General features: G+C 42.7%; 37 protein-coding genes and 3 pseudogenes. 33 read left to right on the forward strand and 7 right to left on the reverse strand.

The window, feature by feature from the left end; all coding sequences use genetic code 11:
* Positions 1-543 precede the first annotated feature (543 nt).
* Positions 544-2,412: an AAA family ATPase gene (locus tag WJQ40_RS01070; protein ID WP_337537627.1), complete on the forward strand. Its 1,869-nt coding sequence runs from the start codon at positions 544-546 to the stop codon at positions 2,410-2,412.
* Between the two features lie 31 nt (positions 2,413-2,443).
* Complete coding sequence (locus WJQ40_RS01075) at positions 2,444-2,761, forward strand: helix-turn-helix transcriptional regulator (protein ID WP_055274060.1); 318 nt, start codon at positions 2,444-2,446, stop codon at positions 2,759-2,761.
* Here the strand turns inward: WJQ40_RS01075 and WJQ40_RS01080 are convergent.
* Positions 2,747-3,628, reverse strand: a complete 882-nt coding sequence (locus tag WJQ40_RS01080) for an IS3 family transposase (protein WP_262573921.1) — start codon at positions 3,626-3,628, stop codon at positions 2,747-2,749. The genes WJQ40_RS01075 and WJQ40_RS01080 overlap by 15 nt on opposite strands.
* Between WJQ40_RS01080 and WJQ40_RS01085 the strand changes: the two genes are divergently transcribed.
* The gene (locus tag WJQ40_RS01085) at positions 3,571-4,455 is read left to right on the forward strand and encodes an AraC family transcriptional regulator (protein ID WP_337537628.1); all 885 of its coding nucleotides are present in this window, start codon (positions 3,571-3,573) and stop codon (positions 4,453-4,455) included. The genes WJQ40_RS01080 and WJQ40_RS01085 overlap by 58 nt on opposite strands.
* On the opposite strand, the gene WJQ40_RS01090 is transcribed toward WJQ40_RS01085, so the two are convergent.
* Positions 4,428-5,765 (reverse strand): MATE family efflux transporter, encoded by a 1,338-nt coding sequence (locus WJQ40_RS01090; protein WP_262573918.1) that lies wholly within the window; start codon positions 5,763-5,765, stop codon positions 4,428-4,430. The genes WJQ40_RS01085 and WJQ40_RS01090 overlap by 28 nt on opposite strands.
* A gap of 818 nt (positions 5,766-6,583) precedes the next feature.
* Between WJQ40_RS01090 and WJQ40_RS01095 the strand changes: the two are divergent.
* The 10 genes and pseudogenes from WJQ40_RS01095 to WJQ40_RS01140 all read left to right on the forward strand — a co-directional run.
* Positions 6,584-6,823 (forward strand): annotated as a pseudogene (locus WJQ40_RS01095) (replication initiator protein A); the annotation flags it as partial.
* A 62-nt stretch (positions 6,824-6,885) separates the two neighbouring features.
* A pseudogene (locus WJQ40_RS01100) lies at positions 6,886-7,014 on the forward strand (Maff2 family protein); the annotation flags it as partial.
* Positions 7,015-7,171: 157 nt separating this feature from the next.
* Positions 7,172-7,387 (forward strand): helix-turn-helix transcriptional regulator, encoded by a 216-nt coding sequence (locus WJQ40_RS01105; RefSeq protein WP_120409313.1) that lies wholly within the window; start codon positions 7,172-7,174, stop codon positions 7,385-7,387.
* Positions 7,374-7,820, forward strand: a complete 447-nt coding sequence (locus WJQ40_RS01110) for a hypothetical protein (protein WP_337537629.1) — start codon at positions 7,374-7,376, stop codon at positions 7,818-7,820. Before WJQ40_RS01105 ends, WJQ40_RS01110 begins: the two co-directional genes overlap by 14 nt.
* 293 nt (positions 7,821-8,113) lie before the next feature.
* Entirely contained in the window at positions 8,114-8,344 is a 231-nt protein-coding gene (locus WJQ40_RS01115) for a hypothetical protein (protein ID WP_337537630.1), read from the forward strand.
* A 225-nt stretch (positions 8,345-8,569) separates the two neighbouring features.
* Positions 8,570-8,866, forward strand: a complete 297-nt coding sequence (locus tag WJQ40_RS01120; RefSeq protein WP_337537631.1) for an excisionase — start codon at positions 8,570-8,572, stop codon at positions 8,864-8,866.
* A gap of 107 nt (positions 8,867-8,973) precedes the next feature.
* Positions 8,974-10,188, forward strand: coding sequence for a site-specific integrase (locus WJQ40_RS01125; protein ID WP_337537632.1), 1,215 nt, complete (start codon positions 8,974-8,976; stop codon positions 10,186-10,188).
* 228 nt (positions 10,189-10,416) lie between these two features.
* Positions 10,417-10,896 (forward strand): low molecular weight protein-tyrosine-phosphatase, encoded by a 480-nt coding sequence (locus WJQ40_RS01130; protein ID WP_337537633.1) that lies wholly within the window; start codon positions 10,417-10,419, stop codon positions 10,894-10,896.
* A 205-nt stretch (positions 10,897-11,101) separates the two neighbouring features.
* The gene (locus WJQ40_RS01135) at positions 11,102-12,355 is read left to right on the forward strand and encodes a HAMP domain-containing methyl-accepting chemotaxis protein (protein ID WP_262575863.1); all 1,254 of its coding nucleotides are present in this window, start codon (positions 11,102-11,104) and stop codon (positions 12,353-12,355) included.
* A 2-nt stretch (positions 12,356-12,357) separates the two neighbouring features.
* Positions 12,358-12,996 carry a thiamine diphosphokinase gene (locus WJQ40_RS01140; protein WP_337403126.1) on the forward strand — a complete coding sequence of 213 codons (639 nt, stop codon included), beginning with the start codon at positions 12,358-12,360 and terminating at the stop codon, positions 12,994-12,996.
* On the opposite strand, the gene WJQ40_RS01145 is transcribed toward WJQ40_RS01140, so the two are convergent.
* Positions 12,969-14,321, reverse strand: coding sequence for a polysaccharide biosynthesis protein (locus WJQ40_RS01145; protein WP_337537634.1), 1,353 nt, complete (start codon positions 14,319-14,321; stop codon positions 12,969-12,971). The two genes, WJQ40_RS01140 and WJQ40_RS01145, sit on opposite strands and share 28 nt — an antisense overlap.
* Before the next feature lie 140 nt (positions 14,322-14,461).
* Here WJQ40_RS01145 and nifS point away from each other — a divergent pair, with 140 nt between their 5' ends.
* The 3 genes from nifS to mnmA are packed head-to-tail and all read left to right on the forward strand — an operon-like array spanning position 14,462 to position 17,178.
* On the forward strand, positions 14,462-15,658 hold the full coding sequence (gene nifS, locus WJQ40_RS01150) for a cysteine desulfurase NifS (protein WP_118799325.1): 1,197 nt from the start codon (positions 14,462-14,464) through the stop codon (positions 15,656-15,658).
* On the forward strand, positions 15,648-16,091 hold the full coding sequence (nifU, locus tag WJQ40_RS01155; protein WP_118799310.1) for a Fe-S cluster assembly scaffold protein NifU: 444 nt from the start codon (positions 15,648-15,650) through the stop codon (positions 16,089-16,091). The genes nifS and nifU overlap by 11 nt, the downstream gene beginning before the upstream one ends.
* A gap of 7 nt (positions 16,092-16,098) precedes the next feature.
* Positions 16,099-17,178 (forward strand): tRNA 2-thiouridine(34) synthase MnmA, encoded by a 1,080-nt coding sequence (mnmA, locus tag WJQ40_RS01160; protein WP_337537635.1) that lies wholly within the window; start codon positions 16,099-16,101, stop codon positions 17,176-17,178.
* 11 nt (positions 17,179-17,189) lie between these two features.
* On the opposite strand, the gene WJQ40_RS01165 is transcribed toward mnmA, so the two are convergent.
* Entirely contained in the window at positions 17,190-18,008 is an 819-nt protein-coding gene (locus WJQ40_RS01165) for a histidinol-phosphatase HisJ family protein (protein ID WP_118799308.1), read from the reverse strand.
* 269 nt (positions 18,009-18,277) lie between these two features.
* On the opposite strand from WJQ40_RS01165, the gene gap reads away from it, so the two are divergent.
* The 7 genes from gap to WJQ40_RS01200 all read left to right on the forward strand — a co-directional run bounded on the left by gap (position 18,278) and on the right by WJQ40_RS01200 (position 25,984).
* Positions 18,278-19,306, forward strand: coding sequence for a type I glyceraldehyde-3-phosphate dehydrogenase (gene gap, locus WJQ40_RS01170; RefSeq protein WP_118799307.1), 1,029 nt, complete (start codon positions 18,278-18,280; stop codon positions 19,304-19,306).
* A gap of 105 nt (positions 19,307-19,411) precedes the next feature.
* Complete coding sequence (locus WJQ40_RS01175; RefSeq protein ID WP_118799306.1) at positions 19,412-20,635, forward strand: phosphoglycerate kinase; 1,224 nt, start codon at positions 19,412-19,414, stop codon at positions 20,633-20,635.
* A gap of 51 nt (positions 20,636-20,686) precedes the next feature.
* Positions 20,687-21,433, forward strand: coding sequence for a triose-phosphate isomerase (gene tpiA, locus WJQ40_RS01180; protein ID WP_118799305.1), 747 nt, complete (start codon positions 20,687-20,689; stop codon positions 21,431-21,433).
* Between the two features lie 143 nt (positions 21,434-21,576).
* A complete protein-coding gene (locus WJQ40_RS01185; protein ID WP_337537636.1) occupies positions 21,577-21,771 on the forward strand; it encodes a hypothetical protein in 195 nt (64 codons plus the stop codon).
* Positions 21,761-22,747 (forward strand): glycosyltransferase family 2 protein, encoded by a 987-nt coding sequence (locus WJQ40_RS01190; protein WP_337537637.1) that lies wholly within the window; start codon positions 21,761-21,763, stop codon positions 22,745-22,747. Before WJQ40_RS01185 ends, WJQ40_RS01190 begins: the two co-directional genes overlap by 11 nt.
* Positions 22,748-22,945: 198 nt before the next feature.
* Positions 22,946-24,571 (forward strand): DEAD/DEAH box helicase, encoded by a 1,626-nt coding sequence (locus WJQ40_RS01195; protein ID WP_337537638.1) that lies wholly within the window; start codon positions 22,946-22,948, stop codon positions 24,569-24,571.
* A gap of 75 nt (positions 24,572-24,646) precedes the next feature.
* Positions 24,647-25,984 carry a hypothetical protein gene (locus WJQ40_RS01200; RefSeq protein WP_337537639.1) on the forward strand — a complete coding sequence of 446 codons (1,338 nt, stop codon included), beginning with the start codon at positions 24,647-24,649 and terminating at the stop codon, positions 25,982-25,984.
* Between the two features lie 49 nt (positions 25,985-26,033).
* Here the strand turns inward: WJQ40_RS01200 and WJQ40_RS01205 are convergent, their stop codons facing one another.
* Together WJQ40_RS01205 and WJQ40_RS01210 are read right to left on the reverse strand one after the other, a co-directional pair.
* On the reverse strand, positions 26,034-27,812 hold the full coding sequence (locus WJQ40_RS01205) for an ABC transporter ATP-binding protein (protein WP_337537640.1): 1,779 nt from the start codon (positions 27,810-27,812) through the stop codon (positions 26,034-26,036).
* Positions 27,802-29,556, reverse strand: coding sequence for an ABC transporter ATP-binding protein (locus WJQ40_RS01210; RefSeq protein ID WP_337537641.1), 1,755 nt, complete (start codon positions 29,554-29,556; stop codon positions 27,802-27,804). Before WJQ40_RS01210 ends, WJQ40_RS01205 begins: the two co-directional genes overlap by 11 nt.
* Positions 29,557-29,945: 389 nt before the next feature.
* On the opposite strand from WJQ40_RS01210, the gene WJQ40_RS01215 reads away from it, so the two are divergent.
* The 5 genes from WJQ40_RS01215 (at position 29,946) to WJQ40_RS01235 (ending at position 36,788) form a co-directional block, all read left to right on the forward strand.
* Entirely contained in the window at positions 29,946-31,118 is a 1,173-nt protein-coding gene (locus WJQ40_RS01215) for a cation diffusion facilitator family transporter (protein WP_337537642.1), read from the forward strand.
* Entirely contained in the window at positions 31,111-32,601 is a 1,491-nt protein-coding gene (locus WJQ40_RS01220) for a hypothetical protein (protein ID WP_337537643.1), read from the forward strand. The genes WJQ40_RS01215 and WJQ40_RS01220 overlap by 8 nt, the downstream gene beginning before the upstream one ends.
* 35 nt (positions 32,602-32,636) lie before the next feature.
* Positions 32,637-33,800, forward strand: a complete 1,164-nt coding sequence (locus tag WJQ40_RS01225) for a glycosyltransferase family 39 protein (RefSeq protein ID WP_262575877.1) — start codon at positions 32,637-32,639, stop codon at positions 33,798-33,800.
* Between the two features lie 127 nt (positions 33,801-33,927).
* Positions 33,928-35,472 (forward strand): 2,3-bisphosphoglycerate-independent phosphoglycerate mutase, encoded by a 1,545-nt coding sequence (gpmI, locus tag WJQ40_RS01230; protein WP_337537649.1) that lies wholly within the window; start codon positions 33,928-33,930, stop codon positions 35,470-35,472.
* A 98-nt stretch (positions 35,473-35,570) separates the two neighbouring features.
* Positions 35,571-36,788: a hypothetical protein gene (locus tag WJQ40_RS01235; protein ID WP_337537644.1), complete on the forward strand. Its 1,218-nt coding sequence runs from the start codon at positions 35,571-35,573 to the stop codon at positions 36,786-36,788.
* On the opposite strand, the gene WJQ40_RS01240 is transcribed toward WJQ40_RS01235, so the two are convergent.
* Positions 36,770-38,905 (reverse strand): hypothetical protein, encoded by a 2,136-nt coding sequence (locus WJQ40_RS01240; protein ID WP_337537645.1) that lies wholly within the window; start codon positions 38,903-38,905, stop codon positions 36,770-36,772. The two genes, WJQ40_RS01235 and WJQ40_RS01240, sit on opposite strands and share 19 nt — an antisense overlap.
* 266 nt (positions 38,906-39,171) lie before the next feature.
* Here WJQ40_RS01240 and WJQ40_RS01245 point away from each other — a divergent pair, with 266 nt between their 5' ends.
* From WJQ40_RS01245 to WJQ40_RS01265, 5 genes and pseudogenes are all read left to right on the forward strand, one after another.
* Complete coding sequence (locus tag WJQ40_RS01245) at positions 39,172-39,537, forward strand: GntR family transcriptional regulator (protein WP_337537646.1); 366 nt, start codon at positions 39,172-39,174, stop codon at positions 39,535-39,537.
* Between the two features lies 1 nt (position 39,538).
* Positions 39,539-40,444, forward strand: coding sequence for an ABC transporter ATP-binding protein (locus tag WJQ40_RS01250; RefSeq protein WP_262575880.1), 906 nt, complete (start codon positions 39,539-39,541; stop codon positions 40,442-40,444).
* Entirely contained in the window at positions 40,416-42,683 is a 2,268-nt protein-coding gene (locus WJQ40_RS01255; RefSeq protein ID WP_337537647.1) for a hypothetical protein, read from the forward strand. Before WJQ40_RS01250 ends, WJQ40_RS01255 begins: the two co-directional genes overlap by 29 nt.
* Positions 42,684-42,709: 26 nt before the next feature.
* The gene (locus WJQ40_RS01260) at positions 42,710-44,782 is read left to right on the forward strand and encodes a glycoside hydrolase family 31 protein (RefSeq protein ID WP_337537648.1); all 2,073 of its coding nucleotides are present in this window, start codon (positions 42,710-42,712) and stop codon (positions 44,780-44,782) included.
* Between the two features lie 624 nt (positions 44,783-45,406).
* A pseudogene (locus WJQ40_RS01265) lies at positions 45,407-47,702 on the forward strand (hypothetical protein); the annotation flags it as partial.

Raw genomic sequence — 47,702 nt, forward strand, 5'->3', positions numbered from 1 at the left:
AGGAAAAGGCAGAGGAACAAAATATATCATTAAGTGATTGAGAACATAGAGGGTTTAAATTACACAATCTTTCAATAACACAAGGAGAAAATCATAGGATAAGAATTTTATTTATCTGCCACGGCAGATTATGTCGTTTCTTCTAGAAAGCCAGTAATAGCAAGGGCTTGCGGGTATGCGAGGTTAAAAAATAACACAAAAATAACACTCTTGCGGGGATGGGAGAGGCTTATTAGAAGCTAAAACTGTAGGGGTGGACATGGAACTTGAAGACAAGGAAAATGGGGATGTGATAGAGGGAGAGGATCAGCTGGGCTGGTCCTTTTTCAGTGGAGTTAAACTTGTCTGAGTAATATGCTACAAACAAGTTTGTGGGCTGAAAAAACCAAAATAAAAGTGCCGAAAAATACAAGACGCAAAACATTAAGTAAACGCAATAATTAAACGCAAAATATCGAATTGATTTGACTTTTTGTGTTTTACTGAGGTATAATTTGCGTAAGATGAGGAATAATATTGCGAATGACAGGAGCTGATATATATATGAAAACTTGTAAAGAAAAGGCTTTAGAGTGGAATGTTTCTCCACGTTCCGTAAATGATATGTGCAAAAAAGGAAGAATACAGGGTGCAATAAAAGAAAAAGGATCTTGGTTAATTCCAGACGACTCTCCAAAGCCAATGGATGGAAGAGTGTCTAATGGAAAATACATCAAGAAAAATATGGTTGCGAAAGCAGAAGTTAAATCATTACCAATCGGCATCTCTGACTATGTTCGTGCGCAGGAAGAATATTACTATGTCGACAAGACGTTATTAATCAAAGAATTCTTGGATCAAAAGCCATTGGTATCTTTGTTTACGAGACCAAGGAGATTCGGAAAGACCTTGAATATGGATATGCTCAGAGTGTTCTTTGAAATATCAGATAAGAATACTAGTAAGTATTTTGCCGATAAAAATATTTGGCAATGTGGAGAAGAGTATCGTTCACATCAAGGAAAATATCCAGTCATATTCTTAACTTTTAAGGATGTTAAATTTGATACTTGGGACGCAACAATAGATAAAATAAGGGGACTACTTCAAGAAGAGTATGGAAGACATCAAGAGCTACTAAATAGTGATAAGCTCTCACAATATGAGAAGGAGTATTTTACAAAGATTATTAGCGCTACAGCTAATGAAGTGGAGCTTACTTCTTCGCTAGAAAGACTATCTAAAATGCTTGCTTCACATTATGATAAGGCTCCAGTAATCATTATTGATGAATATGATACTCCGATTCAAGAGGGATACTCTAAGGATTTCTACGATGAAATTATTGGATTCATGAGAAATTTCTTTTCAGGAGCATTTAAGGATAATAAGAATTTATCCTATGGTTTCCTAACAGGAATTTTGCGTATTGCTCAGGAAAGTATCTTTAGTGGTCTAAATAATTTAACAGTGAACTCCGTAATGGATGAAGAATACGATAGCTTTTTTGGATTTACAGAATCTGAAGTGAAAGCAATGCTCAGTTACTATGGAGTATCAGATAAAGAGGAGGAACTTAAAGACTGGTACGATGGATATTTGTTTGGTAGCGAAGAAATATATAATCCATGGTCTGTAATCAACTATATTTCCAAGGGATGCCTTCCTCAAGCATATTGGGTAAATACAGGAAAAAATGAAATCCTTGATGATGTACTAAGAGTGGCTACAGATGATATTACAGAAAGATTATATGACCTTTTGCAAGGAGAAAGAGTAGTTGCAAGAATTGATCAAAATGTGGTGTATAGATCGCTTGTGGAGGATCCAGCAAATATTTATAGCTTATTGTTGGTTGCTGGCTATTTGAAAACTCCTAAAAAGGAACTGCAAGCAGATGGTTCATATTTATGTGAAGTATCAATTCCAAATAGAGAGATTGCAGCTGTATATAAGAGTGAAATCTTGTCACATTTCTTGCAAACTGGAGCAATTACAAGGACTACAGCAAATAAGATTGCAGAAAGTCTTTATGCCAATGATTACAAGAAGTTGCAGAGCGCTATTGGGGAATATATGGATAAATCAATTAGCTTCTTCGATGGTGGAGCTGAAGGATTTTATCATGGTTTGATGCTAGGATTAATAGCATTAATGGATAATCAGTATAAGATTAAATCGAACCGAGAATCTGGAGATGGCAGATTTGATGTTTCTTTAATTCCAAGAGAAAAAAGGTATCCTGGTATTATTTTGGAATTAAAGTGGAAAGAAAAATTAAGCGATGTTGAGCTTGAAAAATGGTCTAATGAAGCATTAAAGCAAATTGGTGAGTTGCGATACGATTCTGAAATGAAAGAGGATGGAATTACGGAAATCTTGAAGTTTGGAATTGCTTTTTCGGGGAAGAAAGTATGTGTAAGAACTGAGTAGAACAAGAATTTAGTGCAAAGGAGGCGATAGTATGTTTCCAACAATTAATAAAAAAGAAACAGGTGTTAATCTTCGAAGAATTATGGATATGAGAGGAGTAAAACCAAAAGATATTCAAGAATATTTAGGGTTTGGATGTGTGCAGAGTGTTTATCGATGGTTGGATGGCGTTAGTATGCCAACAGTCGATAATCTGTATGCAATTAGCAAAATGCTTCAAGTTCCTATGGATTCAATTGTTTGTGGAAATGCTGGAAGAACAAAAAGTCAAATGGATGCATGTCTTACGGATCAGGAGAGAAGAGTTTATACCTACTATAAGAAAATGAGAGAATTAAATGCAGCATAATTTTTGAACTACAAGTTCAATGACATTATTATAAAAGGTTTCAATATACTCAAATACAAGCCTATAGGCATGTTTGTAGTTAATGATATGAAATCTGTTAAGCCATTCTCTTTTGATTAAGGAATGGAAAGATTCGATGCAAGCATTATCGTAAGGATAACCACTATGAGAATAGCTTCGTTGCATCTTTTCTGTGGATTTACGCCACGCATTTGAAACATACTGGCTACCACGATCTGAATGGATAATAAGTGGTAAATCAGTATTACGACAGGCTTTTGCCTTGTTGATTGTTTCGATAACTGTAGATACTTCCATAGTGTCTGCAAGAGTCCAGGCAATGATTTTTCTGGCATACAAGTCCATAACGCAGTTAAGGTATGCAAAACCATCCTGCGTCCAGATATAAGTGATATCTGTGCACCAGACAGCGTTAGGACGTTCTGGATTGAACTGTTCATTGAGAATGTTGTGGAGTTCCATGCTAAAATCAGAATCTCTGGTGGTAGTAGTCCACGGTTTGGTCCACTGGGCACGAATGCCCATTTCACGCATGTATTTACCTACGGTGCGCTGACTGATGGTTTCACCAGATTTACGTAGTTCCTGAGCAATTTTAGGGGCACCGTAATTCTGTTTTGAATAATCATATATTTTCTGGATTTCCTTTTTAACAGCATCTTTTCGCTGACGGGAAGGAGATACCTTTCGATGAAGAAAGGATCTGTATTCAGAGCGGGACACGCCTAAAAATTTCAGCATTCCGGAGATAGAGATGCGGCGTCCGGTTACTTTGGCAGCCTCTACCTTTGCAGAATCTTTATGCGATAAAAGAAAAGTGCCAGCACGGATCCATTCAGGTTCCATACAGTTACTATGACTGCGGTATACCGGATTATTTTACGAGTGTACCGCTGCACTGGCACAGTGAAATGGAATTAAATTACATAAAATCTGGAAATGGTTTTTTCAAATACGAGGATCAGACCATCTCTGCCAAACCGGGAGACATCTTTCTGATCCAGCCCAACGTCCTTCATGCTATCATGTCGGATGAGCACAGCTCTTTTTTTTATGATACCATTGTTTTTCATCAGAATATGCTGGTGGGAAGTTACGATGACCGTTGTTATACAGATATTCTGCTGCCGATCTTTTCTTCCAGACGAAGAGTTCTGGTCCCTGTATCTCAGGAACCCCCGGGGTATCATGAACTCCATGATTCGGTCCGGACTATTATGCAGTGTGCGCACAAAAATCTTGCAACGTCTGATCTGTTACTGAAAAGCGAACTGCTTCGCTTATTTTATCTGCTGGCATCGACACCGGGACTCTGCACCGAACACACGGTTTCGACAGAATCCCGGATGACCGAAACACTTCAGCCTGTTCTCACTTATATACAGAAACATCATTCTGAATCTGTCACCATAGAGCAGCTGGCAAAGATCGCTCATATGAGCAGCAGTTACTTTATGAGCTGTTTCAAACAGAATTTCGGTCTCGGAGCCATTGAATATCTGAATCAGGTACGTATCCGATCAGCATGCGACCTTCTGCGCAATACGGATCGCAGTATCTCCGACATTGCTTTCGATACCGGATTTCATAACCTTTCAAATTTCAATCGACAGTTTCGCACCAAGGTAGGATGTTCTCATCAGACTTACCGAAAAGAATCCGTTCTTTCCTGATAGATCCAGTAAGTGATCATCAACATGATCCAGGCGCCGATCCAGGCAGATACTTCTGCCAGAGCAACACCACGAAAAGCCAGATATGGAGTCAGCAGCTTTACCATGACCACTCGAAGAGACACTTCCAGGACTCCTGAAAGCATCGGAACAAACGTATGTCCCATGCCCTGACACCCGTTGCGGAACACAAACAGCCATCCCAGAGGAAACAGACAGATGCCTGTAACCGCCAGAAAATCTCTTGTGTAAGAAATAATCGACGCATCATTCAACATGAAAGAAGTCAGAAACTCAGGAATACACAGCAACATCAAAGCCAGTGGAATATTTATCAGGATCGTCAGGATAACTCCTTCCCGGATACCGGTACGTATCCGCTCCTTTTTTCCGGCACCATAATTCTGTCCCACAAAAGTAAGAAGTGCCAGGCCCACTGTATTTGCCGGCTGTTCAAAAAGACTGAGGATCTTGGTGCATGCCGCATAGGCAGCCACATAGCTTGTTCCCATATTGTTGACAAATGTCTGCAATACTATTCCACCCACTGCAGTGACAGAATTCATAACGGCAACAGGTAGACCTTTCAATGTCAGTCTTTTGATGATCACACTCTGTGGTTTCCAGTCCGTTTTTTTCGGGATCAGATTTTTTTCCCTTCCTATGTAGTAACAGCAGTAAAGCGCAGACAGAACCTGTGCCAGAACAGTGGCTAACGCTGCGCCCAAAACACCCATATGCAGCGGAAAAACGAATAACAGATCCATCAGAACATTAGCAATGGCGGAAATTATCATTGCAACCAGAGGCACCCGGCTGTTTCCGACGGAACGCAGAAGTGTCATGGCAAAATTATTAAAAATTGTAATGGTGGTTCCCGCAAGAATTGTTCCGAAATATTGCAGTGTTTCCGTCATCAGATCTTCCGGTGTATGGAGAAATGTAAATAATTGCCGCATGAAGGCCAGACTTACCACTGTGATCACAATCCCAATAGCCAGACAGATCCAGACAGACATTGCCAGCTCCTTACGAAGTTTTTCATAATTGCCACTTCCAAAAGACTGAGAAATACAGATTCCCAATCCTCCTGTCAGCCCAATTGCGAAACCAATGATCAGAAAATGTACGGAACTGGTATTTCCGACTGCTGCAAGTGCCGTATCGCCAATTCCTTTTCCCACCACCATAGAGTCTGCAAAGCTGTATAACTGCTGAAACAGATTTCCTGCCAGGATCGGCAGAAAAAACTGTACCAGTAAACGCATGCAGTTTCCCTGCGTCATATCATTTGTCGTGTTCTTACCCATTATGTTACCTCCTGATGTCTAAACGGTACTCTCCAAATACTGTCTGCTTTTAGCCAGTATTTTACTACTGAAATGATACTTTTTCTATGACATTACTATGCTGAAATATTAGCAGAAAGTTTCTTGTTTAAATTTTTTATGATGTTTTCAGAGTTATCTTTTGAATAATATCTCATTTTTGCTGCCGATAAATAGTCCATAATAATACCTCCTCTTCAAAATTAATTCTATCATGAAATGACATATAAATCTAATAAAGATATGCTTAAAAGACAAGAGTTCATAATGATTAGTGAACATCATAATATTTTTAGAGTAGCATCCAAATATCACAAACCGATTTGATGAGGAGAAAATACCAGAGCAAGATCCACCCGTGTATTACAGTATTGTCATTTTGACAATTTTGTATTACTTACGAGTAGCAGACCTTGATTGGGATTACGTCCCCATACCCACGTGAAAATATAATTGCTGGCAATTATATTTTAGCAGATATGCAGGCATATCTGGATAAGCGTCACAGACAACAAAATAAGGAAATTTTGATAAGGCATTCACCTGTAATAGGTGAGTGTTTTTTTGCTTTTAAGTATTCAATTAACCGAAAAAATAAAAAAATTTCCTCAGGGGGCTGTAAAAATGCCTCTCAGCGTTTCGTATTAATGAAAGGGTATTTTTTGCAGGAAAAATAAAAAATTTTCATCAAGAGCCTGTATTTATGCCCTTCATCTTTTGAATATGTGTAAGGACATTTTTTGAGCCGGCATAAAAATGATTTTTACAACAGTTAGAAACAGAAACGAGGCGAGAAAAGAATGAAATATGAATACATGAAGGAGTCTGAGCAGATGATTCAGTACTTCCAGTTTCCGAAGTTTTTGCTAAAACTGCGAATTTCTCAAACTGCAAAATATCTTTATATGATTTTGTATGACCGAGCACGGATATCGAGAATGAATAGCTGGATAGACAAGTATGGAAATGTTTATCTGATTTTTCCGATAGAGGAATTGTCTGCTCAAATCGGTAAATGTAAATCTTCTGTAAAAACAGCATTTGACACGAAAAACTCTTTCCAACACAAATCAAATTTAAGGAAAGAAAGAGGTAAATTAAAATGTCATTTTTTACAACAGCAGTAACAGGATTAAAGACCGTAGTAACAGCAATCGGAGCAGGTGTAGGTGTAGGGGGTGTTATCAACCTTCTGGAAGGTTATGGTAATGACAATCCCGGAGCAAATGCTCATGTGCGATAAAGTAACACAAAGATTTTGATAGGCAGCCACCCACTATTCCGTGCAACTTATAAGAAAAACTTTTGTAAAGGAACCTTGATAAAACCTCCTTATCCTACTATAATGAAAATGTAAAGGAACCTTGTCAAAACGGAGGTGACATTATTTGGAAAACAGGGTTGAAGAATTAAGGAAAAGATTAGGCATGAATCAAGAAGATTTTGCAAAAGCACTTAAAGTTTCAAGGCAAACCGTCAGTTCAATAGAAACGGGGAAATATAATCCCTCTTTAGAATTAGCTTTTGTAATATCAGATTTTTTCGGTAAACAAATTGAAGAAATTTTTATTCATGAAAGGAGTTGCAAAGATGAAAAAAGGTAATTTATTAGAGGGTATTTTGTTTGTTTTGGGAGGCATTATTCTTTTGGGTGTAGCACTGCTAACTGATAGTGTGCTGGACAGTTTGCTTATTGGTTTTGCTGCCGGAGCCATTTGTTCTGGTACTGTTATGACTTGTAAATACTTTTATTGGAATACATCTAAAAATAAAGAACGGTATCAAGAAAAAATAGAAAATGAAAAAATCGAACTTCACGATGAATTAAAATCAAAATTAAAAGATAAATCCGGGCGCTATGCGTATGCTATCGGGCTTATGACAGTTAGTATTTCAATAATCATCTTCTCCATATTGGGACAACTTGAAGTCATTGATAATTCACGCTTAATAGTGCTATATCTGGGCGGCTATTTAATTTTTCAAATTGTAATAGGTATCGTAATATTTAAACAGTTATTAAAAAAGTATGAATAGCAAAACCAGCCGAGCCAGTCAACGGTCAAGATGAACGGGCTTCGCCCGCCGTTGACAGCCCCGTCTGTTTTCGCAGTTGAGTAGACAAGGGGCAACAGCAAAAAATGCTGCCGCCCTTTATCATCATAAAAAGGCAACTATTAACCTACCATTGCCTCATGTGGGAGAAAGGGGGAATCATTTATGCCTTGCACAGAAGCATACAAAGAACACATTATGTACACGTTCAACGGCTTTTGCAAAGCTCATCTAATGGAGACATCCTTCATGCAAAGGGCTCTGTGGAAAATGAAGTGGAAGCAATTGTAAATGAAGGTGGAACAGGAAAGGAGGAAAATACTCTTAAGGAAATCAACTGTACGATCGGCACAGAAGATAATGCCATAAGAATTCAGGCGCAGATGCCGGATATGCCAGAAAATATTTACAATATGGTGCTTGGGGAAAATGATACACTTACAAAAGATCTTTTGAAGGATTTTCTGGGAAGTAATTCAGGTACAATAGATACCTGCTCTTTTTGAGTGAACGTGAGGGAATGTTGAAACACTACATTGAAGCAAAGGTATGGAGCGAGAAGAATTTGGCAAAATGTGTAGCAGTTGCACAGGGCGATGAAGCATATCTGTGATAATGATACTTCCGGAGAGATCCGGTCAATTTGAATGACGGTGCAAGACCGATGTGGGCAGAGTAATGACCTGCCACCTGTATGGATTTTTTGTTGTCTGCTGATGAGAGATAGGAGCATGGGTTCCTGTTTGTCATGGGCAGATAAAGTGTTGCCTATTATGAGAAAGATGGAGGTGTTGAAAATAGATAATACAGAGGCAAAAGTGAAAGGAAAGATGGTTCCAATATGGAAGAAATATATGCTAACAGTCGATGAGGCTGTTCAATATTTTGGAATTGGTGAAAAGAAGATAAGGATGCTGATTTCTGAAAATACTGATACTGATTATTGTTTTACGGTGCAGGTTGGGAATAAATCGTTGATTAATCGGCATAAATTTGAAGAATTTCTTAATCAAACCACTTCCTTGTAGAAATGAAAAATACAAAACTTTATCACTTTAAAGTGGTAAATGACGCCCTGGTATGATATAATATGGTTGTCGTGCTAGGGCTTCTTCGTAGAAAGGAGCAAAGACGTTTGAGTGAAAGAAATCGCAATCAGAAAAGACGTGATAAAAAAGGACGTATTTTACGAAACGGAGAAAGCCAGCGAGCGGATGGAAGATATGCATTTGTTTATACAGACTGCTTTGGAAAACAGAAATTTCTTTACAGTTGGAAGTTGGAATCGACAGATCCTCTTCCGGTAGGAAGAAGACCTTGCCAGTCACTAAGAGAAAAGGAAAAAGTCATATTAAGGGATATAAATGATGGTATTACTCCTTATGGTGATAATTTGACAGTTCTTGAGTTGGTAAAAAAGTATATTGCTCAGAAGACTGGGGTTCGCCATAATACAGCTGCGAATTATAATTTTGTTATCAACATTATTAAGAAAGAGGAATTTGGAGCATTAAGGATTGATAAGGTAAAACTGTCAGATGCAAAAGCATGGTTGATTAAGCTTCAGGCAGATGGTAGGGGATATAGCACCATTCATTCAGTTCGTGGAGTGGTAAGACCTGCTTTTCAAATGGCTGTAGATGATGATTTGATTCGTAAAAATCCGTTCGAGTTTCAACTATGTACGGTAGTTGTAAACGATAGTGTAACAAGAGAAGCCATAACCAGAAAACAAGCAAGAAAGTTCTTGGAATTTATTAAGAATGATGAGCATTATAAACGATACTATGATGGTATGTTTATCCTCTTTAAAACCGGACTTCGTATTTCAGAGTTCTGCGGATTGACACTTTCCGATATTGATTTTGAAGAAAAGCAAATCAGTGTAAATCATCAGCTTCAAAGAACCAGAGATATGAAGTATGTTATTGAAGATACCAAAACGTCAAGTGGAACTAGAATCATTCCTATGACTGAGGAAGTGTATGAATGTTTTAAGCGTATTGTTGAAAATCGTAAAAAGCCCAAGAAAGAACCTGTGATTGATGGATATAAGGGATTTCTGTTTTTAGATAAGAAGGATATGCCGGAAGTTGCTTTACATTGGGAAAAGCATTTTGAGTGGGCATTAGCTAAGCATAATCGAATCTATAAAGAGCAGTTACCAAAAATCACGCCACATGTTTGCAGGCATACCTACTGCAGCAATATGGCAAAAAGCGGGATGAATCCTAAAACGCTTCAGTATCTTATGGGACATTCAGACATTGGGGTAACATTGAATACATATACGCATCTGGGAGCAGAGGATGCCAAGGAAGAACTTGGCAAATATGCTAAGATGGCTTAAAAGATTAAGAAAATTGATACAACTAAAAGATAACCTAAGTGGAAAAAGTCTTTAGTAAAATGAGAAAATTAAGCTGTTTTACTAAGATTTTTACTAAATTTGGATGACAAGATATACGAATTTATGCCATGATATGCGACGAAAACGAAGAAAACAATCTATCACAGCAAATCGTAGAAAGTGGTGTAAAATCAAGGAAAATCAGTATTTTCAAGGAGTTTTTAAGGCATGATAAAAATATTATTTGTTTGCCACGGCAACATCTGCCGTTCTCCAATGGCAGAATTCATTTTAAAGGACATGGTTAATAATCTCGGGCTATCAGATCAGTTTGAGATTGCCTCAGCGGCCACCAGCGCAGAAGAAATCTGGAATGGCATCGGCAATCCGGTTTATCCACCGGCAAGGACGGAATTGGCGAAGCACGGAATCAACTGCGAGGGCAAGCGGGCGGTTCAGATGAAAGCATCTGATTATGATAAATATGATTATCTGATCGGAATGGATTCCATGAATATCCGGAATATGGAACGGATTACGGGGCATAGGAAAGGAGATAAGATATACAAGCTTCTGGAATTTGCCGGATTGGAGGCGGACTGCAGAGACCCCTGGTACACATCGAGATTTGATGAAACATATAGAGATGTGGTGACAGGGTGTACAGCTTTTTTGGAGTGCCTGCAAAAGGAAGGAAAGATCTGCTGACAGGCTGGAGCATTCAGAGGAATAACTGAAGAAAATGCACGTTAGTAATTGGAGAGTGCTCAAAAACCGTTGGTCATTTCAATGTGATTATGCTATAATAAGAACGATTTCGGGATCAAAATCTGTAAATCAGTGAAATGCATATCTGATTTTAAAAGGTTGATCTGTGAACAAACGTTAATATGTCAGGGTGGAGGTTATAGCATTGAAAGGAAAGGATAGTTTTGCACAGAAGTTAAAGAAGATTTTTATGTTGCTGATCGGGGTATGCTGTGTATCAGAATTATATGCGATTCTCGGTATGGCAGGGGTTGGTAATAAGGTGATCAATATTATTGTTCATGGCCTTTTGTTGATCATAAATATTGTGATTGCAGTGAAGGGATATGGTGTTCTGACCAGGAAATTATTTGCGCCCATTGCTGAGATGGGAGAGGCTGTGAACAGTCTGGCTGAAGGAAAGCTGGACGCAGAGATTACATATAATGAAGACAATGAACTTGGAAAGCTCGCTGAAAGCTTCCGGAGAGCATTTGATAATCTGCGGACAGTGATCGGTGATCTGACAGAGATCCTTGGAGAATTTGCTAAGGGTAATTTTAATGTCAGGAGCAAGCACAAGGAGGCTTATGTTGGAAGCTATGCCATCGTGCTTGAAGAACTTGTGAACCTTGTGAAAGAATTCAGTGATACTATGGGAGATATTGATGCAGCAGCCGAGCAGGTGTCTGCTGGATCCCATGACTTGGCATCCAGCTCTCAGGAACTGGCACAGGGAGCGACAGATCAGGCAGCTGTAGTAGAAGAATTGCTTGCAACTGTTACTGAAGTAACTAGTCAGGTAGTAAGGAATACAGAAACTACGGACAAGGTACATGAGAATGCTAAGATCATCGGTGAACAGGCACAGATAAGTAAGCAGAAGATGGCAGAGCTGACAGCAGCCATGGAGAAGATCAAGGAGACTTCCGGCAAGATTGAAGAGATCATTGCAGATATTGAGGAAATTGCATCCCAGACGAATCTCCTTTCCCTGAATGCAGCGATCGAAGCGGCGAGAGCGGGAGAGGCTGGCAAGGGCTTCGCAGTTGTGGCAGACCAGATCCGCAAGCTGTCAGAAGACAGCTCTGCAAGTGCAGTTACCACGAAGAAACTGATTGATGAAGCAATCAGCGAAGTAAAGAGTGGCAATGATATTACCGCAGATACCGCAGAGGCACTGAATAAGGTGAGCGACGAGATGGATAAGCTGGTAGATGCAGTTGCCACGATCAGAACAGCTTCTGATAAGCAGGCTGCTTCTGTGAAGGAGATTGAGCAGAGCGTCAACCAGATCAGCGGTGTGATCCAGAACAATTCTGCAGCAGCGGAGGAAACCTCTGCAACCAGCCAGGAGCTGTCAGCGCAGTCGGTTACATTGAAGGGACTGGTAGAAAAGTTTCAGTTAAGAGAGGATTAATTTTGCAGCAGAAAATATGTTATATCATAGGAGCCGGCGAATGCAGCCGGCTCTTGTTACCTTTGAAAAAGGAAGATTTTGTCATAGCTGTAGACGGAGGCTATGAGTATGTGAAGGATGGCAGGGTAGACCTGGCAATCGGTGATTTTGATTCCCTGCATTATATTCCGGAATGTAAAGAAAAAGTCGTACTGCAGCCGGAAAAGGATGATACGGATACGCTTTCCGGCATCAAAGAAGGGTTGAAAAGAGGTTACCGGTATTTTTATCTATATGGCGGTCTTGGTGGAAGAGTGGATCACAGCTATGCTAATGTGCAGTGCCTTTCTTATCTGCAGAAGCATGGTGCCAGAGGCTGGCTGATAGGAAAGAAACAGGTGATCACAATGATCAGCGGAGGAGAAAAGATTTGTTTTCCCGAAGGAGCAGACGGTTATGTATCTGTTTTTTCTTACGGGGAAAAGGCAGAAGGTGTGACTCTGCAGAACCTGAAATATGAAATAGCAGATGCGGTTCTTTCTGATAACTTCCCGATAGGAGTCAGTAATGAATTTACCGGACAGGCAGCATCGGTATCAGTAAAAAGAGGACGTATTCTTGTAATATATGATAATCAGTGGAAGCCGGGAGCACTTCCATAATCACGTACCGCATACAGGCAGAGCAGGGTCTGGACAAGCTGGCTTGCCAGAAGTCCAAGGAGGTAACCATTAATTCCCATTACAGGAATCAGGAAAAAGACGAAGAACAGACGGACCAGCAGGCTGATCATGCTGTACAGAAAGGTCAGACCTGTTTTGCCAAGACCATTCAGGATGCTGCTCAGGGTAGATGCAATATACATTAAAGGACAGAGAAATCCGAGAACGCTGATGAAGCGGCCGGCAGCTTCGTTCTGATAGAGAAGATTTCCAAGAAAAGAGCCGCCAAGGAAAAAGATCAGAGTAAAGACGCTGCCCAGAAGAAAACCATATTTGACAGATTTTTGAATCGCCTTTTCTACTATATGTTGATTGCCGGTGGCATCCGCTTCCGAAACGACAGGAAGAAGCAGGACACAGACAGAGCCTGTAATGGCACTTGGAAACAGAATCAGCGGCAGGGACATACCGGTCAGAACACCGTAGATACTGAGAGCCGCCTGATGAGCATATCCGTATCTCAGGAGCTGCGCCGGGATGAAAACAGCTTCTACACTCATCAGAAAATTGATGATCACACGGTTGGCAGATAGTGGAATGGACAGATGAAGCATATCAGAAAGAGCGCGGTGCAGATGGACAGGCACATTTGAAGAGGCAGATGATGTATTCAATTTTCCAGAGAAGTGAGCCCAGGCAGCGATCAGGGACACCAGCATAGAAGCACATTCACCAATGACCAGACCAATGACAGCAAAGCTGATTGTTGGAGAGTATCCTCTTTTCTGACATAGGACATAGATCACATAAACACTGCCAACCCGCATGAGCTGTTCGGAGAGCTGACAGATCGAAGGGATGCCGGTTTTTTTAATCCCGTAGAAATAACCGTTGATGCAGGAATGAACGGCAGCCATGGGAATGGAAAGAGCGATAATGCGAAGAAGAGGAGCAGTCCTGTCTTCCATAAGAAAGCGTACGGCGATCTGTTCTGAAAAGCAGTAAACAAAGCCAGCACACAGAATGGAGAGCGCAAGGGAAAGAGTAAGACCGGAGAATAAATAAACAAAAGAATACCGATAATCTCTGGTAGAGGTTTCTCTTGCCACAAACTTGGAGATGGCGGTCTGGATCCCGGCAGCAGAAAGAGCAAAGGTGAGTGCGAGCACAGGGGCAGTAAGCTGATAGATCCCCATACCTTCTGCTCCAAAGACCCTTGACAGAAAGATACGGTAAAAAAAGCCGATAAACCGGCTGACAAAGCCGGTGATGGTTAAAACGACCGTCCCGAAAACCAGAGGATTTTTCAGTGAGAAATGGCGCATGAAAGGATATCATCTCCTGCAGGTGTTAATGCTAATATATGCAGAGTTGGAAATTGACAGAACAGGGAAGAAATGGTATATTGTTGCGAGACAACCTACTTGATTACTAGGGCAAACAGAGAAAGGATTTAATGATCAAAATGAATAAGCTGATCTATCTTGATAATGCAGCAACGACCAAAACCGCACAAGAAGCGGTGGATGCCATGCTGCCCTATTTTACAGAGTATTATGGAAATGCCAGCAGCATTTATTCTCTTGGAGCAGAGAGTAAAAAAGCCATGACAGAGGCCAGAGAGGAGATTGCAGGGAGCATTGGTGCATCGGCACAGGAGATCTACTTTACAGCAGGTGGCTCCGAATCTGACAACTGGGCATTAGTTGCGACTGCAGAGGCTTATGAGAGCAAAGGAAAGCACATTATTACCTCGAAGATCGAGCATCATGCGATTCTGCATACCTGCGAATATCTGGAAAAAAGAGGATTTTCCATTACCTATATTGATGTAGATGAAAATGGGGTACTTAAACTGGATGAGCTGAAAAAGGCAATCCGTCCGGATACGATCCTGATCTCTGTGATGTTTGCAAATAATGAGATCGGAACGATTCAACCTATTAAGGAGATCGGAGAAATTGCCCGAGAGCACGGCATTCTGTTCCATACGGATGCAGTACAGGCCTATGGACATGTGCAGACAAGAGTGGATGAACTTCCCATCGACATGATGTCTGCCAGCGGACATAAGATCAATGGTCCCAAGGGTATTGGTTTCTTATATATCAGAAAAGGTGTTAAGATCCGTTCCTTTGTACATGGCGGAGCACAGGAGAGAAGCCGCCGTGCCGGTACAGAGAATATTCCAGGTATTGTCGGACTTGCTGCTGCAGTAAAGAAGAACTTTGCCAATATGGAAGAGCGTACCAGGAAAGAGACAGAGCTTCGTGATTATCTGATCGAAAGAATAGAGAAGGAAATTCCCTACTGTAGACTGAATGGACACAGAACAGACAGACTGCCGAACAATGTAAACTTCAGCTTTCAGTTCATTGAGGGAGAATCCCTGCTGATCATGCTGGATATGAAAGGAATCTGTGCTTCGAGCGGTTCAGCCTGTACATCAGGTTCGCTGGATCCCTCCCATGTCCTTCTGGCGATAGGACTGCCTCACGAGATCGCACATGGATCCCTGCGCATGACGTTAAGTGAGGAGAATACAAAGGAAGAAATTGATTTTGTGGCAGATGAACTGAAGGGAATTGTGGAAAGACTCCGCAGTATGTCACCGCTTTACGAAGACTTTATTAAGAAAGAGGAAAAGAAGCATGTACAGTGAAAAGGTAATGGACCATTTTAATAACCCGAGAAATGTGGGCGAGATTGAGAATGCCAGCGGTGTAGGTACTGTTGGAAATGCAAAATGCGGCGATATTATGCGTATCTATCTGGATATTGATGACAATCAGATCATCAGGGATTGCAAATTCAAGACATTCGGCTGCGGTGCAGCTGTAGCGACCAGCAGCATGGCAACTGAGCTTGTTAAGGGTAAGAGTATTAAAGAAGCCATGGAAGTGACTAATAAGGCGGTTATGGAAGCACTTGACGGACTTCCGCCGGTTAAGGTGCACTGTTCCCTGCTGGCAGAAGAGGCGATTCATGCAGCACTCTGGGACTATGCAGAAAAGAACCACATAACCATCGAAGGTCTTTCCAAACCCAAGTCAGATATCCATGAGGGCGAGGAAGCGGAAGAGGAAGAGTATTAAAGCTTTTATGAAAAAGAAGGTTGTAGTTGGAATGTCGGGCGGCGTAGATTCATCTGTAGCCGCCCTGCTTTTAAAAGAACAGGGATATGATGTGATCGGTGTGACCATGCAGATCTGGCAGGATGAAGAGCAGGCACTGAAAGAGGAACACGGTGGATGCTGCGGACTCTCAGCAGTTGAGGATGCCAGAAGAGTGGCACAGGTACTGGATATTCCCTATTATGTGATGAATTTCAAGCAGGAGTTCCGGGAAAAGGTCATGGACTATTTTACCTGTGAATATCTGCAGGGAAGGACACCAAACCCCTGTATTGCCTGTAACCGTTATGTGAAGTGGGAGTCCCTCTTGCAGAGAAGTCTGGAGATTGGCGCAGATTATATCGCTACCGGTCATTATGCAAGGATTGAGCAGCTTCCGAATGGCAGGTATGCGATCCGCAATTCCGTAACGGCAAGGAAGGATCAGACCTATGCACTTTATAATCTGACCCAGGATCAGCTTTCCCATACGCTGATGCCGGTAGGGGCTTATCATAAGGATGAGATCCGGAAAATGGCAGTTGAAAATGATCTGCCAGTGGCCTATAAGCCGGACAGCCAGGATATCTGCTTTGTACCGGATGGAGATTATGCAGGTTTTATTGAAAGGGAAAGAAGAGGAAAGGTATCGGGAGAAGGAAACTTTGTTTTAAAGGACGGTACAGTGATCGGCAGACATCTCGGTATCACCCATTATACGATCGGACAGAGAAAAGGACTTGGCATTGCCATGGGACATCCGGTTTTTGTGACAGAAATCCGACCGGAGGCCAATGAAGTAGTAATTGGAGAAGCGGAAGATGTGATGACAGATCACCTGACCTGCAGCCATATCAACTACATGAGCATTCCGGATCTGACGGAGGAAAGGCGTGTATTTGCCAAGATCAGATATTCCCATCCGGGAGAATGGTGCCGGATAAGGAAAGCAGGAGAAGACAGGATCTTCTGTGAATTTGAAAAGCCCGTCAGGGCGGTAACACCCGGACAGGCTGTCGTATTTTATGATGGAGAATATGTACTTGGAGGCGGCAGCATCGAAGGATGAGGCCGCCTTAATTACAGGCAGTGGAAATCGGCGATCCGGTTTTCAAAGGTAGTGTAATAACTGAAACCGCATTCACGCAGAACGTCAGCAGCCCTGTCAAAATCACCGGCGATAGCGGACGGGTCGTGAGCATCTGAACCGATCGTGATGATCTCACCGCCAAGCTGCTTATAGCGCTTTAAAACGCCTGTGCAGGGGTGAACATCCTTCATTCCTTTGCGGAGTCCAGCGGTATTTAATTCAATGCCACGTTCCATTTCCAGAAGACGGATCAGAATCTTATCGAAGATATCCTGATATTTTTCATAGCAGTAATCCTTATCCCTGCTTGCTCCATAGCGGACAACATAATCCAAATGACCGTAGACATCAAAATTGCTGAAGACATCCAGATTCTCAAGGATGGAAGAAAAATATTCCCGGTAGGCTTCTTCGTCACTGCGCCCCTCATAAAAGGACGGATAGTAGGGATCCCTTCCGTGGCAGATATGGGAAGAAGCTATGATGAAATCAAAAGGGTAGCTTCTGGAATACCGGTTCAGTTCCTTCTGGAGATGAGGCTGGATTCCGAGCTCCACACCAAAGAGGATTTGGATCTGATTTTCATATTTTTCTTTTAAGGTAGCCAGTTCATACAGGTAGGAATCGGTGTTTAATTCAAACATACCGGCTTCCTCGGGTTTTCCGTACACATAGTCCATATCCATATGTTCGGTAAAGCACATGGTAGTGAGCCCGAGAGAAATCCCCTTCTTTATCATGTCCTCCATGGGTGCCGTACTGTCGCCGGAATTGTGGGTGTGTAAATGATAGTCTGCGGTGATCGTCAAAGTAAATGACCTCCATTCTCTTCTTCTTAATCCCAAGTCTAGTGGATTTTCTAGGAAAATGCAATGAATCAGAAGAGAAAAGAGGGGGATTTATAAAAATTACATTAAATTTACAGGGAAACAGGAATATTTTTAAATTTACATCTTGCACTTTCCGGACAAATTAGGTAAAATAATCGTGCTGATAAAATTTTGTCAATCTATGGAAGATAAGTTTTCCTGGATGGCGAAATAATATAAAATTTATTCAATTTTAGGAGGAAACTAAAATGGCAGTAAAAGTAGCAATTAATGGTTTTGGCCGTATTGGTCGTCTGGCATTCAGACAGATGTTTGGTGCTGAAGGTTATGAAGTAGTTGCAATCAACGACTTAACAACACCTTCTATGTTAGCACACTTATTAAAATATGACTCTTCACAGGGCAGATATGTAGCTATCGGAGAAGAGGATCAGGTTACTGCTGATGACGAAGCTGGAACAATTACCGTTAAGGGTAAGACAATCAAGATCTACAAAGAGCCCGATGCAAACAATTGTCCTTGGGGCGAGATCGGTGTAGACGTTGTTCTTGAGTGTTCTGGATTCTATACCTCTAAGGCTAAGGCACAGGCTCATATCAATGCTGGTGCTAAGAAGGTTGTTATTTCCGCTCCTGCTGGAAATGATCTTCCTACAATCGTTTACAATGTAAACCACGAGACACTGACAAAGGATGACAAGATCATCTCTGCAGCTTCTTGTACAACAAACTGCTTAGCTCCTATGGCTAAGGCATTAAATGACCTTGCTCCTATCGAGTCTGGTATTATGTGCACAATCCACGCTTACACAGGCGATCAGATGATCCTTGACGGACCTCAGAGAAAGGGCGACAAGAGAAGAAGCCGTGCAGGCGCTGTAAATATCGTTCCCAACTCAACAGGTGCTGCTAAGGCAATCGGACTTGTTATTCCTGAACTGAACGGCAAGCTGATCGGTGCTGCACAGCGTGTTCCTACCCCTACAGGATCTACAACACTGTTATTCGCAGTAGTAGACAAGGCAGTTACCAAGGAAGAAGTTAACGCAGCTATGAAGGCTCAGGCTACAGAATCCTTCGGTTACAACGAAGAAGAGATCGTTTCTTCCGATATCGTTGGAATGAGATTCGGTTCCTTATTCGATGCTACACAGACAATGGTTAGCCCTCTTCCGGATGGAAAGACACAGGTAGAAGTTGTTTCTTGGTATGACAATGAGAACTCCTACACAAGCCAGATGGTTCGTACAATTAAGTACTTCGCTGAGTTAGGCTAATTCAGTTATAAGTATCTGAAAGAAAGACCTGTCTAAAGGTCCGGTCTTATGGACCGGACCTTTTTTGTACGGGATAATGCTTTAATAAATTTGGAGGATTGAATCATGGGATTAAATAAGAAATCAGTTGATGATATCAACGTAAAAGGCAAACGTGTCCTTGTAAGATGTGACTTCAACGTTCCTTTAAAGAATGGTGAGATTACAGATGAGACACGTATCGTAGCAGCTCTTCCTACAATCAACAAGCTGCTTGCAGATGGCGGAAAGGTAATCCTTTGCTCCCATCTTGGAAAGGTTAAGAATGGCCCTAACGAAGGAGAATCTCTTGCACCTGTAGCAAAGAGACTTTCTGAGAAACTTGGCAAGCCTGTAAACTTTGTAGCAGATTACAATGTAACAGGATCTGCTGCTACAGAGGCTGTTGCAGCTATGAAGGATGGCGATGTTGTTCTGCTTCAGAATACACGTTTCCGTGGTGCAGAGGAGACCAAGAATGGAGAAGAGTTCTCCAAGGAACTGGCTGACCTTTGTGATGATTATGTATGTGATGCTTTCGGATCTTCCCACAGAGCACATGCATCCGTAGCCGGTGTTACCAAGTTTGTTCGTGCTAAGGGTGGTTCCTGTGTAGTTGGTTATCTGATGCAGAAGGAAATCAACTTCCTTGGAAACGCAGTAGAGAATCCGGTAAGACCTTTCGTAGCAATCCTTGGTGGTGCTAAGGTTGCAGACAAGCTGAACGTTATCAATAACCTTCTTGAGAAGTGCGATACACTGATCATTGGTGGTGGTATGGCATTTACCTTCTTAAAGGCTAAAGGATATGAAATCGGTAAGTCTCTGGTTGATGATGAGAAGATTGATTACTGTAAGGAAATGATGGATAAGGCTGAGAAGCTCGGTAAGAAGCTGCTTCTTCCTATCGATACTACAGTAGCTGCAGAGTTCCCGAATCCTATCGATGCTCCTATTGAGGTAGAAGTAGTAGATGCTGACAAGATCCCTGCTGATAAGGAAGGTCTTGATATCGGAACCAAGACAGCAGCCCTCTATGCTGATGCTGTTAAGTCTGCTAAGACTGTTGTTTGGAACGGACCTATGGGTGTATTCGAGAACCCTACTCTTGCAAAGGGAACTATCGCAGTAGCTAAGGCTCTTGCAGAAACAGATGCAACTACAATCATTGGTGGTGGTGATTCTGCAGCAGCAGTTAACCAGCTTGGTTTCGCTGACAAGATGAGCCATATTTCAACTGGTGGTGGAGCTTCCCTTGAGTTCCTTGAAGGTAAGGAGCTTCCTGGTGTAGCAGCTGCTGACGACAAATAACCGAAAGCAACTTAGTGAATGCAATATTAAATTTAGAAAGAGGATAATAAAATGGCAAGAAGAAGAATTATTGCCGGCAACTGGAAGATGAACATGACTCCCAGCCAGGCAGTTGAGCTTTGCGCAACACTGAAAGATTTAGTAAAGAATGATGATGTAGATGTAGTATACTGCGTACCTGCAATCGATATCGTACCTGTAGCAGAAGCTATTAAGGGAACCAACGTTAAGTTAGGCGCTGAGAACTTCTATATCGAAGATAAGGGAGCTTTCACAGGTGAGATTTCTGCTCCTATGCTCAAGGATGCTGGTGTTGAATATATCATCATTGGACATTCTGAGAGAAGAGATATTTTCGGTGAGAACGACATCCTGATCAATGCTAAGGTTAAGAAGGCATTTGCTGCTGGACTTAAGCCGATTCTCTGCTGTGGTGAGTCCCTTGCACTTCGTAAGGCTGGCACATACAAGGAGTGGATCGCAAGACAGATCAAGTGGGATCTTACAGATGTAACTGCTGATCAGGTTAAAGAGCTTGTTATTGCTTACGAGCCTATCTGGGCTATCGGAACAGGTGAGACAGCTACAGCTGACCAGGCACAGGAAGTATGTAAGATGATCCGTGACGTTATTGCAGAAATGTATGATGCTCCTACAGCTGAAGCAGTTCGTATCCAGTATGGCGGATCCATGAATGCAGGTAATGCAGCAGAACTCCTTTCCAAGGATGACATCGATGGTGGTCTGATCGGTGGAGCAGCTCTTAAGCCTGACTTCGGAAAGATTGTTAACGCTTAATTAATGTGGAATGGATATTCTGGAAACAGAATCAAGGTATAACAAAAGAAAGAACTCTGGTGCGTATTGCATCAGGGTTCTTTACTTTTAGGACAATAGAAAGTATACTGATAAAAACAGATTAAAAAAGGTTGGAGTTCAGAGTGGAATTAATAGGAAATGAATGGATCAGATGCGCAGCAACGGGGGATTCCAATGCTATGCTTATCTGGGTTCTTGTGATCGCTGTTGCATGTGGCGGTATCATAACTTCGATCATTATGCTGCTTAATGGCAAAAATGATAGAAAACAGTCAGGGGAAAAAGGACGTAAGAAGGAGAGGGCTCATGAGAAATAAACTCTATATGGTAATTCCCTGTTACAATGAACAGGAGGTACTTCCCGAAACTTCAAAGCGCCTGAAGGAAAAACTCTCGACACTGGTAAGGGCAGGAAAGATCGATCCAGAGAGCAGGATCATATTTGTCAATGATGGCTCCAAAGACAGAACATGGGAGATCATCAGGAGACTTCATGAAGAAGACCCGGTTTTTGGCGGGGTAAACTTAAGCCGGAACAGGGGGCATCAGAATGCGCTCCTGGCAGGACTGATGACAGTAAAGGATCATGCAGATATGGCTATTTCCATGGATGCAGACCTGCAGGATGATATCAATGCCATTGATGAAATGGTTGAGAAATATCTGAATGGAACAGATATTGTATATGGTGTGAGAAGCAGCCGTGCGAAGGACACCTTTTTCAAAAAGGCGACTGCAGAGGGCTTCTATAAACTGATGAACACCATGGGAGTCAATACGGTATTTAATCATGCGGACTACAGACTGATGAGTAAAAGGGCACTGGAGGGACTAGCCGAGTTTCGGGAGGTCAATCTGTTCCTTCGTGGTATCGTACCGATGATCGGATATTCCACAGATGTGGTTTATTACGAAAGGGGAGAGAGATTTGCAGGAGAGAGTAAGTATCCTCTTGGCAAGATGCTTTCTTTTGCAATAGAGGGGATCACATCTTTAAGCACCAAGCCGATCAGGATGATCACGTTCCTTGGATTTTTTATTTTTCTAGTAAGTATTGGGATTTTGATCTATTCCCTTGTCAGACATTTCATGGGAGCAACGATTGTAGGATGGACTACACTTATGGTTTCCGTCTGGGCTATCGGAGGACTGATCCTTTTATCGCTTGGTGTAGTCGGAGAATATATTGGTAAGATTTATCTGGAAACAAAAGCAAGACCCCGTTTCCTGATCGAAGAATTCCTGAATGATACAGAAAATGCAAAGAAACCAGAAGAGAAACCAGAAAGATGATTTTTTCTTCTTGACAGAACACGTAATAACAGATACAATTGGTCATGTTGTGATAAGGCAGCACTTTATCAAGGTGTTGCCTTTTTCGTTGCCCTGTATACGGAGAATGATTGCAGAATCAACGTGTATCTGCCTGCGGACAGAGATTTGAGTGAAGTGGACATGGCATCGGAGCAAAAGAAAGAGAAAGAGGTTTTTATGGATCAGGAAGTTAAGATGCAGGAAGCAAAGGAAAAGAATGTAACAAAGAAGGAAACGGCAGAACAGATGATAAAGGATCATGGAGTGCCAGATCAGGATGCTGGAATGGCATTTCAAGATGCAGCGATAGATGAAGATATTTTAAGGGCAGTTCTCTCTATGGGATTTGAAACCATGTCTCCAATTCAGGAAAAGGCGATCCCGGTAATGTTGGAGGGGAGGGATATTATCGGGCAGGCACAGACTGGAACCGGTAAGACAGCAGCCTTTGGGATTCCGATGATCCAGAGAGTGGATCCGGAATTGAAGAAGCTGCAGGGGATCGTACTCTGCCCGACCAGAGAACTGGCAATCCAGGCGGCAGAGGAGATCAGAAAACTGGCCAGATATAAGCATGGGATCAAAGTGTTACCGGTTTATGGCGGCCAGGATATTAACAGACAGATCAGAGCGCTGAGCAGCGGTGTACAGATTGTTGTGGGAACACCGGGACGTGTGATGGATCATATGCGCAGGCATACGATCAAGACCAGGGAAATCCGCATGATCGTACTGGATGAAGCAGATGAAATGCTGAATATGGGATTCAGGGAGGACATTGAGACCATTCTGAAGGATATGCCAGAGGAGCATCAGATGGCATTGTTTTCTGCAACTATGCCGGAAGCAATCCTGCAGATTACCCATGAATACCAAAGTGAAGATGCAGAATATATTCGTGTGACACCTAAGGAGATCACAGTATCAGCAATAAAACAGGCCTATTACAAAATTGCAAGACAGGATAAAAAGGAGGCGATCTGCAGACTGCTTGATTACTATCAGCCGGTAAGGGGACTGATCTTTTGTAATACCAAAAAGATGGTTGATGAGATGGCAGAATTCCTGAAGGAAAGAGGATATCAGGCAGAAGGACTTCACGGGGATCTTTCCCAGTATCAGAGGGATACGGTTATGAATTCTTTCCGGAATGGACGCTGTAATTTCCTGATCGCTACTGATGTAGCGGCCAGAGGGATAGATGTCAGTGGTGTGGACGCCGTATTTAACTATGACGTACCGGAAGATATTGAATATTATGTACACCGTATTGGCAGAACCGGACGTGCCGGCAGGACAGGCCGTTCCTTTACACTGGTCAGTGGCAGGGAAATCTACAAGATCAGAGACATTGAAAGGATCTGCCACACAACGATACAGGAAAGAAGGCTGCCTGCACCGAAGGATATTTTATCTGCCAAAGCGAAAAAAGTATTTGCTGCAGCCACGGAGATTTATACAGAAAAGGATCTGGAGCGTCTGCGGGGTATGATCGAAAGAGAGGCTGCAAAGAAGGAAACAGATCCCATTACGATTGCAGCGGCTCTTCTGTATATGAATGTGGGTGAAGAGCCGGAAGAACTCCAGGAGGAAAGATCATTCTTTGACAGAGTCAGAAGACGGGGCAGCGATGGCAGACGGAACAGCGGGGGACGCCGGGGCAGCGATGGCAGACGGAACAGCGAGGGACGCCGGGACAGCGATGGCAGGCGAAACGGCGAGGGATGCCGGGACAGCAGAGGTCATGGACGAAACAGCTCTGGTCGTAGGACAGAGAGGAGCAGAAGAGAAAAAAGAAGATAAAAAAATTTGTCAATGTCTTTTTTCTATGATAACATAAGAGAAGTTGGTTGTTTGTTTATTTATCAGAGGTTTGAGATGGAAGAGAAAGAGTTAAGAAGAGTTAGAGAAAGAAATGAGGCAAGAGCAAAGCGCAAGAAGAAAAGAAAAAGGATTGTGATGATCGAAAAGATTGTTTTTTCAGTGTTTTGTGTAGCTGTGATTGCTGTAGCAGGTGTACTGATCTACCGGCTTCTGCCAGGAGTACAGGTAGCCAGGCAGCTTAAGGAAGCGAATGCCTATATAGAAACGGAAGCCTATGATGATGCTATTGCATCCTGTCAGGAGGCATTGAAGATAGATTCTTCCTCTGTACAGGCTTATCGTTCTATGGCAGGTGCTTATCTGACCAAGGAAGATACGATGGCGGCAGAGCAGATCCTGTATCAGGGCTGGGAGACTACACAGGATGAAAGCCTGCTGCAGTATTATTGTACAGTACTATTAAATGAAGCAGTAGATGATATCAATAGTCAGAATTGTACACTGGATACATTGGGCAAATGTGTGTCTGTACTGGAAAAGGATGCAGCTAATCAGGATGTATATACGCTTTTGGATGCCTGCTATGACAGACTTCTCGGAGAAGACAGTGAGCAGGGGGAGTTACTCTGTAATGGAACCGAAAGTGATTCCTGCGGTTATGAAGAATATCAGGATATGATGCTGAGACTTCTGCTGGTATATGATAGTCAGCCATCCGATCAGCTTCTTGCAGAGATCCAGAAGCTGGCAGCACCGAAGCTTGCTGCTCTGTGGCTTGAAGTGAAGCATCTGGATGATTATGCGGGACTGCTTTCCCGGATTGTTGAGATCGGAGACAATGCAGAGCTGCGGCAGTTAAGCACCTGTGTACAGAAGGCGCAGGAAGCCCAGCAGCTTTTTGCCGGTGCATTTGAGATCTTCCGCTCCGGCAGCTTTGAACCGATCAAGGAGTTTATGAATAGTGAAGAGTATCTGGCAATCAGGGATGCCTTTATGAATGGAACCATGGAGTACTGGAAGGGAGCAACCTACATTCCGGTAAACTGTGACAAAATGAAGATCCTTTATGCAGATGGCAGCTATCAGTTTGCTTTTGCAGATTTTAAAGAATGTGGGAACAAATCAGATGTGATCAATATCTGGACAGCCAAGCAGGAGGATGCAGGAGTACAGAGAATCTGTATTTCCTATGAGCCTTCTTCTGAAAGTGGTGAGTATTTCCCCCATACAGTATATGAATTCATTTATCTCTACAGTAATGTCAAGATCAATGGAGAATATGTACCGCAGATGAATTATCGTTTCGAAACAAGAGTGGAGAACCCGGAGGGAACTGTGACTGAGCTGATCGGAGACTGGGGCGGCGAGCACGAGTGGACGACAGAGTTTTAGGCAGAGTTTTGGGATGCCGGGAAAGAAATCAGGAGTGGCACTGCTGTATCTATGATACAGGCAGTGCCATTTGTGCCATGTGGAGTCTGTAATAGGCTCCTTTTTTTTCTAATAATTCATGGGCGTTTCCCTCTTCCAGGATGCCACCCTGATCAATGACAAAGATTCGGTCAGCTTTCTGGATAGTAGACAGTCTGTGTGCGATCACGAAAGAGGTACGTCCCTGCAACAGGGTCTCGATTCCCTCCTGGACAAGTAGCTCTGTATTGGTGTCGATGCTTGAGGTTGCTTCATCCAGGATCAGGATAGAAGGATCAGAGATCATGGTCCTGGCGAAAGCAAGAAGCTGTTTCTGACCAACAGACAGACCGCCGCCACGTTCCTTCAGCTCAGTGTCATAGCCCTTTTCGAGCTTCATGATAAATTCATGAGCATGGACTGCCTTGGCTGCTGCAATGATCTCATCATCTGTGGCATCCAGCCTTCCATAGCGAATATTGTCGCGGATAGTGCCGGTAAACAGGAAATTATCCTGCGTCATAATACCCATCTGACTGCGAAGACTTAAGGTAGTGACGCTGCGGACATCAATGCCATCGATCAGTACAGCACCCTTCTGGACATCATAAAAACGGCTGATCAGGTTGACAATGGTTGTCTTACCGGCACCGGTTGGACCAACCAGGGCAATTGTTTCCCCGGGATGGATATGGAAGGATACATTTTGCAGGACGTTAACCTTATTGTCATAGGAAAAGCATACGTTCTGGAAAACGACATCCCCTTTCATGGGAGGCATGACAGAATCGTTTTCATCCGTAATTTCAGGTTTGGTATCGAGTACCTCAAAGATACGTTCAGCAGCTGCAAGATTGGTGATGATCTGGTTATAAAAATTACTCAGGTTCATGATCGGACTCCAGAACATACCGATATAAGTGCCAAAGGCGATAAAGGTACCAAGGGATACCTGATCTGTACCAAGAATGCGGATGCCGACAAAGTACATGGCAGCAACACCAAGACCCCAGGAAAAATCAATAATGGAGCCAAGACTGTCATTCATGCGGCATGCGCTTATGAAAGAATGTCTGTGTTCTTTTACCAGCTCACGGAAGGTTTCTGCAGTTTCCTGCTCAGCCGTAAAGCTCTGGATGACCCGGATGCCGGAAATATCTTCATGGATAAAGGCATTCAGGTTGGAAGCTTTCTTACGGAAGATCTGCCAGCGTTTGTGGGAGATCGTCTGGATCAGCCACATACCAAGAGCCATTAGCGGAAGTGAACAGAGGGCTGCCAGGGCAAGAGGCGGATTTTTGACCAGCATGATCCCGGCTACAGCAATGACGGTCAGCAGATCAGGGATCATGGTAGTAACAAAATTGCCAAGGACATCCTTAAGGGAATTGATATCACCGATGATCCTCGACAGGATCTTACCGGTAGGACGGCTGTCAAAGAAGTTAAAATCCAGTGTCTGGATATGGGTATACAGTTCCTGTCTTATCGTAACCAGAATGCTGTTTGTAATGTCTGCCATGAGATACATACGAAGTCTGATCCCGGCAACCATCAGCAGATTTAGAACAGCAGCAGTCAGAATAAGCCGGACAAGACCTGACATATTACCGGATGTAATATCGTTGTCAATGGCATATTCCATGAACAGGGGATTCAGCAGGGATACAACAACACAGAAGCCCATGATCACAAGAACAAATGTAATTTTCTTTTTATAGAAGAGCAGATAGGAGAACAGACGTTTTAAGGTATTCCGTTTGCTGGTTCCTGTGGAATGCTCATCTTCTTTATAGGAATTAACACTCATGGGTGAGTCCCTCCTTTTCCTTTAATTCTGTGCCTTGTCCATACTGGGCAAGATATGTTTTATAATACAGTCCTTTCCTGGCAAGCAGAGACTGGTGGGTACCACGCTCGGCAATACTGCCATTTTCCAGGATGATAATTTCATCGGCATGACAGACAGCACTGATCCGGTGACCGATGATGATCTTGGTGGTATCGGAAAGTGACTGCAGTGTTTCGTGGATATTCTGCTCGGTTTCCATATCAAGGGCAGAAGTTGAATCATCCATAACAAGTACAGGATCCTTTTTGGCAAAGGCTCTGGCAATTGTGATACGCTGTTTCTGTCCACCGGAGAGCCCAACACCACGTTCTCCAATGACGGTATCGTACTGCAGGGACATTTTTTCCACGAAGCTTTTCGCCTGGGCATTCTGAATCGCAGATCTGACAGCATTTGCAGAGAGTTCATTTTTCTTGCCAAGCTTTACATTTTCCTGGATCGTATCAGAGAACAGGAATACGTCCTGCATAACCGGAGAAACTGAACTGCGAAGCTGCTTCAGGGAGAGCTTTCTGATATCTATGTCATCCAGATAAACGGCACCTTCTGATACATCATAAAGACGCTGGAGAAGGTGGATGATAGAACTTTTGCCGGCTCCAGTAGCACCCATGATACCAATTGTCCTGCCGGGTTCTACACAGAAGGAAATATCGTGAAGGATTTCATAACCGTCAGCCTTATGAAAAGAGACGTGGGAGAATTCTACTTTTCCCTTTACGGAAGGAAGGATGACCGGGTTTTCAGGATCTTTAATGCTTGCCGTTTTCGCATAAATTGCTTTTAACTTTTTGTTGGAGGCAATACCGCTTGAAAGGGAGTTAGTCAGCCAGCCAAGCATTTCCATAGGCCATACAATATTCATTGAGTAGGCGAGAAAGGCAGAGAGGGTTCCAAGGGAAATTTCTCCTTTCATGACAAATACACCGCCGATCATCAGCATGGCAAGAGGAAGCAGTTTGGTGATCAGACTGATATAGGGAGAGTACTTTACGAAAACCTTTGACTGCTCCATATTCAGGTCATAGTAGCGTTTATTATGGGATAAAAATTTCCCAATTTCAAATTTTTCTCTTGCAAATGCCTTTACGGTTCGGACACCGGCAAGATTTTCCTCGGCAACCGTATTTAAGGTGGCATTTTCCTCACTGATGGCCTCATAGATAGAACCAAGCCTGTTTTCCATGGTAATGGCAATGCAGGCAGAGGCGATCATACAGAGCGTGGGAAGCAGTGCAAGACGCCAGTCAAGACTGTACATACAGAACAGCACGATGAAAGTGTGGATTATGACTTCAAGGATCAGCATTCCCACGAAGGAAAAGCAGTCCCAGATCCTGTCAATGTCATCCTTGATCCGGCTCATCAGTTCACCGGTTCCGGTTTCATCAAAGAAATCTGCACTCAGTGACTGGATGTGGTCAAACAGCCGGGTACGCATTTCTGCCATGATCCTGGATCCTGTTACATCGAAGGTGAATTCTTTGGTATATTGGAAAATACATCTGCCAACGCCTACGAGAAGTATGCCAAGCAGAAGTGGCAGAAGCAGATCCATGTTACCGCCTACAATGACATCATCTACGATATGTCTGGTAAGCTGTGGTGAGAGCATATCAAGAGATACGCTGATGATCATGGAAGCAATGGCGAAAAAATAGGAAAGACGGTGCTCCCAGAGATAAGTTGTTATTTTTTTCATGTATTCCTCCCTCAGTGAAACATACTGAAGATAGCTGCCGGTGAGTTCACTTTTCAGTATGTAAGAATAAAAAAGCTGCCATGGAAATTACCATAGCAGCTGTAAACAGCAGTATCAGATTGTCTGGTTAAAAGGATCAGGTCAGTTCCAAATGGTACTTCCTGCAGACAAGAGGGTAATTTCTTCTTTGAAACAGCTATAGAATTGTGAATGTAAAGTACTGCGGTTGATCATGGTATATACCCTCCTTTCTTCTTCGACCAGTTAATAGTTATGCGATATGTAAACATTACAACGAACATTTGTACTTGTCAACAGGTATTTAATTAAATGTTGTATTTCAGAGCCAAATGACGTAAAATATACAGAATATACAGGGGGAAATTTATATGGTTACATTACTTTCCAAAATTTTTATCAAAAACCGCGAACAGACAGAAAACCCGGAAGTACGGCAGGAGTATGGTATGCTGTGTGGAGCGGTTGGAATCTTTTTAAACCTGCTGCTCTTTGCAGGGAAAGCGATCGCAGGAGCAGTCAGCGGATCCATTGCCGTGACAGCAGACGCATTCAATAACCTGTCAGATGCCGGCTCATCGATCATCACACTGGTCGGTTTTAAAATGTCTGGACAGAAGCCTGACAGTGAGCATCCCTTTGGACATGGCAGGATAGAATACATAGCAGGATTTCTGGTATCTGTGATCATCCTGATCATGGCCTTTGAGCTGTTCAAATCATCAGTGGATAAGATCCTACATCCGGAGCCGGTAGAAGCCAGTATGCTTGTGATCCTGATCCTGATCTTTTCCATACTCGTAAAAGTATATATGTTTACATATAACAGATCTGTTGCAGCCAGGATAGAAAGTGAAACAATGGGAGCCGCAGCGAAAGACAGCCTGAGCGATACGATCGCTACCTTTGTGGTACTTGCTACTACACTGCTTGCCAGATTTACCGGGATTCAGGTAGATGGATTCTGTGGTATCGTAGTAGCAGCCTTTGTCTGTATGACGGGAATCAGTGCTGCGAAGGATACGATCAGTCCGCTGCTGGGACAGCCACCTACGCCGGAATTTGTAAGCCGGGTGGAGGAGATCATTATGGAATATAAGGATCAGGGGATACTGGGGATCCATGATCTGGTAGTACATAATTACGGTCCTGGCAGAGTTATGCTTTCCGTGCATGCTGAAGTACCATCTACAGGAAATCTGTTGGAGCTGCATGATCTGATCGACAGGATCGAGCATCGTCTGACAAAGGAACTGAGCTGCAGCGCAGTGATCCATATGGATCCTGTCTGTCTGAATGATGAATTGACCAATGAACTGAAGGAGAAGGTTGAAAAAATTATAGAAGGAATGGAGGGTAAGGTAAGCTTCCATGATTTCAGGATCGTAAAAGGACCAACCCATACAAATCTGATTTTTGATATCCTTTTGCCCTATGAGTATTCCATGACGGATGAACAGGTAGTAGCATATTTGAAAGAAAAGATTGCAGAGATCGATCCGGCTTATCAGGCTGTGATCGATGTGGATAAGGCATATGTGTAGGAGCAGGGCAGAAGACAGAATTTATGAATATATTTTCTGCCTTTTGGTGGTAAGCATTCCGGTAATAGGGCAGGCTATGATTGCTAATCAGGGTATCGGGGCAGAAAAGATCCATATGGGAATGTGGATCTGCATTCTTTTGGGTACGTTTCTGTTCGTAGGTGATATTCTGATGGCTTCCGGAGGGGAAAGAGAAGAAAAAATTCTCAGATGGATTCTTTGGCTTGGCTGTATCATGCGGATCGGATATACATTTTATAATGGTGTATTCAGCAGAGTCCATGATGTCTGGTATTATGATGATTATACCCAAAATAGTAAGGCCAGTTACCTGATGTGGCTGATAGAGAGAGGAAAATTGCCGGATACCTATGAAGGACAGCTGTATCATCAGCCGTTTTCCTATCTTTTTACAGCAGGAGTATGTAAGATACTGCAGCTTATGACATATGATAGAAATATTTATTTCATAGGATCGATAGGTGGGAAACTTGGTTCCTGTATGGCCTCCTGTATGACCCTTCTGTTTTCTTTAAAGTTATGTAAAGAGTTGAAGATGAAAGCAGAAAATAAAATTCTGGCAATGTGGTTTGTGGCATTTCTGCCGGGAATGTATCTTGCTGCCGGCAGGATTGGAGAGGATGCTTTCAGTTGCCTGTTTGCGGTAATGGAAATTTATACGGCTTTGAAGTGGTATCATAATTCCAATATCAGAAATACAATTTATACGGCAATTGCATTTGGTTTTGGACTGCAGACAAATTTAAGCTGTATTCTTCCAATGGGATTACTGGTCATTCTGGTGCTGGAAAAAATGGTAGGAGATCATGATGCCGTAAAGAAATATATTGGACAGACGGCAATATTTGCCGGGATTGCAGCACCACTTGGAATGTGGTTTTATGTCAGGAATGCAATTCGGTTTGGAATCCCGTTTACCTATATTAATGAGCAGGAAGTGGGTAATATATTATGGACTGGGGAACATTCTCTGTGGGAGCGATTTGCCCCAATAAACTGGGGAAATCTTATTGCGTCACCATACGCTAACGCATATGAAGATTATAATCTTTCTACCTACTTCCTGAAATCGGAAATATTTGGTGAGTTCTCCTTTGAAATGGGGAAGGTAATTCCTTATACACTTCTGATCATCAATCTGCTGATGACAATTTTGCTGATTGCTTTTATGATCAGATGGATTATAAAAAGAGAAAAAGAGCATGATGAATGGGCGCTGCTGGGAATGCTTGTATTTTATCTGCTGTTTATCTGTTATTCCTATTATAAAGAACCTTTTGGCTGCAGTATGGATGCCAGATATTTTCTGATCGTGCCGATTCTGAAGATAGTAGTACTCGGAAAGCTTTCAGAGGGCCTGAACCGGGCTTTGGCTGCAGGAAAAGGATATGCTGTGCTGATGAAGGTTGCTATGCTGCTGTTTGGGACAGCATCAATTGTCATGTTCTGTACGATAAGCTGAAAACAGACTTGGGATGTAAGAGGAGAAGAGATGCCATGAAACAGGTTCTAGAAAAAAGAAGTTCCAGGGTTTTTGCCTGTGCAATTGGATTTCGAATATTCGTATATTTTTGCTCGGTTATTATCATGTGTTTGTTTGGTGATTATCAGAAACCATTGGAAATGAATGATTTTCTGGATGCATGGAGTAGATGGGATACTGTTAATTATATTAATATTTCAGAGGTAGGATATGAGGGAGCCATAGAAAATGGACAGCATTTATTTTTGGTTTTTTATCCGCTTTATCCATGGCTGATCCGGACATTAAATCTGTTTGTACATAATTCAAGAATTGCAGCAATGATGATTTCAACTGTGTGTTTTGCAATAGGATGTGTATATCTGGATAAAATAACTACTTTGGAATTTGACAGAAGATGCGCAACAAAAACGATGATGTTGCAGGCAGTTTTTCCCTTTGGATTTTTTTTCGGGGCGATTATGACAGAATCCCTGTTTTTTGCATTATCTGCAATGTTTTTTTATTACTTGAGGAAGCATAGGTTTTTTGAAGTTGCATTTGTTGGCTTTCTGGCTTGTCTTACAAGAAATCAGGGAGTATTACTTATAATAGCAGTTATTGCTGAACTTTTTGAAAGTGGACAATTGCTGAAGAGAATGAAAGGAAATGACTGGAAAGGAATTTTTACAGAGATCATATGGCCTGGGATTAAGTGTATGCCAATGATAGGGGGTACACTGGTTTATATGGTGATAAATTATATGATAGAAGGAGATCCGTTCCGTTTTCTTTATTATCAGAAAAATCATTGGGGCAACAGGTTGGTTCCTATTTGGGATACGTTAAAATACGTGAGCAGTTATACTGCTCAGAAATGGTATACACCGGAGGGAATGGCATTATGGGTACCGGAATTTGTTTTGATATTTATATATATAGCAGTAATAGCATATGGGATAAAAATTAAAATTAGTGCTGCTTATTTGTGGAATCTGATTGCATATTTCCTTTTGACATATTCATCCTCATGGCTGATCAGCGGTGCAAGATATACGTTATGTGCAGTGCCCCTGTTTATGATTACAGGGCAATTTATCACAAAACACGAAAGAATTGGAAAGATACTTATTGGACTGTCTTGGACATTGATGATAATTTACATGACAGGCTATTATCAGTGGAAACAGATAATGTAGCATACAGGGGAAGTTTTGCAGGAAATCTGTTGCAAGACCAGATGTTTCCGTGTATAATTCCAAGTGGAAAAGATTGTTACTAAAATAACAAATTCAAGGATAAAATAAATAACAGTGAGGAGAATGGATCATGAAGAGACCTACAGTTTTAATGATTTTGGATGGTTATGGACTGAATGACAGAAAAGACCATAACGCAGTAGCAGAAGCGAATACACCAGTTATGGACAAGCTGATGGCGGAGTATCCTTTTGTAAAGGGAAATGCCAGTGGTATGGCAGTTGGTCTTCCGGAAGGACAGATGGGAAACTCAGAGGTTGGTCATCTGAATATGGGTGCAGGACGTATCGTATATCAGGAACTGACAAGAATTACCAAAGAGATCAAGGATGGTGATTTCTTTAAGAATCCGGCACTGCTTGATGCAGTAGAGAACTGCAAGAAGAATAATTCTTCCCTTCATCTGTTCGGACTGCTTTCCGATGGAGGTGTACACAGCCATATTACACATCTGTTCGGACTTCTTGAACTGGCTAAGAGAAATGGCCTTGAGAAGGTTTATGTTCACGCATTCCTTGACGGACGTGATACCCCACCTGCCAGTGGTAAAGGATATGCAGAAGAGCTGGAAGCAGAAATGAAGAAGCTTGGTGTAGGCGAGATCGCAACAGTCTGTGGTCGTTATTATGCAATGGACAGAGATAACAATTATGACAGGGTAAAGCTTGCCTATGATGCACTTACTAAGGGAGAAGGGCTTAAGGCAGACAGTGCAACAGAAGGAATCCAGGCATCCTATGACAGAGATGAGACAGATGAATTTGTAAAGCCTACTGTTGTGATAAAGAATGGTGCACCGGTAGCGACTATTAAGGATAATGACTCAGTGATCTTCTTTAATTTCAGACCTGATAGGGCGAGAGAGATCACCAGAGCATTCTGCGACGATGATTTCAAGGGATTTGAAAGAGGAGAAAGAATCAGGACTACGTATGTTTGCTTCTCTGATTACGATCCGACAATCCCGAACAAGGAAGTTGCATTCAAGAAGATTTCTGTTACCAATACATTTGGTGAATGGCTGGCAGCTCATCACATGAAGCAGGCAAGAATTGCCGAGACAGAGAAGTATGCACATGTTACCTTCTTCTTCAATGGCGGTGTGGAGAAGCCAAATGAGGGAGAAGACAGAATCCTTGTAAATTCCCCTAAGGATGTTGCTACTTATGATTTAAAGCCTCAGATGAGTGCGTACGAAGTATGTGACAAGCTGGTAGCTGCTATCAAGTCCGGTAAATATGACGTGATCATCATTAACTTTGCTAACCCGGATATGGTTGGTCATACAGGTGTTGAATCAGCAGCAATCAAGGCGATCGAGGTAGTAGATGAGTGTGTCGGCAAGGCTGTAGATGCGATCAAGGAAGTAGATGGACAGCTCTTTATCTGCGCTGACCATGGAAATGCAGAGCAGCTTGTTGATTATGAAACAGGAGCTCCTTATACAGCGCATACAACAAATCCTGTTCCGTTCATTCTTGTAAATGCAGATCCTTCTTATACTTTAAGAGAGGGCGGTTGTCTGGCAGATATCGTTCCTACGCTGATCGAGCTGATGGGTATGGAGAAGCCGGTTGAAATGACAGGAAAATCTCTGCTGATTAAGAAATAGGCTATTTTATAAAATAGATTCATATGACCGCACGTTTAACAGCTAATATAGTTGAGCGTGCGGTTTTGTTTAGTGAAAATATAGTGATGAGGGAAAGCATGTACAAGAAAAAAGAAAATTTAGAGTATGGTATTATAACAGTACTGTCGGTAGGCATTTTTTTGACCATAGCCGGTATGCTGACAGGAAAGGGTCTACAGGATTCAACAGTATATAATTCGTATGCATTACAGGCAGATTCATGGAGGCAGGGAAGATTGGATCTTGGACAGGATTATCCATGGCTTGAACTTGCAATCTATCAAGGAAAGTATTATGTCAGTTTTCCGCCATTTCCTTCTTATATTTTGTTTCCGCTGACCTTCTTTTTTGGCAGTAATACGCCAGATGCCTGTATCCTGTTTATCAGTAATTTGTTGTGCGCATTCTATATGTACAGACTGGCTGTTAAAGAAGGAATAAATCCACAGGCAGCTATGCTGGAAACTTTACTGGCAGTGATTTGTTCTAATTATGTATTTGTGATGTTGGATCCCTCAGTGTGGTTTATTGCACAGGCGATGTGTGTAACTTTGGCAGTAGCAGCTGTTTATTATGCTGTTGAAGGAAGGGGTGGTCTTGCATTGGCATTATGGGCATGTTCAGTTGGATGCAGGCCGATGCAGATCGTTTTTTTACCATTACTGTTATATCTTTTATATCAGAAGGAGCATATGGATTGTCCAGAAAGAAAAGTATTGGAAATGATCAGGAGAAGAGTTTTATGGTTTGTACCGGTAACATTAATAGCAGTATCTTATATGGTTCTGAATTATGTCAGATTTGAAAATATTTTAGAGTTCGGACGTAAATATTTGCCAGAGTTTGTAAATGAACCCAATGGACAGTTTAATGTTATATATATGAAAGAACATATAAGGCAACTGTTCGCATGGCCGCGGTTTGATAAAAATGGACGTATGATTATTGATAATATGGGAAATTTGAGCATGATGCTGATCACGCCTGTTTTTGCTATATGTATTTTATATATGATTTATTCTGTTGCAAAGGGGAATACTACCTTACTGAAGAAGCTGATTTTTGTAAGCATACTGGCAACGATTTATATGACGATCATTGTCATGCACAGGACAATGGGAGCATGGCAGTTTGGCAACAGATATTCCAACGATATTATTCCCTGGATTTATCTGGGAATTTTGTGGTGTGATAAGGAGTATCCGAAGCTGATTAAATATCATATACCATTTGCGGTATGGGGGCTCTGTCTGAACCTTGTGGGCAGTGTAGCCGTTTATAATTGGTGGATCTGATAAATTCTGATGTCTCCACTGGTAAATACGCAGGTGAACAGCTGGTCAAACAGGGTTTCATCCAGAGCAAAGCTGCTTCGTTCCCAGGAAGAGATCATGATATAATCTACATCATACTTTTCAAATAAAGCGGCAGAAGCAGCCGGATCCTCAAACATGCTTTTTACATCCTGCACCCTCTGCTCATCATAAATGCCATGGGTAGAAAGAAGGAGAGGAGAACCGTTTACAATATTGCGGCCAGTCAGAGAAGTGATCTCATTTACATGACGGTCATTGGTCAGGATCACAGTGTCCGGGGGAGTCGACTGCTCAATATAAAGAGCTGCCTCTACGTGATTGTTTGCATAAAGAGTGTAATCGGAAACTATTTCCCGGCCGAGGGTCAGAATGGCGGAAACACAGGAAAACAGAAGAAAGCAGACAGTCCAAAGACGGACACCTGGAAGACGTTTTGCTTTCTGATAGATCCAGTCTCCATAGTCTGCACAGAGGCAGCATAGAAACAGATAGACCACATACAATAGCTTGTTATTGTCATATGTGTTAGGAGAGAAAGAGATCAGCTCCATGACAAACCAGATCAGAAAAGCCGGACATATGATGGCAAAGGTTTTCTTCGAGCAGTAGATTAGTGCTGGGATCAGCAGGAGAAAGATCACACCAAAGTTTTTGATATAAAACCAGAGATAAGGATCTCCCTGATTTGACCAGTTAAAGTGACTGGTGGTAAAGCCAGAGCCAGATGCCTGGGAGAATGTCCAGTTAAAGAGCTGGGGCAGGGCAAGCATCAGTATGATGACAAGATAGATTCCCCAGGTGAAAAGCAGCTCCTTACAGCCATTCTGCTTTATATAGGAACAGAGTGCAGTGATGCCAAAAAGAAATAACAGTGCAAGAACAGAAAGGCATATTTTCATAAAAACAGGACTGTCGCTTCCGGCTTCTCCATGGCTGAAAAGCTGTAGAATACTCATACCGGTAAAGAAGGAAAGACAAAGAAAAAGGCCGGGCTTTTTTATGGGAAGTTTATGAGGCAGGCTGTGGTATAACTGCATCAGAAGCCAGGAAGCACTGACCATGGCCATAGCCAGAAATGAATGGGTATGGATCATAGGAAGAGCTCCGACAAGCAGTGCGCAGAAGGCAAAAAGGTCTTTTTCCTGATGATACACAGCGCGCCACAGAAGCCACAGACAGGGAAAAAGCACAGCATAGCCAAAGAGTGTGGCACGCTGCGGCAGAAGCATATCCACGATAACGTTGACAAAGCGGATGTTATTGCTGATCAGGTTTGTCGGAGTCTGATAATATTCCGTGAAAATATTCTGAAAGAAATAAGTCTTATTATTTGTCCAGTCCAAAAAATAAAGAAATCCAAGTCCTCCATTATAAAAGAATAAAAACCAGGCAAGGCAGGCTTTTGAAACTTTTTTTAACCATGTATAAGCAAAACAGTAAAACCCTGTCATGACCTGAAGAATGGCAAAGTACATGGGAAACATATAGGCATAGCGAAGAGATGCTCCGAAGGTATACAGACTGGAGGAAATACTGTCACAGAGAAACGGGTAGCAGAGTCTGTGACCGGGAGAGATCGTATATTCCGGCGGAAATGTCTGCTGAACGGAAATTCCGGTAATGACGCCAAGATGAAAGTTAATATCCCCATAGGAACATTGGCCAGTGTGCAGACCGTCTTCCTTTACCAGCAGAGTATGGGTAGAGAGCATATAAGCAAAAAGAATAAAGGTGGTGCTGCACAGGATCAGAAATATCCGGTGCTTTTTTAGAAAGGCGCGAATACATTCTCTGGATGGCAGATGATATGGAGCGTTTTCAGCTTTGAAAAAATCCAGCAGAAAAAGGATCAGCGTACATGATCCGGCGGCCAGAATATGGGACAGCTTTGAAAAACCGAATATAAAGGAAAAAAGAGCGGGTATCCACATCAGAAGGACGCTGCCTAAAACGCTGCCGCACAGCAGCCTTGTGATCATATCTTTTTTGCGGAGCAGAAATCCGCTAAACAGGATACCACAGCCCTGAAAGTACAGAAACAGAACAGTGCCTGTGAGATTACCGAGAAAAGAACCGGTATGTACTAAAGTATTCATGATCGTTTCCTCTTTTACGAAAATGCTCATCAGCGAAATGCTGATTTTTCATTATGTTATCACAGAGTTTCTGAGAAAACAATGAAGAATACAGTATACCCCTGTGTTTCTTAAGATAACCTGAAGATAATCTTAACATTAAGGCAGGTACATTGACACATGGGAAATGCTCTGCTAGCATGAGAATATCGAAAGTGTATTAACTGTAATAATACACGTACAAATAGAGAAACAGGTTCACTCAGATTGAAAGAGAGGGGGACGCTATGATTTATATTGATGTCAGAGACAGCAGGCCTATATATGAGCAGATCGTTGAAAAGACCAGAATGCTGATACTGCGTGGGGTGATCAGGAAGGATGAGAAACTGCCGAGTGTCAGAAATATGGCAGTAGAGCTTTCCATCAATCCCAATACCATACAACGGGCATACGGGGAGCTGGAACGGCTTGGTTACATTTATACAGTAAAAGGAAAGGGGAATTTTGCATCTGGAAAAGAGTCACTTCTTACGGAGTACAGGAAAGAACTGCTTAATAAAATTACACAGACCAGTGAACTGGCATTCAGCATCGGAGTGACAGAAAAGGAACTGACAGAGGCAGTTCTGGTGGCGGAAGGGAGAGCGTGAGATGATAGAGATCAGAAATATCAGCAAGTCGTTTGACGGGATCAGGGCAGTAGATAATGTCAGTGTCTCAATAAAGGAAAATACCGTATTTGGACTGATCGGAACAAACGGAGCTGGAAAGAGTACACTCCTGCGGATGGTTGCAGGAGTACTGGAACCGGATGAAGGGGAACTGGCAATAGATGGTCTTGCTGTATTAAACAATGTTGAGGCAAAGAGAAAATTTTATTTTATCGCTGACGAGCCATATTTCTTTGCAAACAGTAATGCAATGGATATGCAGAAATATCTTTCCAGCGTTTATCCTGAATTTATGACAGAGGATTTTTATAGTTATCTTGTAAATTTTGGCCTGGATAAAAGGCGCAAGGTCAATACCTATTCCAAAGGAATGAAAAAGCAGCTTGCCCTGATCTGTGGCATTTGCAGCAACGCAAAATATCTTCTCTGTGACGAAACCTTTGACGGACTTGATCCTGTTATGCGCCAGGGGATCAAAAGTATCTTTGCCAGTGAAATGGAAAGAAGAGGACTGACACCGGTCATTGCTTCCCACAACCTGCGGGAGCTTGAGGACATCTGTGATCATGTGGGACTGCTTCATAAGGGAGGAGTGCTGCTGTCCAAGGATCTTGAGGATATGAAATGCAACATCCAGAAGGTACAATGTGTTTTTGCAACCAGTGAGGATGAAACAAGGGCGATCGGGGCACTGGATATTATGAAAAATGAGAAGAGGGGATCGTTAAATACGCTTACCGTACGTGGCAACAAGGCGGAAATCCTGGCGATCTTTGCTACTGTCAATACTGTATTTTTTGAGGCTCTTCCTTTATCTCTTGAAGAGATCTTTATCAGCGAAACGGAGGTAGTCGGCTATGATATCAAAAAACTCATTCTGGGTTAGTCTGAAGGAAAATAATAAAAGGAGAATCTGGCTGTGGATATTAAGTGCATTTACTTATCTTGTGGTATTGCCGACGGTGACAGCCATGTTTATCAGCAGTTATAAAACAAATAACAGTTATTTGATTGAGCAGTATGGGGAAAGCGCAGGCATGGAAAGAATCCGGCAGGAGACCATGAATCAGCTTCTGCAGATATTTAATGGGGATAATCTTCTGCTTCTTGTGATAATTTCGGGAGTTGCCATAGTCAGCGGAATACAGGGCTTCAGCTATCTTTATCACAAGAATAAAATTGATTTTTATCAGGCAGCTCCTGTGAAACAGAGCCGGCGGTTTCTGACAATCTGGTTAAATGGAGTTCTGGTATATCTGATACCAGGATTTGCTGGTACTGTATTATGTCTGCTGGTTATGGCAGGAAATCAAATGCTGACTGCAGAAATTCTGCAGCAGACCGGAATTGCCTTTTTCCTGCTTTTGTTTGTATATCTTGGCTGTTATCATATGACCATTCTGGCAGTCATGCTGACGGGAAATGTTTTGATTACGTGTCTTGGAACTGGTGTTTTTTTCTTATATGAATGGATGGTAAGAAGTGTGCTCTCTGGTTATAAGCTGATGTTTTTTCCACATTATTCCACATTTAACCAGTCGGATATGCCGTATTTCTCGCCAATCGCCATGTTTATCCGTTACAGTGAAAAAAGAAGTGAAGGACAGGCGGGTATCCTCGGAACGGTGCTGCAGCTTTCCCTGTTCAGCGGAATTGTGCTGGCTCTTGCATACTGGTGTTACCGGAAACGTCCGGCAGAAGCAGCCGGCAGAGCAATGGCTTTTAAAGTAACACAGCCTGTGATCAAAATTGCACTTGCCATACCGGCATCACTGTTTGCCGGTCTGATTGTCAGTAATATAGTGGGATATTCACCCTTATGGAATAGCGGATCACCTGGTTTTCCTGTCTTTTCCATGGCCATTGTAGTGGTTGTGGTATGCTGCCTGATGCAGGTGGTTTATGAATTTGACATTCGTGGGATTCTGCACAAAAAATGGCATATTCTGATATCCAGTGCAGCAGCTGCATTGATCTTCCTTGTATTTTCAAAGGATCTTACTGGATATAACAGCTATGTGCCAAAGGTCGACAGGGTGAGCAGTGCAGTATTGATTTCACCCTATGAATACAGTGTATATGGTGATGATTATTATGACGAAAACCTGAAATATGAGGATCGTATGGAGTATCTGGCAGATAATATGTATTTGTCAGATATTGGATCACTGAATAAATTATTGCAGAAATCTATTGATAGTCTTGGAAAATATTCTGACCTGAGTGCTCTTTACGAGGATGAGAATGCAGAATGGTATTGTTTGAACGTGATGTACCGGATGGGAAACCATAAGACTGTACAGCGGGAATTTTATGTGAATATGAAGGATCAGGAGACACTTGATCTGCTTGACCGGGTGATTGATTCCGAAGAATATATTTCTGCAGTATATGGAAAAATGATGGATACCATATATCAGATTATGGAGAAGCATGCAGACGGTATAAAGCTTAGCTATACCTATGGAAACAGCATTGATGCCGGTAAACTGTCTGAGGAAGATGCACTGACATTGATGAAGTGTTTTATGGAGGATATCAGAAAAACTGATTTTTCAGAAACCAGAAAGGAAATATCCTACGGAAGTCTGGAAATTGCAGTGCAGCAGGACAATGGATTTTATACTATGAATCGGCATAAGGAATTCAGGATATATCCTTCTTATGAGAATTGTGCAGCATTTCTGAAGGAAAAGGGACTTTATAAGGAAATATTTATTGATCCTGATGAGGTTGAGAAAATACAGGTTATCAATTATAATTGGGATAAATCGAATACAGATATGGCAGTAGCAGATACAGCAGTTTATACGGAAAGTATGACAGACAGCGCAGAACCGGTATATTATGAAGATACCTATGCATATGAGGGTGATCCTTATATGGTAAGACAGACCTATAGTGACAGAGATAAAATTGAGGAAATCAGCCAGAAGCTGTATCCGATGGATCAGGGTGGGGCTGACTTTACCTCAGATGTGGATTTTGATACAGATTATGAGGTGATTGTCTATTTTAAACCGGAAAGCAGTATTACGGCAAGCTATACCGGCTTTGTCGGATGCTATTTCCTGAAGGGTGAAGTGCCTGAATATGTACAGGAGGATACTGCCTGTCAGGAATAATGCTGTTGACAACAGGAGGATAAAGGATGAAGGTAAGGCAGGAAGGAAACAGACTGATCATAGCAGATGGCGTTTCACAGGTATGGATCGATCCATGGGGAGAAAATTCTGCCAGGATCAGGATGACAAAAGAAGCCAGAATGGATGAGAATGACTGGGCGCTGACAGAGCCTGTGAAGGAATATATCCCGGTCATCACTGAAAAGGAGCTTGATATCACTGATCCCTGGTACAAAGGGGATGAGTGGACGAAATATCATATGACCGGGAAGGAATATACCATGGTCAATGGTAAGCTTACGGTGAAGATCAATCCGGAGGGCTGGATCAGCTTTTATAATCAAAAGGGAGAACTGCTGACAGCAGAGTACTGGAGAAACAGAAACAGGATCAATCGTTATGCGGTTCCTTTAAGGATTGATGCCAGGGAAATGAAGCCCGTGCAGGGAACTGATGAATATGAAGTGACCATGCGGTTTGAGGCTTTTGATGATGAAAAGATCTATGGTATGGGACAATATCAGGAGAAGAACCTGAATAAGAAAGGTGCGATTCTTGAACTTGCACAGCGAAACAGTCAGGCCAGCGTTCCCTTTATGGTATCCAGCAGGGGTTATGGACTTTTCTGGAATAATCCGGCGATCGGAACAGCTGCCTTTGGGGCAAATAAGACAGAGTGGTATGCAAAGCGGACAAAAAAGATCGATTACTTTATTACAGCAGGGGATACACCGGCTGAGATAGAAAAGCAGTATAGTGATGCCACGGGACGTACGCCCATGATGCCTGAGTTTGGTCTTGGTTACTGGCAGTGCAAGCTGCGCTATCGGAATCAGGAGGAGCTTCTGAAGGTAGCAAGGGAGCATAAGAGAAGAGGTCTTCCCATGGATGCCATTGTCATTGACTTTTTTCACTGGTCCATGCAGGGTAACTTTGAGTTCGAAAAGCGTGACTGGCCGGATCCGGAAGCGATGGTAAAGGAGCTGAAGAAGCTTGGAATTGAGACAGTAGTTTCCGTATGGCCTACTATTGACGAAAGAAGCAAATATTTCGGAGAGATGAGCGATAATGGCTACCTTGTCCGGACAGACAGAGGCTGTGGTGATCACATGACCTGGATGGGAAATACGATCTTCTATGATGCCACACATCCGGGAGCAAGAAAGTTTGTCTTCGATAAATGCAAAAAGAATTATTATGACAAGGGAATCAGGATCTTCTGGCTGGATGAAGCCGAGCCGGAGTATGGACCCTACGATTTTGACAATTACCGTTATTATGCGGGACCGGCGCTGCAGTGCAGCAATATTTATCCGGTGATGTATGCGAAGGGCTTTTATGACGGTCTGAAGGAAGCCGGAGAAAAGGAGATTATGAGCCTTGTACGCTGTGCATGGGCAGGCAGCCAGAAATATGGTGTGCTGACCTGGTCTGGGGATATCCATTCTTCCTTCCGTGCCATGAGAGAACAGCTTCAGGCAGGCCTTAATATGGGTATGGCCGGTATTCCCTGGTGGACTTCTGATATAGGAGGCTTTATCGGCGGTGATATTACAGATCCGGCATTTAAAGAGCTTCTGGTCAGATGGTTTGCATGGGGAGCTTTCTGCCCGGTATTCCGTATGCACGGTGAAAGATCACCCTGGTATGAGAGAGAAGAAGAGTTTATTGACGGTGTCCGTCAGCTTACCTCCGGTCAGGATAATGAAGTATGGAGCTTTGGAGAGGACAATTATGAGATTCTCAAAAAGTATCTGTTCCTACGTGAAAAGCTTCGTCCCTACATTCGTGAGTGCATGAGAAGAGCCAGTGAAACGGGAGAACCTGTCATGCGGCCGCTGTTCTTTGATTTCCCGGAAGATCAGAAGGCATGGGAGACAGAGGATGCCTATATGTTTGGAAAGGATCTTCTGGTAGCCCCTGTGATGGAAGCAGGCATATCAGAAAGAGCAGTATACCTTCCGGCAGGCACCAGATGGAAAGAAAGTGCTACCGGCAGGATATATGAAGGCGGTGAAACAGTAAGTGCCAGTGCACCGATCGACATTATTCCAGTCTTTATCAGAGAAGGTGCAGATATTTCCGTCTATGAGAACTGAGAAGGTAACAGAAGCAGGAGATAGTCTCTGAGAAAGGAGACAGCTTCCGAAAATAAATACAGAAAAAGATAACAGACATTCGGAGAAATCTGGGTGTCTGTTTTTTATGCTGTCATGCCACTGGAGATTTTTATATTTCGAAAAGTTTCGTAACTCATGTGTAGATTTGAACAAAAGAGACAGGCGTACCGGATGGCTATGATGAAAATCCCGGTTATGTAGATACAGAGGGCAGAACAGAGATCACTAACAGAAGAAGATCCCAGACAGGTGATGATATGAGTCTGATCCTATGGCTGATAGTACTTGGCACGTCCATGAGCTGTACAGGTATAGCTATAGCAATGCAATATAGAAAGTCAACAAAAAAAGATAAGAAATAGCAACAAAAGCATAAAAAATGCGCAAAAATCACCATGCGGTATACTCAGCATGGCGATTTCCAAGCGTAGATGATAGCAAAAATAGCATAGTGATATTGCATTGCGAAAACGATTACGGTAAAATATTACATAGGAATAGGATGTTGGATCGTGTGTGGGATTCAGTATCCGACTGCAGGGTATCTGTGTATTGTGTGGCACAGCCTGTGGAGGTTAATAGTTTTACAAGGGGAGTATTGCTATGTTTAATCTTTCAAGAAAAATGAAAAGGATGCTTGCTGTTGTTCTGGTAGAAACGATTGTGGCTACCAATGTTTTTGTGTCATATGCTGAGGAAGACCACAGCATTATGTGCCAGATGACGGTAGAGGAAGCCGACGCAGCAGCGGCAGAACAGGAACAGAAGAACGAGGAAGTTTCCGTTCCACAGGTGACCGAGAACAGTGAGACTGAAAATACAGAAGTGGAAGTACAGGAACAGGAGCCTGCAGTAATAGAGACGCCGGCAGAAGATGCGGCAGAAGAACCGGAAGAGACAGAGGTTCCTGTGGCAGAGATTCCGGAAGATACTGCAGAAGACCAGGAAGCAGTAGAAGCTGCTGATGGAGAAGAAATCCAAGCAGAAGAAGCTGCACCTGCAGAAAGCGCTGAGCCTGCACAGGAAGAACAGGAAGAAGCCACAGCACCTGTTCCTGAGCAGACAGAAAGCTCTGCAGAAGAGCAGACACAGAATACAGATAACAAGGACAGTAACGATAATAATGGCGATACCACTGAGTCTGAAGCACAGACATTGGAGGCTGAAGAAAGTGAGCCAGCAGCAGTGGCAATCCCTTCAGAAACACCCGCTGCTATTGCAGAAGCAACCGAGCAGCCCACTGAAATCCCTGCTGTAACAGAAGTGGAAGAAAAGACTGAAGCTACACCGGAAGTGACTGAGGCAGCAACCACATCACCCGAGGTAAAGAGTAAAAAGGTAGAACTGTCCAAGGATATGACAGATGAAGAAAAGGTAGAAGCACTGGATGGCTATTTCGCAGAAGAAGGTGAAGAAGTAACGGCCATGAGAAAGTTCGGACCTCTGACGCTCTTTAATGTCTGCAAAGCAGCGGCTCCTGAAAATAGCGAAAAAACGGCGGAAGAACTTCTGAATGAAATCAACAAGATTACAGATGATTATTCTGTTTATACAAAAAAGATGGATCTGAATGGTCATATGCAGGCTGATATTGCTGCAGAGGTTCTGAATGTGAACAGCATGAATGAAATCGGAAGTGATGTAGAGTATGATCAGAGAGTAAAAGACTGTTATGTTGGCGAAATCAATATTAAGGATGGTGGGGTACTGGATCTAGGAAGTGCCACAGGAACATTGGAGCTTGGAAATGAAGTGGTTTACAGTGATGCAAATGGAGACCATATGAAGTATACCTATAAGGATGCTGATGGAAATTATCTGACCGAGTACACCACAAAGGATGGAAAGCGGTATACACCGTTAGGCGATCATATCATTGTTGTAAAGACTGATGAGAATGGAAATGAAACTGCATTTTATGTAAAAAAGGACAGAAGCTCAAATGTAGATGTGGCTGATAAATCAGACAATATATCTCAAAATATTGGAGCAATTACAGCTATTGCTACAGAACTTGCTCTGAAACAGGATACTGAAGGAATCAGCGCTAGCGTATCAGATAAGGTCAGAATTGATACAACAGGAAGCGAAACAGAGGTTACTGTTGTTAACATCACAATGTCCAAAGGTGAATCTGGAACTTATTATGAAGATTCCAAGGGAAATAAGCTGGTTAATCAGGCAGAGAATTTACAGATTTATACTAAAGATGACCAGATATGCATTATTAATGTGAATGTGTCTGATGCGACAGAAGAAACAGAAATTGATCTGCAGAAGTATACGATTAATGGAACGGGTACAGATGCCAACTCGGCAAGTGAAGCAGCACAGAAGTATGCTGATAAGATCGTATGGAATTTTGGGAATTATACGGGAACGATTAATGTGGCAGGAAGCATTATTGGAAGAATTATAGCACCACTTGCAAAAGTAGTGTCCAAGGCAACCAGTACAGGATCTGTTGTTTCCCAAGAGTTTGAAGTAAGAAGTGGTGAATGGCATAGTGTTTCAACACCTACACCGAAAGTGACAGAAACACCTACACCTACACCGAAGGAAACGGCAACACCAACAGCAACGCCGACGGCGACACCAACCGCGACCCCGACGGCGACACCAACGGCGACACCAACGGCGACACCGACGGCGACACCAACAGCAACGCCGACGGCGACACCAACCGCGACGCCGACGGCGACACCAACCGCGACGCCGACGGCGACACCAACCGCGACGCCGACGGCAACACCGACCGCAACACCAACAGCAACGCCGACGGCAACACCGACCGCAACACCAACCGCAACGCCGACAGCGACACCAACGGCGACACCAACCGCAACGCCGACGGCAACACCGACCGCAACACCAACAGCAACGCCGACGGCAACACCGA

It is taken from the genome of Suilimivivens sp. (assembly GCF_037359455.1).
In the GTDB taxonomy this organism is placed as follows: Bacteria; Bacillota; Clostridia; order Lachnospirales; family Lachnospiraceae; genus Suilimivivens; species Suilimivivens aceti.

Bases quoted from the DNA above. Each gene is read 5' to 3' on its own strand.
- WJQ40_RS01220 (WP_337537643.1), top strand. From the start codon at position 31,111: ATGTGTAGGAGCAGGGCAGAAGACAGAATTTATGAATATATTTTCTGC.
- WJQ40_RS01090 (WP_262573918.1), bottom strand. From the start codon at position 5,765: ATGGGTAAGAACACGACAAATGATATGACGCAGGGAAACTGCATGCGT.
- WJQ40_RS01205 (WP_337537640.1), bottom strand. From the start codon at position 27,812: ATGAGTGTTAATTCCTATAAAGAAGATGAGCATTCCACAGGAACCAGC.
- WJQ40_RS01175 (WP_118799306.1), top strand. From the start codon at position 19,412: ATGGGATTAAATAAGAAATCAGTTGATGATATCAACGTAAAAGGCAAA.
- WJQ40_RS01215 (WP_337537642.1), top strand. From the start codon at position 29,946: ATGGTTACATTACTTTCCAAAATTTTTATCAAAAACCGCGAACAGACA.
- WJQ40_RS01110 (WP_337537629.1), top strand. From the start codon at position 7,374: ATGAAAAAAGGTAATTTATTAGAGGGTATTTTGTTTGTTTTGGGAGGC.
- WJQ40_RS01240 (WP_337537645.1), bottom strand. From the start codon at position 38,905: ATGAATACTTTAGTACATACCGGTTCTTTTCTCGGTAATCTCACAGGC.
- mnmA (WP_337537635.1), top strand. From the start codon at position 16,099: ATGAAAAAGAAGGTTGTAGTTGGAATGTCGGGCGGCGTAGATTCATCT.
- WJQ40_RS01080 (WP_262573921.1), bottom strand. From the start codon at position 3,628: ATGGAACCTGAATGGATCCGTGCTGGCACTTTTCTTTTATCGCATAAA.
- WJQ40_RS01250 (WP_262575880.1), top strand. From the start codon at position 39,539: ATGATAGAGATCAGAAATATCAGCAAGTCGTTTGACGGGATCAGGGCA.
- gap (WP_118799307.1), top strand. From the start codon at position 18,278: ATGGCAGTAAAAGTAGCAATTAATGGTTTTGGCCGTATTGGTCGTCTG.
- WJQ40_RS01145 (WP_337537634.1), bottom strand. From the start codon at position 14,321: ATGCGCCATTTCTCACTGAAAAATCCTCTGGTTTTCGGGACGGTCGTT.
- WJQ40_RS01200 (WP_337537639.1), top strand. From the start codon at position 24,647: ATGGAAGAGAAAGAGTTAAGAAGAGTTAGAGAAAGAAATGAGGCAAGA.
- WJQ40_RS01120 (WP_337537631.1), top strand. From the start codon at position 8,570: ATGGGTTCCTGTTTGTCATGGGCAGATAAAGTGTTGCCTATTATGAGA.
- nifU (WP_118799310.1), top strand. From the start codon at position 15,648: ATGTACAGTGAAAAGGTAATGGACCATTTTAATAACCCGAGAAATGTG.
- WJQ40_RS01235 (WP_337537644.1), top strand. From the start codon at position 35,571: ATGTACAAGAAAAAAGAAAATTTAGAGTATGGTATTATAACAGTACTG.
- WJQ40_RS01210 (WP_337537641.1), bottom strand. From the start codon at position 29,556: ATGAAAAAAATAACAACTTATCTCTGGGAGCACCGTCTTTCCTATTTT.
- WJQ40_RS01255 (WP_337537647.1), top strand. From the start codon at position 40,416: ATGATATCAAAAAACTCATTCTGGGTTAGTCTGAAGGAAAATAATAAA.
- WJQ40_RS01075 (WP_055274060.1), top strand. From the start codon at position 2,444: ATGTTTCCAACAATTAATAAAAAAGAAACAGGTGTTAATCTTCGAAGA.
- nifS (WP_118799325.1), top strand. From the start codon at position 14,462: ATGAATAAGCTGATCTATCTTGATAATGCAGCAACGACCAAAACCGCA.
- WJQ40_RS01195 (WP_337537638.1), top strand. From the start codon at position 22,946: ATGGATCAGGAAGTTAAGATGCAGGAAGCAAAGGAAAAGAATGTAACA.
- WJQ40_RS01260 (WP_337537648.1), top strand. From the start codon at position 42,710: ATGAAGGTAAGGCAGGAAGGAAACAGACTGATCATAGCAGATGGCGTT.
- WJQ40_RS01245 (WP_337537646.1), top strand. From the start codon at position 39,172: ATGATTTATATTGATGTCAGAGACAGCAGGCCTATATATGAGCAGATC.
- WJQ40_RS01225 (WP_262575877.1), top strand. From the start codon at position 32,637: ATGAAACAGGTTCTAGAAAAAAGAAGTTCCAGGGTTTTTGCCTGTGCA.
- tpiA (WP_118799305.1), top strand. From the start codon at position 20,687: ATGGCAAGAAGAAGAATTATTGCCGGCAACTGGAAGATGAACATGACT.
- WJQ40_RS01070 (WP_337537627.1), top strand. From the start codon at position 544: ATGAAAACTTGTAAAGAAAAGGCTTTAGAGTGGAATGTTTCTCCACGT.
- WJQ40_RS01130 (WP_337537633.1), top strand. From the start codon at position 10,417: ATGATAAAAATATTATTTGTTTGCCACGGCAACATCTGCCGTTCTCCA.
- WJQ40_RS01190 (WP_337537637.1), top strand. From the start codon at position 21,761: ATGAGAAATAAACTCTATATGGTAATTCCCTGTTACAATGAACAGGAG.